Source organism: Ignavibacteriales bacterium (genome assembly GCA_026390795.1).
GTDB lineage: Bacteria > Bacteroidota > Ignavibacteria > Ignavibacteriales > Melioribacteraceae > Fen-1258.
This window is the reverse complement of sequence record JAPLFG010000004.1, coordinates 230,686-288,356: the sequence shown is the minus strand read 5'-3', so window position 1 is coordinate 288,356 and position 57,671 is coordinate 230,686. Positions and strand designations below refer to the sequence as shown.

The window sequence follows — 57,671 nt, the reverse complement described above, 5'->3', positions numbered from 1 at the left end:
TAATCGCACATATTCTGCCGTCAAAGATAGTCTTTCAGAAAAAAAGATTGAAGAGAAGGAATCTATGGGGGTTAAGACTTTAATGTATTATGATTATTTTGAACCTCTATCAGTTGGCATTGGATACATGTTTAAAGGGGATGGTCTTTTAATGGGGAGAATGATTAGCAACGGGAAAGAGGATGAAGAAAGTGCTAATAAACTTTTTAATATTTTTAAGAAACTTCTACTTGAGAAGTTTGGTTCTACATATACTGATAACAGCATGCTTGGCGTAACTATGCTTTCTTGGATCGGTAATGATCAATATTCTGTAATGTTAACAAAAAAAGGTGACGGTGCAATGATGATGTTAATGAAGAAAAAGAAAAAATAACAATGGATAATTGCTTGTTGGTGGGTAAGATATTATAAAGAGAAAGGTGGGCCTAAATGGAAAATTGTGTTAATCATCCTTCAAAAAAAGCACTTTCTACATGCCACAATTGCGGTCAACATTATTGCGAGCTGTGTCTGGATGCAGGGACCGAATATTATTACTGTAAAAAAGCAGAGTGCCAAGAAATATTAAAAAAGGAATTTCCAGCTCAATTATTATCGTCGGAAATTAATTGCCCAAATTGTTCAAGTAAAATTGAACTTTCAGATATTGAAAGAAGTTCTGGAAAATTTCATTGTCCGGAATGCGAATCATTTATTGATCTCAGTGTTAATCCGCCTAAAATATTAAACAGGCAGAACTACTTGGAATTTGTCTCTTCTTTGAATCAAGGTGATATAGCATTAATAAAATCTATATTGGATGATGCATTAATAGATTATTATGTTTTCGGCGAAAATTTTTTGAGTGTTGACCCTTTAATACAACCGGCTAAATTTTATGTGGATGGATCTCAATTAGAAGAAGCGAAAGAATTATTAAAAGATTTTAAGTTTCACATCTACGGTGCATCCAGCAGAAATGATCCGGAAAGTTAAAAGAAATTAATAATTATTAGAAGGACTCTTCGGAAAAGTAGAGTCCTTCTATAAATCATTTAAACCAGCATTCTTATTTTTTAGGTGCAGGCGCCGGAGCCGGTTTAGGTGCGTTCTTTTGAAGGTATTCTTTTACGGCGGCAAATTGTTTCTCACTCATATGTTTCGCGGATAACTTCAGCAATTTTCCAAATGCATCAATCTCTTCGTTACTTCCCGGATAACCAAGATTAGAATTATTATCACTTACATTCGAATCGGCGAGTTTTTTACCGCTTTCATCAAGGAAAACATAAAAAGGTAAACCGGCTTCTTCTCCTCCAAAATTTTTCTTTATTTCGCTTCCGCCCGGATTTTCCAATAGGGCTATTTTTTCTCCTCTTTCTTCAACATCGAGATGAGTAATAACATAATTATCTTCAAATATTTTTTTGAGCTCATTGCTCTGAATTGCTTTCTCTAAACGTTTACACCATCCGCACCAGGATGCATGGAAAAGAAGGAACACATTTTTGTCAGATGCTTTTGCTTCTTTTAACGCAGCGTTATATATGTTATCGGCATTTTGCGGTTTTACTTCTTGAGCCGTTATTAATCCGAACGTAAATAAAATTAAAAATGAAGTCAGCATTGGTTTTCTTAACATCGTTAAATCTCCTTTGATATAGTATTTGAAAAAGTGCGCCGGCATTATACAAAAACCCATAAGAAGGTTCAAACAGCATTTTCTTAGAATTGTTGAAATTAAGTCCCACAATTTATCCACCGCATGATCATGTCGTTTTTCAATTAAGACAGAACTCTTTCAACATTACCTCGTCTCAATAAGTGAAAGCAAAAAAAAGTATTTACTGTGAATTACTAATTAAAAATTCACTAACAAAACAAAGAGAGGCGTACCATGAAAGCAAGATTATTATTTGCAGTTGTTCTGGCAACAACAATTCTATTCAGTTCGGTATTAATTGCCGGAGAGAATAAGAGCATACCGGTCGCTAACACATATGAAACAATTGAATTAAACCGTCTTATTGGATTAGCGTCTGATAATGAAGGATTAAAAGTAAGCTGCGCTTTTAATCTTGGCGAAATGAAATCTCAGAAAGCAGTAATTCCCTTAATCGCAATGCTTCGCGACGGAAAAACCGATGAAGAAAGAATAATTGCTGCCCTCTCTTTAATAAAGATCGGAGCTGCTCAAGGGGTTTACATGGTTAGCAGAGCTGCAAAATTTAATGAAAACAGTCATGTTAGGTATATCTGCGAAAAATTTTATAATGGCTACCTACTCGAAAAAGAGTATTCAAAAACTACAGACACTGTTGCAAGTTTATAAGTCTTCATTCAAAAATAGATTGAAAAGTATAGTAAAATTATCCGAGGCATAAGGGGAGAAAGGGCCCCGAAACTTTCGATGCATATTTTGCCTCTCACTCTACCTCTCCGGTTTGTTAAAGAACCGGAGAGGTTTTTTATTATCTTTTCTTGATTTGTCCTATGTTTGCACTATAATTTCGTTTTTAAACTATTATAACAACATGTTGTGTGAACTAAAAAATGTTTTTAAATAAACTGTTAAAACAGTTGGAAAAATAAGTATTTATTTATTAACCCCGCGATTAATCGCGGGGTTAGAGATACCATGTGCAACGATAAAACCGTTTTAACGGATTACATTAAAAATCACACAACGATTTATTACAAATAAATGAGTAAAGTAAACTATACTAGCATAATGGCAATTAAGAAATGATATCATTACTTCAACTAAATAGAAAAGAACATCACTCCCTCTTAATAAATACATTATTAATCTTTTTGTTTCTATTAACGCTCAATTCGAATTCTAATGCGCAGGAGAAACTTTATTGCCACACTTGCGGTAGTGTGATAACGGGGAAATATCTTCGGGTTGATAACTATAATTATCATCCGGAACATTTTATCTGTTCGGTATGCGGAAAACAGATTATCGGGGATTACTATAAAGATAATGGGAAATATTATCATAAAGAATGCGAGGTTAAAACTAAAGGATTGTACTGCGCATACTGCAATAAAATTCTTGTAGGAGAATATTTCGTTTATGAGAATAAGAAATATCATGAAAGTTGTTATGAAAATTATATTCTTCCAAAATGTTCAATATGTAACGCACCATTAAAAGGGGTATTTAATATTGATATCTACGGGAACAAATATCACAAAGAACATTCCGCGGAATTAAATAAATGCGAATGCTGCGGCAGACTTATTTGTCAAGCGCTTACCGGCGGGGGGATTAAATACCCCGATGGAAGAAATATTTGTAATCTATGTAGAAGGGATGCGGTATTTGACCAATATCAGTTCAAGGAATTATTAAGTATCGTTTCTTCAAGACTTGTGTCATTTGGAATTATTGTAGACATGAAAAGGATTTCGATCTTAGGAGTAGACAAGAAATTCCTCACCAACAAATTCAAAGGTGCCGGTGAACTGGGGCAAGGATACTGCGACTCACAAACTAGAACTCAATATGAGAATGATAAATTAGTTAGTAATTCAACCTCACATATAATTTATGTTCTAAACGGCGTTTCCAAAATTTCTGTTGAAGCTACAATTGCGCATGAATTAATGCATGCTTGGATGCTGGAAAATACTAACGGAGACCATCCGGATAATATTAGAGAGGGGAGTTCTAATTACGTATCTTACCTCTTCCTTAATTCCATAAACGACCCTGCAAAAAATGACCAGATGAAAATTATAGAAAAGAATTCAGATCCCGTCTATGGAGGCGGATTCCGATATATATTTGAAAAATTTGATGGAAAACCGGTAGCCGAATTCCTTAAGTATCTTAAAAACTGATTTTAGGAGAATTTATTCATAAACAGTAAAAAAAGGATTTTAATTAATGTACGAATATCAGATAAATAACAGTTTCTTTGCACAGGTTCCGGGAATGATGGAAACTTTCTGTGAAGAGGAACTGAAAGAATTGGGAGCGGTAAATACTAAAGTTGCATACAGAGGAGTTTATTTTGAAGCTAGTCCCGAAGCTCTTTACAGAATCAATTATACATCACGCTTGATATCTCGTGTGCTGGCACCTCTGCTTACATTTCAGTGTGTTAATACAAATACGTTGATAAAAACCGCCGAGAAAATTAAATGGGAAGAATTTTTCTCTGTGGATAAAACTTTTGCAATCACAGCTTCGGTAGCAAAAAGTCAAATCAATAATTCCTTATATGCTTCGCAATGTTTGAAGGATGGCATAGCAGATTATTTTAGAAAAGTTAGTAACGGAATTCGTCCTGATGTTAACACTGTTAATCCCGACGTTCGGATTAATCTTCATATCGAAAAAGATGTGGCGGTAATAAGTCTGGATACTTCGGGAGAGTCGCTTCATAAAAGAGGATACAGATTATTGGCGGGTGAAGCTCCGATGCAGGAAACACTTGCCGCGGCGATTATACGGCTGAGCAAATGGGACGGACAAAATCCTTTGTGGGATTGTATGTGCGGTTCGGGGACAATTCTTTGCGAGGCGTTGATGCATTACTGCAGAATTCCGGCTCAAAAGCTTCGTACAAATTTTGGGTTTTTTTACTTGCCCGATTTCAATAAAGAAATTTGGGAAAATGTGAAAGCAGATTTGGATTCTAAGATACGCCCGCTTCCAAAGGGATTAATAAGCGGAAGCGACAAATCTCAGAGAATTATTCCGGTGGCTAAAGAAAATTTATCCAGATTACCATTCTCCGAAAATGTTGAATTATCCGGTCAACCTTTTCAGCATGTAAAACAATTTGAAAACGGTACATTAATTACAAACCCGCCGTACGGAATCCGGATGGGAGATTTTGAAGAAGTAAAGAAACTTTACGAAGAGCTGGGTGATTTCATAAAGCAGAAATGCAAAGGAACAACTGCGTTTATCTACACTGGCGATCCGGTTCTTAGAAAATCGATCGGTCTTAAAACTAGCAGAAGAATTCCGCTTGTAAACGGAAAGCTTGAAGGCGTACTTGTTCAGATTGATAGTTATGAAGGAAGCAAAAAACGATATTATGCGGAATATAAGGCAGAGGAGGAATTGCAAAAGAAGAAACCCGAGGAATAAAATTTGGGGGATGAAAAATCGATTGCTAATTAATTCATTTAAATTTAGTTTGTAGTAGAAATAAAACATTCTACCTTATAACATACTGCAACAACATGGGGTTAATAAGGATTCATCAAGCTGAGCGTTTACAATTTGAGGGGAAGAAAAACGAAATCAGTAAATACCGTCATTGTAAAAAGTAACTTCTTTACTTCTTGATGATTATTCAAATGCGGCAAATGATAAAAATTTATTTAAGCCGCACGGTTTGGAAATAATTCCGGCTGAATAGATTTGTCCTCGTTTCAAAAAAATAGTTCAATACTCCCAGATCAGAATACCTTTGGTAATTCCGTTTCATTAATTATTAACCAACTATTTCTCCTGTCGTTAAGGACCAAACTTTTACATGGAATAATCATTAAAGGATGAAAAAATAATTAGACACCAACACATTTTTTAAGAGAAAAATAAATGAAAACAATCATGAAAATCTTTTTAGCCTTTGTTCTATTTCAGGTGTCTATTCCAGCTCAACAAACAACATTTCAGGATTCCTTGCTAGATCAAATGACAGGCCAGTGGGTTCTTCAAGGTACAATAGCAGGAGAAGAGACAACGCATGATGTTGACATCAAGTGGGTGCTCGGTCATCAGTACATTCAAGTTCACGAAATATCTCGCGATAAAAATTCCAACGGCGAAGCGATGTATGAAGCAATCGTTTTCATCGGATGGGATGAAAAGTTGAATCAGTACGCATGTCTCTGGCTCGACGTTACAGGTGGAGGCGGTCTTTCGGCTCAAGCAATTGCGCATGCAGAACGGGACAGCAATAAAATGGCGTTCTTATTCCATGGGAGTGACAACAGTCTTTTCCACACAACATTTGTGTATGACAGTGATTCCGGTACCTGGCAGTGGGTGATGGATGGTGAAGAAAATGGAAAACTGCAATCCTTTGCACGAGTGAAGCTTACAAGGGAATAGATATCGAGCTAATTGATAATTGGAGAAATTATTCGGTCGTTAAAGTTCAACTGTAACCCAGAATAAAGAATAAATCAGTGAATGTATGGATGTTGTTGTAAAAGAATTATCGAGTTCATTAAAAGTTTGATAACTAAAAGGGAGGCAAAATGAAATTAGCAATTAAAGTTATCGCAGCTATAGTTATTGTTCTATCAAGTAACGTTCAATTCGCCCAAGTAAAAGTAGATTTCAAACCTTTAGCAGATATGAATTCTGAGCGTTACGGTATGGGTTATACCTCCGATGGCAAAAATATCTATGCGGTGTGTGGCAACACCAGCGGATTAGTATACTTGTCAAATAGTATTGAAACATATGATCCAGCAAATAATAAATGGACTATATTATCGGAGGTTCTCAAGCCTAAAAGATATTGCAACGCTGAGTTTGTAAAGGCTGAAAATAAAATATATGTTTTTAACGGTGAGTATTTTACATCCGACTTCCGATCATTATTTGATAAGATGGAAATCTTCGACCTTAAGACAAATCAGATCTCTTTTGGAAAGGAAAATCCATATCCCGTTAAACATGCAGGTTCAGCAGTCTGGAATAATAAAATATATTTTTTTGGTGGAAGAGTCACAAATGTCATTGGAGGCAAGATCATGAACACCTACGCAAAACGCTTCTATGAATATGATCCAATCAGAGCGACTTGGAAAAGGTTACCAGACTTGCTTGAAGCAAAAGAAACAAGCGGTAAAATAGTAGATGGAATACTCTATATTTTTGGCGGTTATGATGGCAGTACGATTCGGAGTATTGACTCATACAATTTTGAGGATTCAACGTGGACGAATTTAGGATTATTACAATATGATGTATCTGCTCACGCCACAGCTTCTGATGGACAAAATATATGGATAGTCGGATCGTATCAAAATTTAGGCTTTTTGGCAGCATATGATACAAAATCAAGGTCTTTAACAAAATATGAAACCACAATGACTGACAGAAGACATGCCGGCACTCAAATCATTGGAAATTCTTTATATATTTTCGGAGGTAATCAAGATGAACAATCTATTAGCTCTCTATCGAATACAGAAGTAGCGAATATTTCTTTTATTAAAAAATGAGATAACATTTGATTTATCCGGCCAAGGGCAAACATGATGAAAAATGAAAAATAAATCCGTCAAGGTATAGTCCATGACTAAAGGAGAATCAATTATTAAGCAGCATAATCTAAAATGGAGGAGGAGATATGAAAAAGTTGTTTGTGGTTTTATCTGTAGTAGTTTTAGCGGTAACAGCAATTCTATTAGCACAGAATTATTCTAAACTTCCAAAAGGCTGGTTCTCTGCGGGAAGCAAACCAACCGAATATGAAATGGGAATAGATAAATCGGTTTTCCAAAACGGTAACTCAAGCGCATTTATAAAATCAAAAGAACCGAAGAATAATGAGTTCGGGACATTAATGCAGTATATCAGTGCGGAAAACTTCATAGGAAAGAGATTACAATTAACCGGTTATATAAAGAGTGAATCTGTTGAAGGATGGAGCGGAATGTGGATGCGATTAGACGGAGAAACGAATCAATCATTGGGTTTTGACAACATGCAAAATAGATCAATTAGAGGAACAACAGCTTGGAAGAAATATGAAATTGTTCTGGATGTACCGGCAGGAAGTAAAGCGATTGCATACGGTGTATTGCTTAGCGGCAAAGGGAAAATATGGTTTGATAATATGAAAATAGAAGAGGTGGATAAATCAATTCCGGTTACAAATATGACCCGTGAGAACAATTTACCAAAACAACCTGTCAACTTGGATTTTGAAGACTAAAATTTTGTAAAGGATAATTTAAAGTGAGCGGTCTGTCAATACGCGGAACCGCTGACTTAAAAAAGTATTGTTATACATTTTGAAAACTAAGGAATATTTGAAATGAAGAGATCAGTGTTAATGTGTGTTGTCCTTTTATTCTCAATCTCTCTTTGGGCACAAGAAAAAAAGGAAGTCAATGTTTCTGATAAAATTAAGGCTGAGTTTACAAAACTTTATCCAAACGCTGGAAATGTAAAATGGTCTAAAGACTTCGAGAATACACGAGCAATGTTCTATGAAAAAGGGAAACAAATTGCCGTGGTTTTCAAAGCTGACACATTATTTATGAAAATGATTGAAACAGAGATCGCCGATCTGCCAGAAAAAGTAAAGAATCATTTAGTAAAATATTATAAAGATTTCAGAATCGTTAGAGCAGGGAAAATTTATTTCTCCGCCAATCCGGCCAAAAATAATGTCTGTTACGGTGCCGATGTGACAGACGGATCAATAACAAAACGGGTGATATGCTATCCCAGCGGTGATGAGTTTATGGTTTCTACTGTACCGGATGAGAAGAAGGAATAAATATTTCCTTTCCATTTTTAAGAAGAAATAAATGATGGCGAGAGAATCTTCAACCGGCTAATTGGAACTAAGAGATTTTTATTGAGATAATATGAATGATGGAAGAAATAGGGTCTGCCCTGTTGAGTTTGCTCATTCACTCGACAATAAAATAAGAAAATGGATACAAAACCCAAGAAAAATACTATCCTCCTATGTTAAGGAAGGAATGAGGGTTCTTGATGTTGGATGTGGTCCTGGATTCTTTTCTATCGAATTGGCGAAAATGGTTGGTAATACCGGAAAAGTATTCTCTGTTGATTTGCAAGAGGGTATGCTTCAAAAACTTAGAAATAAAATTTACGGGACACCTCTTGAAGGAATAATAGAACTTGTAAAATGCGAACAAGACGAAATCATTATCTATGAAAAGGTCGATTTTATATTGGCATTTTATATGGTTCATGAGGTTCCAAACAAAGAAAGATTTTTTGAAACAATGAAAAAGATTTTGAATGAAAAAGGAGAATTTTTAATTGTAGAACCCAAATTATTCCACGTATCTAAAAAAGAATTTAATGTAACAATTGGAAAAGCAGAACATGCCGGATTCCATATATCTCGAGGTCCAAAATTATTTTTTAGCTTTTCATCAATTTTGAAGAATGTATAACCGGATGCTGTTTTAAAAAACAACAGATAAAATATTATCTTCAAAGTTGAATAGTACTCTCGAGGAATGATTTAGGATAATACAGAATCGAAATCATGTCGAAAGTATTTAAAACAAAAAAGCCAACTCACGTCGGCTTTTCTAAAACTTTTAAGAAACAAATCTCTTATAAACCTAGAATCATCAGACAACTTTTAGCTGCATCAACTAGTGGTCCGAAGTAAATTCCGAAAACAAAAACCGCCGTGACCAATACAGAAACCAGAATTGTATTCGGAAGGGAAGTAGTAACGGTTTGTGTTTCTTTATCAGCTTTAGTCAAGAACATGTGTTTAAGAACGCGGATATAATAGTAAAGAGAAACAACAGAGTTAAGAAGCGCAATCACTGCAACTACAATCATCTTAGCATCTACAAGAGCAATGAAGAGATAAAGTTTGCCGATAAATCCAGCTGTTGGAGGCAATCCGGTTAATGACACCAAAAATATAGCAAGGGAAATTCCAAGGAATGGTGAAGTGTGACCAAGTCCGTTATAATCTTGAATTTCTTCCGAACCGGTTTTATTTGCAATCAACATTACAATAAGGAATGCACCGAGATTCATCAAGAGGTAAACAGAAAAATAGATTAAGATTGCAAGAAGACCTTGGTTCGAGAGAACAACCAATCCAAGAAGAAGATAACCGGCATGAGCAATTGAAGAATATGCAAGCATTCTCTTCAAATTATTCTGCCATAGTGCTGAGAAATTACCAAGAGTCATTGTAAGAATTGAAATAGCAACGAGGAATGACTTCCAATCGAATACATTTATTAACTGCCACATTCCCAACGGATCAACATAAGAAACAAAAGTTGTTTTAATGAAACGAATCAATAGAGCAAATCCTGCTGCTTTACTAGCTACAGAAAGAAATGCCGTGATTGTGATCGGTGCGCCTTCATAAACATCCGGAGTCCAAAAATGAAATGGTGCAGAAGAAATTTTATAACCAATACCGGCAAAGATTAAGATACAAGCAAATGCCAGCGTAAAAAGATTTACTTGAGGGTTTTGAATCAATACATTAATTACATAGAGATTTGTGCTTCCAGTTAATCCGTAAATGAGAGAGATACCGAATAACATTAAGCCAGAAGAAGTGGCTCCATAAAGCAAATATTTTAATGCTGCTTCACTATTGCGCTCTCTTAATTTTGTGAATCCGGAAAGAACATAGGATGATAATGACATTAATTCCATTGAAAGATAGATTAGAATCAAGTCGGTTGCCGAAATCATGAAAAACATTCCTAAGATCATTCCGAAGATCAATGCATAATACTCGCCGATTCGAGCTTTTATTTTATTAATTTCGCCGGATCCAAAAGAGAAGAAGACAATAAAGAGAGAGGCAACGAGGACGATCATCTTAAAAAAGATCCCGAACGAATCAACCGCGATCATTCCAAAATTATTCTTTGTGGCGGAAGCTGTTAGGAATGCAGTGCCATAATTTCCAAACTGGTTTATTACAAAGTAACCGGTAACCAGAATTGCGGTAATTGCTAAATAAGGGATGATTTTTTTATCTTTATGAAAAATTAAATCTGCCAGAACTAGAACAATAAGTGAAATAGAAAGAACTATTTCCGGTACGATTAAATTTAGCGATTGATATAAATTAGTATTTGCCATCATTAAAATTATAATCCACCTAGTGAAGTTGTGCTAATAGTTGTTGAAACAAACTGAACTAATGAGTTCACCGAAGAATTCATAATGTTTAACATACCGGAAGGATATACTCCCAAGAAAAAGATAATTATTGTGAGCGGTATAAACATTGCATATTCTCTTGCATCAAGATCTTTAAGAGCAGACCATTTTTCGTTAAGAGGTCCGAAGAAAATTCTTTGCATAGTCCATAACATGTAAGCAGCACCGAGAAGAATTCCAAGTGTTGAAATTATTGTAAGAATTCTAATTGAATCAACACCGAAAGCGCCTATGAAGACAAGTGCTTCAGAAACAAATCCGCTCATGCTCGGTAATCCGATTGCAGCAAAGAATGCTACAGTTACAAAGCCGGTATACACAGGCATCTGTGCTGCGAGTCCACCGAAATCATTTAATCCTCTTGTATGAGCACGGTCGTAAACAACCCCTACAGCCAAGAAGAGCATTGCTGTAATTGTTCCATGGTTGAACATTTGAAAGATTGCACCGTTGATTCCGATTGTTGTAAGAGACGCCATTCCAAGCAAAACATAACCCATGTGAGAAATCGATGAGTAAGCAATTAATTTTTTGAAATCTTTTTGAGCAAGCGCTACAAGTGCACCATAAACTATATTGATCATACCAAAAAGAGCAATGTACCACATCAATTGACGTGTAATATCGGGGAAGATTGGATAACTGATTCTCAAAATACCGTAAGTGCCCATCTTTAAGAGAACGCCGGCAAGAATAACTGAAATTGGTGTCGGAGCTTCAACGTGTGCATCGGGCAGCCATGTATGGAATGGAAACATCGGAATTTTAATTGCAAAGCCAGCGAATAATGCGATGTATGCAACCAATCTTAAATTGTTTGGGTTCATCATCGAAAGAATACCATCAGCGGAATAATTTGCCGGATTCATTAAGGCGAGCATACTAAATGTATGAACTCTGCTTCCGTCTCCCATTAATTCAGTGGCGCTGAAATATAAACCGATCATGACTAAAAGTATGAACACACTGCCGAATAAAGTATAGATGAAGAACTTAATAGCTGCATATTCTTTTCTTGGACCGCCCCAAATACCGATTAAGAAATACATCGGCAGAAGCATTAATTCCCAGAAGATATAGAAGAGGAAGAAATCAAGAGAAACAAAAACGCCCATCATACCCGCATCGAGAAGAAGGAACAAAGCGAAATAACCTTTAACTGATTTTTCGATTGTCCATGATGAAATTGCAGCAATAAAAGTAATTAGTGCAGTCAATAAAACCATCGGCATGCTTAATCCATCTATACCAAGAAAGTAATCAATCTTAACGTTACCAAGCCATGAAATACCGCTAATATTGATCCATTTGAATTTTTCAATAAACTGAAATGACTTTTCTTGATAAATTCCACCGGCTGAGTAATTATAGTTTGCAAGAAGAATAACAGCAAGAACAACTTGAAAAGCCGTTATACCCAGCGTTAAGTACTTTATTGATTTGGGCTGTTCCTTTTTCATGAACATGATTAAGAACATTCCAAGAATCGGAAGAAAAGTGATTAACGAAAGAATCGGAAATCCAATCATAATTAAAGACCTATATTTATAATTTTTATAATTGTCATACTGAGGAATCTCTAAATCAATTAATTAGGAGATCCTTCGCTACGCTCAGGATGACGTAAACCGTCAGAACGGTTTAAAGAACATTAATAAAATAATTATCGCAAAAACAACAAAGATTATATATGTCTGAACCTTTCCAGTCTGTAATCTTCTGAATGATAAGCCGACGAATCCGCTGAAGAATGCTGTGAAATTAACTGCGCCATCCACAACGAATGTATCGAACCAGCCACTCATTCTTGATGCGAATCTTGTTACTGTTGCCGATCCGTTAACGATTCCATCAACAATATTGTTATCAAACCAAGCAAGTATAGAACTGAATTTTAATGTACCTGCAATTGCCGTCATGTCATAAAGTTCGTCGAGGAACCATTTATTCAAAGAGAATTTATACAAACCTTTGAGTTTTTCAGCGAGTTTATCTGCGTTTAATTTCTTCCATTGATAGAACATGAATGCAACTAGAATTCCCAAACCTGCCAAAATGAGTGACAAGAACATTGCCGGATAATGAGCCCAGTGCATTGTTTCGGTATACTCAACTGAATGTGTAACCGGACCTTGAATTTCAGCTTTCGCTTCTTCACTGCTCGGCTTCATGAATTCAAACCTTGTATCAACAGGTGTAACTTGCGCAGGAGTTTTAATCCAGTTGCTTAATACCCAGCCTGCATTTGCATTGATCGGGTTTGGGGTGTACCAGATAAAAATTGAAAGTGTAGCAAGAACAACAAGTGGCATAGTCATAACAAAAGGTGATTCATGCGCATGTTCAAATTTATGATGATCTCTTGGTTCACCGTGGAATGTTAAAATAACAAGACGGAACATGTAGAATGCTGTTAATCCCGCTACAGTAAAACCAATAATCGGAATCAACCAATGACCGGTAAGCTTACCAAATGTTAGAGTTCCGGCAAGGATTCCGTCTTTACTCAAGAAACCGGAGAAGAGCGGCACGCCGGATATAGCTAATGTTGAAACCAAAAAAGTATAATAAGTAATCGGCATTTTCTTCTTGAGTCCGCCCATATTGCGTATATCTTGTTCATGGTGCATTGAATGAATTACAGAACCGGAACCCAAGAACAAGCATGCTTTGAAGAAAGCATGTGTAACAAGATGGAAGAATGCGAATGCATAAGCGCCAACTCCAAGCGACATTACCATGTAGCCAAGTTGCGAAACTGTTGAATAAGCTAAAACTTTTTTAATATCGTTTTGTGTGAGCGCAATAGTTGCGGCTACAAGAGAAGTAACAGCTCCGACTACAGCAATTACTAACATTGCGTCTGCCGTCAGCATGACAAAAATTCTAACAACAAGATAAACACCTGCGGCAACCATTGTAGCTGCGTGGATTAATGCGCTGACAGGAGTTGGACCTTCCATAGCATCTGGCAGCCATACGTGAAGAGGGAATTGTGCGGATTTTCCAACAGCGCCCATGAAAACTAATATTCCCGCTGCGGTTAACCACCAGTTACTTCCAAAAGGAAGATTGCCGGCTGCTATTTGCTGATATATAACATCGAACGTAAATGTTTTGTATTGTGTGAAGAGAATTAAGATACCGATAAACATTCCAACATCACCGATACGATTAACAATAAATGCTTTCTTGCCGGCATCGGATGCGGATTTCTTTTCAAACCAAAAACCAATTAACAAGTAAGAAGAAAGACCAACCAATTCCCAGAAGATATACATCATCAATAAATTGTGAGTAAGAACAATTCCTAACATTGAAAAAGTGAATATTCCCAGGTAAGCAAAATAACGTGTGTATCTTTTATCACCGCGCATATACTCAATTGAGTAAACGTGAACAAGGAAGCTTATAAGATTTACAACAAAGAGCATCATAACGGTAATATTGTCTATCTTAAAACCAAGCTCAATATTAAACCCGCCAGTAGAAGGCGCATTGCTCAGAGATATCCATGTGAATGCAGCGATAATATCTTTTGTATTGAAGTAAGAGAGCTTTGCATATGCAACAATAATGGAAAGAAGAAGAGTTAATCCGAGAATTGCCACTTCAAAAAGATAAAGTTTCGGAATTTTTTTACCGAAGAAAATAACGGTAGTAAATCCAAGAAGTGGAAGAAAGAGAATAACTATGGAAATATTGATCAGTAAACTTTCGCTCATAACCTATTCTTTTAAGTGATCTATTTCGTCAACGTTTACGTCTGCAAACGTCTTGTATATATTTAAAACTATTGCCAGTGCAATTGCTGCTTCTGCAGCCGCAAGTATTATAACAAATAGCGCAATTACCTGTCCACCTAATCCGAAGTTGCCGAACCTTGAGAATGCAATGAAATTTATATTTGCTGAATTTAAAACGAGCTCAATCCCCATTAGAACCATTACAGCGTTCTTGCGCGTAACAATTCCATAAATGCCGAGAGAAAATAAAACGGCACTTATAACCAAAAAATGATTCAATCCAACGGTTAACAAATTAATTCTCCTAAAAATTTTTAATAGAACGCAGATCAATTCAATAAATTATTCTGATTTGCCATTATTCTAGTTCTATCATTTCAAAAAACATTACAAATTTCGATTTCCAGCATCAAGAATCTTATATCTATTCCTTTTCTCTTCTCGCAATAGAAGCGGCACCTATTAAAGCTATCAGCAGAAGAATGCCGAGTAATTCAAAAATTAAAACATAATCGTTTAGTAAAAGATGACCGATATCCTTTGTTGTGGTTAAAGGAATCATTCCCGGTTCTGATTTCCAATTTGTCATTATCATTACGGAAATAACCGCTCCCATAAATATTGCAACACCGATTGCAGCGGGAAGCATCTGCACAGTTCCGGTTCTTATCTCTACACTTGTAATTTTGTTTGTTAACATCACACCAAAGAGAATTAATATCAAAATGCCGCCGACATAAACCATTATTTGTGCGATTGCTATAAAATCGGCACCGAGCAGAACATAAATTCCGGCGACTCCGAAGAATGTAAATAATAAATAGAAAGCGGAATGAACGATATTGCGTGTTGTAACAACAAACAGAGCAGAGAGAATTGTTATCGCTGCAAAAACGTAAAAGATGATGTCGTAAATATTCATAAAATCTTTTCTCTATTTACTCGGTTTTATTTTCTTGTTGAGTAGCTGCTGGTGCTTCAGGTTTAGGTTTTGCTGCTGCGGCAGCTTTTTGAGCTTCTTTCTCAGCCTGCATTTTATCGTAATTGATTTTCTTTTGTGATACTTCCTCATCGGTTAAAGTAGCAAACTTATAGAGCAGATTACTTCTTTCGAATTCGGCAAATTCATAAACATTTGTCATGTAAATACATTCGGTTGGACAAGGAAAAACACATAATTGGCAATAACAGCATTTTGCAATATCGATATTAAATTTAGTAACCCAGAGAGCTTTCTTCTTTCCGTTTGACGTGATGCCAAGATCATCACCTGGAACACTTTTTATAGTTTCAATTTCGATACAACTAACGGGGCAAGCACGGGAACATTGATCGCATCCTATGCAATCATCCATGTTGACGTACAATCTGTTCCTAACACGCTCGGGAAGCACAACCTTAACATCAGGATATTGTATAGTTACTGCCGGAACGAAAAGATGTTTAAATGTAATTTTCATTCCAACAAGTACTGTGAAAATTCCATCCCAAGTATTTTTAAAGTATTGTTTCATCAGTTTTATAGTATAGAAATTATTCCAATAATAATTAGATTTATAAATGCGTAAGGAATTAAATATTTCCAGCAAACGGTCATGAGCTGATCAACACGCAAACGCGGGAGAGTCCATCTTAACCACATTTGTACAAAAACGAGAGTCAATCCTTTTGCGATGAACCAGAATCCTTGTTCAAAAGGAACAAGCCAGGAAGCACCAATTGTATTTCCGAAATAACCGATTGGTGATTGATATCCGCCAAAGAACAAAATCGAAATGACTGCAGAGACAGCAAACATATTTCCATATTCCGCAAGCATAAACATTCCCCATTTCATTCCGCAGTATTCAGTAAAGTATCCGGCAACTAATTCAGATTCTGCTTCGGGTATATCAAACGGTACTCTGTTTACTTCTGCAAGGGTACTTATAAACATAATAAGTGCACCGATAAACATAAAAGGAATCAATAAAAATTTTGATAATCCTATTGTTGCACCGCCGAATATATTCCAATTCCAAAATGATGATGTTTGCATCTGACTGATTTTATCAAGACTGAGAGTGCCCGTAAGCATAATCATCGAAAGAACAATTAAAGCAGTTGGAATTTCGTAACTAACAATTTGAGCTGCGGCACGCATTGCACCAAGGAGTGAATATTTATTATTTGCAGACCAGCCAGCCATCAAAATACCGGCAACAACTATACTGGAGATTGCAAGAACATAAAAAAGTCCCACTTCAACTTCGCTGCCAAGTAATTTACTTGAGAAGGGGATTACTGCATAAACTGCAAAACTTCCTGTAAAAACAAGAATAGGAGCTAAGTTATAAAGAGATTTATCTGCATCGTGAGCAACAATATCTTCTTTCTGTAACATCTTCATCAAATCTGCAATTGTTTGAAGCCAGCCGTGCCATCCGGTACGCATTGGACCTAATCTATCCTGCATATGTGCTGAGACTTTTCTTTCCAACCAAATACCAAAGAGAGCAAAAACAAGAATTATGGAAAGGGGAACAACCGCTACGATGAATCCAGCAATTATTTCGTTACCAATTAAGTTGTAGAGGAATTGATACATTATCTATCTATTTCTCCTAAGACAATATCCAGGCTTCCGAGAATTGCAATAACATCTGCTACCAAATGACCTTTGCATAATTCTCCCATGAGTTCAAGATTTACAAATGATGGTGCACGAACTTTTACTCTAAATGGATTAAGGTTGCCGTCGCTGATTATAAAATATCCTAATTCGCCGCGTGGATTTTCAATACGTGCGTAAACTGTTCCTTTTGGCGGTTTAATTCTTTTTGGAATTGCCGATTGAACATCACCTTCAGGAATACTATCTATAAGTTGTTCTATTATCCGAACACTTTGTTCCATCTCAAGAACGCGTACATAATAACGATCCCAGCAGTCTCCAACTGTTCCAACTAATCCTTTGCCGGTTGGGATTTCAAAATCCAATCGGTTATAAATAGAATAAGGATCTTCTCTTCGAACATCGAATGCTAATCCGCTGCCGCGAAGAACCGGTCCGCTTGCACCGATATTAATAGCGGTATCAATAGGAAGCACTCCAATGTTGGCAGTTCTTTCTATAAAAATTTTATTGAATGTAAGAAGGTTATTTAGTTCGACTACGGTTGGGCGGAAATGTTTTAAAAACTCCTTAGTCTTTCTAACAAAGTCTGGATGAATATCATGAGATAAACCGCCGATCCACATATAATTATAAAGCATTCTAGCGCCGCAAGTCATTTCGAATAGACTTAAAATATATTCCCGATCACGGAATAGATACAGGAATGGAGTTAGTGCGCCTATATCGGCACCATTAGTAGCGATTGCAACAAGATGTGAAGCAATTCTTTGAAGTTCCGCCATAATCACACGTATCGATTCAACACGTTCTGGAACTTGAATCCCCATTAATTTTTCCATTGCGACAACGTAACCGAAATTATTTCCCATCGCTGCTAAATAATCAAGTCTGTCTGTGTACGGAATAACTTGAGGGTAAGTCATTGCTTCGGCATGCTTTTCAAAACATCTATGAAGATAACCGATATGCGGCTTAACGCTAAGAATAAGCTCGCCTTCGATCTCTAATTCAAGCCGTAACACACCATGTGTTGATGGGTGCTGGGGACCCATATTCAGTATCATTGATTCGGTCTTCAAAGCCATTCTATTTAGCCATAAGTATCAAGCTGCAAGCAGCAAGATCATTGTTAAATTAATTTTTAATTCTAACTGTCTTAATAAAACTGTAAATCATTTTTTGTATTTCTTGAACATAATTGAGAATCTCAGTTGTTGCATCCGGCTTGATAAAATTTAAATCTACAGATAAAATCAATTGAGTCTCCAATTCGAATGCTGATGAATAAGCCAATTCCAAGAACCTACAAAAGTCTTTATTAGATTCTTTCCCAGAGCCTTCGGCAATATTTGATACAATTGAAACTGCCGCTCGTCTCATCTGAGAAATTAACCCAAATTTTTCATCGGAAGGAAATTCCTCCGTCAATTCATATATTTTTTTAACAAGAACTCTAGATTTAGACCAAATTTTCAAATCTTTGAAATTATGCATCTATCTTGAATCTCAAACCTTGTTGCTTGCAGCTAATAAGGAACCTTCATTCCTTGATAAAATTCCGGATTCTTATAGTCTTTTCTTAAAGGAAAACCTGCATCCCAATCGTAGGGCATCAATATTCTTCTCAAGTCTGGATGATTATTAAATATGATCCCGAACATATCGAAGGCTTCTCGTTCGTGCCAATCTGATGTTCTCCAAATATTATATACAGATTCAACTACTGAATTTTCTCTGGAAGAAGAGACTTTTATTGCAATTTTGTGCTTAAGAGTTGTGGAATGTAAATGATAGTAAACGCTTAAAGTTCCACCACTTATAACATCTGTGCCATCTTCATCTTTGGCTTTTGTGCCATTTGCATCGTCCACCCCGGAGAGAACCATCAAGCTGTCAAATTTAAGCTCTTCACTATCCTTTAAAAATGCTCCGACTTTATGTATTTGCATGGGATCAACTGAAATTACCGGATCAACTGGAGTCTCTTTATCTAATCCAAGAATGATTTCACCAAATTCTTTTTTTAATAAATCGAAAATTTCTTCCGGATTCTTCATACCGTTTTCTTTCTCATAGATTCATGACGGATTTTGTCTTGTAATTTTAGTAAACCTTCTAATAATGCTTCTGGTCTTGGCGGGCAGCCTGGGACATAAACATCAACTGGAATAACTCTGTCTATTCCTTTCAAAACATGGTAACCATGTTCCCAATAAGGACCACCGCAATTTGCGCAGCTTCCCATTGAGATAATGTATTTAGGGTCCGGCATCTGTTCGTATAATCTTTTAATTCGTGTAGCCATCTTTAAAGTTACGGTTCCGGAAATAATAATTGCATCTGCCTGTCGTGGAGTATTTCTAGGTATAACACCAAATCGGTCAAAATCGTAGTGGGAAGCTGAAGTTGCCATCATTTCGATTGCACAGCAAGCAAGACCGAAACCAAGCTGCCAAATAGATGAGAGGCGTGCCCAATTCATTAAATCTTCTGCTCTGGCTATAACAATGTTGCCGTCGGAAAATTCTTTATCTAGTAAACCCATCTATTATTTCTCTTTCCGGTTTAGGATTTTGAGTTAAGTATTTCGTCAAGTTTTGGTGCTTTAGGTTGCGGACGGGCCCATTCCAAATCACCTTTTCTCCATTCATATGCCATTCCAAGACCAAGGACAAGCAGGAAAATCAATCCAACAGCGAGACCGTAAAAACCATATTCTTTATATGTCAGTGCCCAGGGGAAAAGAAGAACTACTTCCACATCGAAGATTAAAAAAATTAGGGCAATAACATAAAAACGAATATTAAACTTAACCCAAGGTGATCCTTGAGGATTTTCACCGCATTCGTAGGTTAAATATTTTTCTTTTGTAGGACGATCCGGACTTAGAAGTTTAGAAATAATGAATACAACTATTACGAAAATAGCTGCAAGCATCATGAAGATTAAAATTTTGCCAAATTCAGTGAGCATAACCTTTCAAAAAAGTTGCTGTGAAAATAGCATATCAAAGTATTTTTGTCAAGAAATCTATAAAAACATTTTATTGAAGTGTAACATTTTTCCAATGAAAGTAAATTTTTAACTAAATTTACTTAGTATAGAAACCAAAACAGAAGAAAAGATGAAAAGAAAAATTTTAATCGCTGCGGTTATTTTAATCTCTACAATAAGAATATTTGCTCAATCTCCCGGACCAAAGTGGGAAAAAGTTTTTGAAGCCAAAGATCAAACAGTATATGTTGATACATCGAGTATCAAAAAATTTGAAAATCAAATCACAGTTCTTAGTATTACAGTTTATAAAAAACCTCAAATTATTACTTCATTAGGAAAGGAAGCAACAAGTATTAAGACACAACTCTTATTCAACTCAAATTCACGCAAATACACTGTGATTGGAACATTATATTATGACAAAAATCAAAAAATACTCGGTGAAACATCCTTACCGGGATTTGCTTCCGGGAGTGAAAATTTTTCCATCCAAATTGAGGGTAATGAAACTATGACGGCGATATTCAATAAAGCTGTTGAATATTTAGGAATTGAAACCGGAATAGTTGAACAAAAAGATTCATCTCAGAACACAAATAATACAAACAAATTGGCTGTTAAAGAGCAAGAAGAGAAATCAAATGATGATCCTTCAAAGACTTTGAAAAATGAAAATAATAAAAGTAACGACAGAGTTGCTCTTTATCTTAGTAAAAAAGATTCTGTCCAAAAAGTAACTGCTCCAAAAGAAGATGTAAAATCAATTCCAACCAGACCAATAATTGATAAAACAAAAAATCCATCTGAATCAAAACAAACCACAAACCTTGAAAAACAAAAACCGGTCATCGATTCTAGGTTAAAAGAATTACCTGTTGGAACAAATCCTAAGGAAATGATTTTTAAGGAAGGAACAAAATATTCTTTTCAAGTTTCTTCGTGGAAGAATAAGCCAAAAGCAGAAAAAGAAGTCCAAAGACTAAAAGCAAAAGGACACAATGCTTTTCTAACAGAAGGAACTCTGAGAGGTGTTAAATGGTACCGTGTCCGTATCGGTTATTTTAATTCACTTGAAGAAACTGAAGAGTATAAAAAGAAAATAAATTAGTGAATTGATTTCATTTATTTTCCGTTCCAAAGAACTTTTCCAGAATCACCATCGTTTATAATTATATAACAGAAAGGAATAATTATGAGAAGGATAATTTTCTTAATGATAATTATCAGTCTTCCTCTATATTCTGCTTGTGCACAACAAAATGAAAAATCAAATCAATCGAAAGGCAAAGAGATGTCTTTTAAAATCCAGAAAACCGAGAAAGAATGGAAGGAAATATTGACGCCCGAACAATATCACGTATTACGTGAAAAGGGAACAGAGCAGCCATTTACAGGCGAATACTGGAGTTCGAGAGGTAAAGGAATATATAAGTGTGCAGCATGCGGTGCTGAATTGTTCAGCTCGGACACAAAATTTGACAGCGATTGCGGCTGGCCGAGTTTTTATGATGTGATGAATAATAAAAATGTTATTACCAAAGATGATTATAGTTTTGGCATGCACAGGATCGAAGTAATGTGTGCTACGTGCGGAAGTCATCTCGGTCATATATTCGATGACGGTCCAAAACCGACAGGTCAGCGTTACTGCATAAATTCAGTTTCTATTAAATTGGAGAAAAAAGAAAAGTAAGTTCCATTATTATTACCTTGTTGAAAAAAGATTGTTGAGTTAAGTTTGACACAAAATTGCAGGTAAAGATGAAACATTTAATTTTAGGATTTATATTCTTGTTTGTCACTTCACAGATATTCGCACAAAAAAAGAAAATGGATCAGAATCAATTAATATCAACAGAATTTTCATTTGCTGCCAGTGCGGCAGAAATTGGAACAAGGGATTCATTTCTAAAATTTATTGCCGACGACGGAATTATATTTAGACCCGGACCTGTGAACGGTAAAACTTTCTTAACCAATGCACCAAAAAGACCCGGATTGCTTAGCTGGTTTCCGGTTCATGCAGAAATTTCGAAAGAAGGTGATATGGGATTTACAACCGGACCGGCAGAATTCCGCAAAGATAAAGACAGCGCTGCAATTTGGTTCGGTAATTTTTGCACAGTCTGGCAAAGACAATCGGACGGTGAGTTCAAATTTGTAATTGATTACGGGAATAATAATGAAAAACCCTCTGATCAATTTGAACCTCTTAAATATGAAGCCGCAAAATCAAAGCCGGCTTCAACTATAATAAAAAAGAATGAATTAAAAGCAGATCAACTGTTTGAACTTGATCGTACATTCGCTAAATTAATTGCAGAAATTGGAACTGAATCTGCATATAAGAAATTTATAAATAAGGATTCACGTTTGTTGAGAGACGGCGAATACCCATTCATTGGCACAACGAAGATCATTAATTATCTTTCACAAAAAAAGATTGATTATAAATTCAATCCGGTTGGAGGTAAGGTCTCTTCATCGAACGATCTTGGATTTACTTACGGTGAAATGGAAATCAGTAACGGCAGTATGACATCCGAACGGTACAATTATATGAGAGTTTGGAAGAATGATGGAGAAAACTGGGTTATCCTTGCAGAAGTTGCAAATAAAATAGAAAAGTAAAGCTGATTTATTTTGAAACCGGACCGATAAATTTTACTCCCGATACTTTAATTATACTAAAAATAAGAAGCGCCACACCCATCCATTGAACCGGATTTAAAATATTCCCATGAATAAAATATTCAAGTACAACGGCAGTCATTGGAAATGCTAATTCGCAAATAGTTGCTACAGAAGCAGTAATTTTTTTTAAGCCGTAGTAGTAGAGAAATATTGCAGCACCGCCGGTTGTAAAAGCTATTAAAAGAAAAATCCACCATTGAGTTGACGAAACATTTACAATATTCTTAATATCTCCCATGGATGAAGCTATTACTAACATTATGATTGCCGAGAGTAAAAACCTTAGATAAGTCCCCAACTCAAATCCAACATTTCGCAATGCTCTTTTGCTAAAAACAGTTGAAGAACTGAAACTTATCGCGGCGATGAGTGAAAGTCCGGCAGCAATTAATGTTTTATTTCCTGTATCCAAAACCGGAAGAGAATATCCGAACGTCATTATATAAGCGCCAATAACGGCTAGGGCAGCCCAAAAGAAAAATATTTTAGGAAGTCTTTCTTTTAATATAAATGCAGCAAAAGTTAATGCGAAGACCGGCTGCAGTTTCTGAATCAAAATTACTATCGACAGATTTACAAAATTTACATAGAAGAGGGCTTTTGTTATTGCCATTGTTCCAATTGCACCGCCGAATAATGCGACTCCTAAAAATGCAAGCCAATCTTTTCTGTTGAGTAATTTTAATTTTGGATATTGTCTTATAAAAATTGGTGAAAGGATTAAAGCCACTACTGAACTTTCTATTAGTACAACAAGCGGTACAGGTAAACTGTATAAAGCGGGTCTCAATATTATTCCATCAATTCCCCATAATGCTGCGGCTACTATTACAAATATCGGGGCAAATCGGCTCATCAGTTGTTCTATCTTAAAATTATTCTTAAAAATTTGTGGGCAAAGATAAAAATTATTTTATATGTAAATGTAATTTAGTTTGATCCGTTCTGATATATAATTTTACTCTTGCTGTTAAATCTAAAAAGCATTGTAATTCCAACAGAAGCCAATCCAATAAGAAGTCCGATCCAGATTCCAACCGCACCGAGCTTATAATAAAATCCTAAAATTATTGCAATTGGAATTCCAATCATCCAGTATGCCGCAAAAGAGATCAACATTGGAATCTTTGTGTCGGTTAAACCGCGGAGAACGCCAATACCAGTTGCCTGAAGCCCGTCAAAAATTTGGAAAAGTGCGGCTATAATTAAAAGTTTAGACGCAACTGCAATTACTTCTATCTCTTTGATATAAAGAGTTGGTAAAAAATTTCTTAATAAAATAAAAGAAACACCGAAACAAAACATTAATGAGGAGGCTAACCCGAGTGTGCTGAATCCGGCGCGTCTTACTTGTGTGATATCTTTTTTCCCGGCTGCTTCTCCAACCCTAATTGTTCCTGCCGAAGAAATACCAAGTATTATCATGTATGTTATCGATGCCAGATTAATTGCAATCTGATGTGCAGCAAGTTGCGCCTTTCCAAGCCACCCGATCATTATAGCGGCAAATGAAAATGCTGCAACTTCAAGAAAATATTGAAAGCCGCTTGGCAATCCAATGCTTATAAGTTTTTTAATTAATGAAAAATCTAACGCTTTGATTTTTATTTGAGGTTTATATATCTGCACTCTATTATAGTTAAGAACAAAATAGAATAAGACCGCAGCCATAGTCCAGCGTGTTAATGTTGTTGCTACCCCCGCACCGAATAATCCCCAAGGCGGAAATCCGAATTTTCCGTAAATAAAGATCCAATTGAAAAATGCATTAAATAGATTTGCGAAAATCGCAATATACATAGGAGGATTTGGAATAGAGAGACCTTCTAAAAATTGTCTGTAAGTCTGAAAAAGTATGAACGGAATTACCGAAATAGATAAAACTTGTAGATAAGGAACCGCTTCTTTGACTACTTCACGCGGCTGATTAAGATATGGGATAAGGAAAGAAAATCCGAATGTACCGGTTATTAGGAGAATTGAAAAGACAGAATTTACCACTAGGGAATGGTTAAGGATTTTTCCGCAATCATCTAATTTACCCGCGCCCTTTGCCATTGCTATAAGAGGCGTCGCCGCCATAGAGAGTCCAATTCCGATCACAAGGATCAAAAAGAAGATTCCGTTTACTAAGGATGCCGCAGCCAATGAAGCAGAACCGACCTTTCCGACCATCACACTGTCAACAACTCCTAGCATTACATGTCCTAGTTGCCCGACTGAAATAGGAAGTGCAAGTTTTATTGTTTCTTTTATATGCGTTCGAAGAGTCACGTTGCTTATTTATATTCGATTTTTAGTTTATAATAGTTTAAGTAGAACATTATTGAACAAAATTATAAAACCATGTAATTTTTACTGAAGCAATTTACCAAAAATGCAGTATCAAGTCAGCTAAGTAAAGACAATACAAAGAAGAAAGTCGGCTGATTTTTATTCCTGACTGCCAGTCAATTATTCCGGTTTTAAAAAAACGAATTGCAGTTGAGATTCCAATTCATATATATCGAAATACCCGTCTATTAGTACAAGTACTAAACTTTTTAGCCAAAAATGAGGTAAAAAGTTAAAAACATTAGTAGAACTACTAATATATTATTGAAAATCTCTTATTACATTTTATTTGGCTTATAAATTGATGATGTGAGGTGAAACAACCTACACCGGGTTGAAATGCTGTATTTTAAACTACTCCAATTCAACCGCAAATTTATTGAAAATCGTTAGAAAATTGATTGTAAATCAATCTTATTAAAATGTCTACTTTAAATCTTGAGGCTTTTGTTGAAAGATATAAGAATATTAATTGCTGAGGATCAGGCTATTACAAGAATGGCACTCGCTTATTATCTTAATTCATACCAGAATATGTTCGTCGTAGCAGAAGCCCAAAACGGTATTGAAATGATCAATAAGTATAAATTGAACAAGCCCGATATTGTTCTGTGCGATATATCAATGCCGAGCATGGATGGATTAATTGCGGCAAAGAGTATAATTAATCTGGATAGCATGGCGAAGATAATCTTTCTTACAATGCATGAAACCGAAGATTACTTATTAAAAGCGTTAAAAATTGGTGCCTCCGGATATGTTAATAAAAGTTTAAGTATGGATGAATTGAGACGTTCTCTTGAATGCGTTTCGAACGGCGGAAAATATTTTTGGGGCAAATCAGAAAAAGAAATTGAAGAATTAAAAAAGAAATCTTTTCTGGCTGATAACGAAGAAAGTAAAATAGAATATAATGGTTTAACAAAGCGTGAAGAAGAAGTTTTAATTCATATTGCTAAAGGGATGACCAGCCAGGAAATTGCCGAAAAACTGAACTTGAATAAAAGAACAGTTGATTCTCTCCGCTCACAATTGATTGACAAATTAAATCTCAAGTCACCAAGTCATCTGCTAAAATATGCTATCGAATTTACAGCCCTATCAAACTAAGAAAATAATAATTCTGTCTTGTAATTGTAAATTCTTTCGAGTAATGCAATTTTAAAAAAATCTTTCTCCCAGTGTCAATTTTTGATCTTCATAAAATGAACTAGGATTTTTATTAACTTGTCCTAAAGAAATCTAAAATCATTTTTTGATTGAAATTTGGAAAAGCGGAGTGAATAAAATTTTTATGCTTCGATGATGATGAAATGTTTTACAATACCGGCAAAGTAATTGATCAAATCGAAAAATGGATAAGCCTAATTCAGAATAGAAATCCATAAAAGAATTGTAAAGTAGAGGCTTTGCGTGCAACGTCTCAAATAAAGATGAATTAGGATATTACAATAAGAAGACGCAGTATGCTGCGTCTCAACAACATTAAATGATAATGCTGCATAAAAGTGAAAGATCATTATTATATGGATCCAAGAAGAAGATTCTCAAACAGAGTAGAAGATTACTTACAGTATAGACCGGACTACCCGGTTGGATCGGTAAATCTAATAATTGAACAATTTGATCTGAACCAAGATTCTGAAGTTGCGGATATTGGTTCCGGTACAGGTAAATTCACACAGTTGTTCAACAATCGTGTAAAGACAATTTACGGTATTGAACCGAATAATGAGATGAGAGAAGCGTCAAAAATTTTTCTGTCGGATCAGAAGAACTATGTGCCGGTGGAAGGGGACGCAGAAAATACGAGTCTGGCGGAGAATACAATTGACGCGGTTGTCTGCGCCCAAGCATTTCATTGGATCGATAAAAAAAAAGCGAAAGAGGAATTCACGCGGATACTAAAAAAAGAAAAAAATGTTGCCGTACTTTTTAATAACCGGAAAATCGATAATCCATTTTTAATGGAATATGAAGAGCTGCTGAAAAAATACGCGAATGATTATAATGAAGTTTCGCAGACCAATCTGACGAAAGATGATTACGACAAATTTTTCAGATCATATGATAAAACGGTTTTGCCGAACAGGCAGATCTTTGATTTTGAATCACTCTGCGGAAGAGCAACTTCTTCGTCTTATTGCCCGCTCCCCGGTGAAAAGAATTATGAACCGCTATTCAAAGGACTTGAATTGGCATTCAATAGATTTCAGTCGGAAGGAAAAATTATTTTTGAACTTGACACTGAAATTTATACGGGTACTATTTGAAATTTATTCCAAATAAAATTTATGTAGGGCGAACTTCAGTTCGCCAATGTTCGAGATGAATGTTGAATTACAAATAAACGGCTTACTTAAACCAAAAATCATTAAATTAATGATGCAACTCGCCATTAATAATTGTCGAAATGAAATTGACGTTCACGGAAAAAATCCTTAGCGGTAAAACAATTCCAAAATATTTTGGAATCTTCGGATTACTCATAATCATCACTTTTTATATTAGCAATCTAATTGATCTCCGTTTTATTCAAGATGATGCTTACACCTCATTCCGTTACGCTAAGAATTTCGCGGAAGGAAAGGGGTTGGTCTTCAATGAAGGAGAAAAAGTTGAAGGATATACTAATTTTCTCTGGGTTATGATTTTAAGCGGTGAAAAATATATTGATGATAATTTTTCCCATAATCTTGATCGCTTTGTACGAGCAGATCAAGATCAGGAACAAGAGCATGAACTAGCATGTATTGAACATACCGCGCAATTTCTTTCAATTTTCTTCTCAATAGTTGTATTAATCCTTACCTTTTATTTAGCACAGCTCTTTATAATAATAGATATTGGACAAAAGACGTTAGGTGAAAATCTTTTTGATGAAGTTATTTCTCTTATCCCGGTCTTCATACTGGCATTCTCAACACCTTTGGTATATTGGGGTGTAAGCGCTATGGAAACAACTCTATTCGTTTCTCTAACTCTTTTTTCGATAATTCTATATCTAAAAAATCCGTTTAGGAAAAATCCCAACATCTGGTTAGTACTTGTTTTAGTTTTAAACTCACTCGTAAGACCGGAAGGTTTGATTGTTTTCATTCTAATAATAACGCACAAAATATTTTATAACTATTACAGCAGCGGGGAAAGAAAATTTATCTTTAGGATGCGCTCTGCCATTGACCGGACTCTTCAGAAAGAAATTATCTTCTACACTGTCGCAATGTTAGTTTTTATTGTGTTTAGATTAATTTACTACGGTTATCCTTTACCGAACACTTTTTATGCAAAGACTGAATTCTCGACCGAATTTATAATCCGCGGTTTAAATTACTTTTCGGAATTCGCCGCCGCATATTTATTTTACGGTTTTGTATTAATATTCCCATTAATTCTTTTTCGAAATAAAAAAAACCTTTTTGAAATCTCTTTTTTCTATTTGATAATCATATGCTGGACGATAATTAACATTCTCATCGGAGGTGATGTTCTGCCGATACATCGTTTTTTCCTTCCGATCATGCCTCTTGTTTTTATTTTGTTCGTCAAAGCAATTCCGGATGCTGTGAATTTTATTTTACCAAGAAAAAAAATATTCGCAACGATTGGTTCTTTGATAGTATTGGTATTAATGGCGTTTGCCGGATTGATGAATTATAATCTTCAAAAACCGAAGATGATGGAAAAGCGCGCATATGAATCCGGTCTTGTTCAAAAGATGAAAATTTATGCAGAGTGGGTCAATAAACAGAACATGAGCAGGAGCACGAGCGCGAAAAAGATAATTGTAGCAATGTCGACAATTGGAGCGTTCTCATATTTTCCCGATGTGCATGTAATTGATATTGTTGGTTTGACAGATAAATATATTTCCCATCATCCGAAAGAAGTGGAAGGAATAGACGAAGAATTACCCGTGATATGGAAAGAAAGGCACTACAACGCCGAATATGTTTTATCACAGAAGCCGGATTATATTATTTTTCCCGCCGGTGCCAAACCGAGTGCATTTGCCGAATGCGCTTTATTCGTTCAAGATGAATTCACCAAAAATTATTATACTCAAATTTTTTATTCGGATGAATTACATCAGTTACTTCCGGTCTTTACAAGAAAAGAAAATGTTGGAATTGGAAAACTCAGTATGAAATGCGGAATCAGGTATTTAAAGTATTACATAGAAGCTAATAATACTTTCTTAAGAATGATTGAACAAAACGACAGATCGATGCTTAAGAAAGTGCTCGATGAATGCGACCGTGTAATACAAATTTGTCCTCAAAAAATTTCCGAAATAAATACGTTGAAGGGAATTGCTTTTTATCATGCAAATAATTTTCTGATAGCGCAAAATTATCTCTTGAAAGCAGCCGAAAGCGATGTATCAAATACGATTGCTCTCTATTACCTTATGAAGATTTACGAATCGAGAGGGGAGACAGCCAAAGCTGCGAATCTGATTCCAAAAATTACTCTTTATTCGCCGGATGTTTTTCCAAACCTCGTAAATTGATTAAATCAATGATCTACCGGCAATATCGCATTTTGTAACTGGTCTATTTGTTTTTATCTTTCATTAGAAAAATTAAAGGAAAAGTTAAAATGGGAAATTTAGGTCCTACAGAGATAATTCTAATTGTACTTGTTCTTATTTTATTATTCGGCGGTAAAAAAATTCCCGAGTTGATGAAAGGAATCGGCGAAGGAGTAAAACAATTCAAAAAAGGATTGAACGAGGACGATAAAAAGAAAGATACCAAAGAGTAGAAACATAATTTATATTGTTCGATGCTCGATTCTTATTACACATTCCAGGTAAACAGAAATCTGTATTTCAAAGAGAATTTCTTCAATTACTATACACTCCATTAATCTGGAATCAAGATTAAATTTATCCGGAGACCCAGATGAAAAAAATATTTTTTTCTCTTCTCTCTTTTCTGATCTTTGTACAGGTTACGGCGCAGCAATGGAAAGCGGCAGATGTTAAGATCAAAACAATTTGGGGTGAACAATTAAATCCTTCTAATGTATTGCCCGAATATCCTCGCCCGCAATTAGTACGTGATGAATGGAAAAATCTAAACGGATTATGGGATTATTCGATTCAACCGAGATTCGGCGGAATGCCCGAAACATTCTCGAATAAAATATTAGTTCCGTTTGGAATTGAGTCTTCATTATCGGGTGCTGGGAGAATTGTAGGGAAAGAAAATTTATTATGGTACAAAACAAAATTTGACCTTCCGGAGAAGTGGAAAGGGAAAAGAATCATTCTTCATTTCGGCGCTTCGGATTGGGAGACAGATGTTTATGTAAATAATATTAAAGTCGGATCGCACCGGGGCGGATATGATGAATTTAATTTCGATATAACCGGTCAACTTGTAAAAACGGATGTACAGGAAATTCAAGTTTCCGTTTGGGATCCGAGCGACGACGGATTCCAGCCGCGAGGAAAGCAAGTTAAAAAACCGGGAAGTATCTGGTATACATCCGTAACGGGAATCTGGCAGACAGTCTGGCTCGAACCGGTTAATCAAAGTTATATTAGAGGAACCAAACAGACTCCCGATATCGATAAAAATCAATTAACCATAGATACGGATGTTGCCGGATGGATGGAAGGGGATAAAATAAATGTCGCCGCTTTTGATGGCAGTAAAGTAATAGTACAGAGAGAATTTAATTCATCTAAAAATTTATTTCTCAAAATTGATGCTCAAAAATTGTGGACTCCCGATAGTCCTTTTCTCTATGATCTAAAAATTTCTCTGATGAGGAACGGAAAAGTTATAGACGAAGTGAAATCATATTTCGCAATGAGAAAGATCTCTCTAGCAAAAGATGAAAATGGAATTCCGCGAATGATGCTGAACAATAAATTTTTATTTCAGTTCGGAACTTTAGACCAGGGCTGGTGGCCCGACGGATTATATACGGCGCCATCCGATGAAGCGCTCGCTTTCGATATTGTAAAACTGAAAGAGCTCGGATTTAATTTGATCCGTAAGCATGTAAAAGTTGAACCGGCGCGGTACTATTATCATTGCGATCGACTTGGAATTCTTGTTTGGCAGGATATGCCGAGCGGCGATATGGATCTTCAGTACGGTGATAACGGAGAACAATTGAGAAGCGCCCAATCGGAATATCAATACGAAACGGAATTGAAAGAAATAATTGATGAGCATTATAATTATCCGTCAATCATTGCGTGGATTCCGTTCAATGAAGGATGGGGACAATCAAACACAATAAAGATTTGTAATTGGATTACTCATTATGACAGTTCGCGTTTGGTAGATGGACCGAGCGGATGGACCGATCTACCGGCTGCAGGAAATATACAGGACCGCCATGACTATCCCGGTCCGTCAATGCCTAATGATAAGAAAGATAACCGCGCTTTGGTCCTTGGTGAGTTCGGCGGACTCGGATTACCAATTGAAGGACATACATGGAAGGAAAAAGATAATTGGGGTTACAGATCTTACAAAGATTTGGATGAATTGCAAAAAGCTTTTATCACTCTTATTGAAAAAATTCCCGCATTGATTTCAAAAGGACTATCGGCTGCTGTTTACACTCAAACTACCGACGTGGAAGTGGAAGTAAACGGAGTAATGACTTATGATAGGAAAGTCATTAAAATGGAAAATGAGAATGTTAAAACCGCGATTAGAAAATTATACGATGTTAAAAAGTAATTGAAAAATAATTCCGTGAATTTTATTTTTGAACCGGAAAACATAGAATTAAACTGAAAAAAGGAAAAGCAAATGACTGAAAGCACCAAAAAATATGAGTTCAAAGCTGAGGTTAAGAAACTTCTTGATATACTCGTTCACTCATTATATACAAGCAGAGAAATTTTTCTGAGGGAATTGATTTCTAATGCCTCGGATGCATTGGATAAATTGCGCTTCGAATCGAACCGCGGAACTGAAATGTTCGACAAAGATTTACCGCTCGAAATAAAAATAGAATTCGATGAGAAGAAGAAACTTCTAACAATTACCGATACGGGAATCGGAATGACACATGACGAATTAATAACAAACATCGGGACGATCGCGAAATCCGGCACCGAGGAATTTGTACGATTAATCGCAGAGACTAAAGCCGATGCGAGCAATATAATTGGAAAATTCGGAGTGGGGTTCTATTCCGTTTTCATGGTAGCGCATGAAGTAATTATTAAAACAAAATCTTTCCGCAATGATGAGAAAGCTGTAGAGTGGAAATCCGATGGACTTGGAGAGTATGAAATAATTGAACTCGACGAAAAACTTCCGCGCGGTACTAAAGTTGAAGTTTATCTAAAAGATGACGCCGCTGAGTTTGCGGAGAAGTGGCGCCTTGAAAACATAATTAAGAAGCATTCTAATTTTATATCATACCCAATATTTTTGGAAAAAGAAAAAATTAATACGGTCAGTGCTCTCTGGCGTGAACCTAAAAGTTCAATTACAAAAGAACAATATGATGAGTTCTATAAATTCTTGAGTTACGATTCTGAAGGTCCGATAGATGTTATTCACAAATCTGTTGACGCGCCGATTCAATTCAACGTTTTGCTTTTCATTCCTAAAAAGAGTAATGATTTCTTCTGGCAGGATAGAGAGAATTACGGTTTGGATCTTTATGTCCGCCGTGTTTTGATCCAGCACAAGAATAAAGAATTGTTGCCGGAGTATTTAAGTTTTGTAAAAGGTGTTGTGGATTCAGAAGATTTACCTCTTAATATATCGCGTGAGACGCTACAAGAGAATGTTGTCTTTACAAAAATCGCTTCGAGTGTTTCAAGCACGATCTTTAATTACCTATCGGAAAAAGCTAAGAACGATTCTACCGCTTACAATGATTTTTGGAAAGAACATGGGAAGATATTTAAACTTGGTTACAGTGACTTCGCAAATCACGACAAGTATTTAGATTTGATCCGTTTCAATTCTTCTTTCTGCAAAGATAAAGATGAGCTTACGTCATTAGCCGATTATACAACGCGTATGAAAGAAGGTCAAAAGGAAATTTATTTTATAACCGGTACAAATCGTGATGCAATTAAGTTGGATCCGCATATGGAGATCTTTAAAAACAAGGGATTAGAAGTTCTTTATCTCATTGATCCGATTGATGAATTTGTGGTTCAATCAATCCGTAAATACAAGGAATTTGATTTCAAATCTGCCGATTCAGCCGATTCAAAGAAAATGAGCGATATAAAAAATGTCGAAGAAAAGAAAAACGATATTGAAGAACTGACAAAGGATGATGAGAAACATTTCTTCAGTCTTCTTTCAAAAATGAAATCAATCTTATCCGACCGGGTTGAAGACGTTGTGAAATCCGACCGTTTGGTTGACAGCGCATCATGCATTGTCTCTAAGGATGAAGGCTTATCCGCCGCAATGCAGAAGATTTTGAGGATGACGAATAAAGAGATGGGACAGCAGAAAAAAATATTCGAGGTAAATCCAAATCATAAATTGGTAAGAAACCTGATAAAGGTATTTAAAGCCGATTCGAACGATGATTTCATTGTAAACGTAACAGAACAACTTTTTGAATCAGCACTTCTCCAGGAAGGAAGTCTGGACGATCCGCATACTTTAATTCAACGACTTAATAAATCGTTGGAACAGTCAAGCGAATGGTATGTGGAGGTTAAAAAAATTAATTAGAGGACTATAATCAAAAATAGTCCGGTGATTTTATGAGAATGCCTTGCTTGCTGCAAGGCATTTTTTTGTGGCTCTTGATTGCGCGAAGAATTAAATTCCAATCAAAATATCAAGGCGGAGATATGACCGGAGAAACAACACAAGAATTTAAACGCGAACTCGGATTATTCGATTCCACAATGATTGTAATTGGTTCAATGATCGGTTCGGGAATCTTTATTGTAAGTGCGGATATATCGCGCACAGTTGGTTCAAGCGGTTTGTTGCTGTTAGTCTGGCTGATCACCGGTGTAATAACAATCATTGGTGCTCTTAGTTACGGCGAGCTTGCCGCAATGATGCCGCATGCCGGCGGGCAGTATGTCTATCTCCGCGAGTCTTACAATCCATTAATCGGATTTTTATACGGCTGGACTTTATTCCTTGTAATACAAACGGGAACTATAGCTGCAGTCGCTGTTGCATTTGCAAAATTTACCGCGGTTATTTTCCCTTGGTTTAGTTCTACAAATATTCTATTTGCGCCTTTAGGTTTGAAAATACATGCCGGACAAATTCTTGCCATTGCTTCAATAATTGTTCTAACTTATATAAATATACGCGGATTGCATCAAGCTAAGATTGTTCAAGGACTTTTTACAACTGCAAAAACTCTTGCACTATTTGGATTGATTCTTCTCGGTTTATTTATCGGATCGAACTCACAGGCAATCAGCGCAAACTTTTCAAATATCTGGCAAGGAAAGTGGATTCACCTTGTTGATGGAAAAATCGGGTGGGTAGAATCTCTAACCGGATTTTCAATTATAGCGGCAATCGGTGTTGCTATGGTTGGTTCGATTTTCTCAAGTGTCGCCTGGGAAAATATTACATTCACCGCAAGCGAAATTAAAAACCCGAAAAGAAATATTCCGCTAAGTTTATTCTTTGGAACTTTGATTGTAATAACTCTTTACTGTCTTGCTAACGTTGCTTATCTGGTTGTTCTTCCATTAGTAGGAAACCCGGCTGGAAAAGATGTAATGAGTATGGGGATTCAATTTGCTGCAGAAGATAGAGTTGGAACGGCGGCGGCAAATTTAATTTTTGGCGAACCCGCCGCAATTATAATGGCTCTGTTAATTATGGTCTCAACATTCGGATGCAATAACGGATTGATACTTGCCGGTGCGAGGGTTTACTATGCGATGGCAAAAGATAAATTATTTTTCAAATCAACAGGTACATTGAATAAAAATTCAGTTCCGTCAAAAGCATTGATCATTCAAGGAGTATGGGCAAGTTTGCTTTGTCTCTCCGGTTCATATTCACAACTTCTTGATTACGTTGTCTTTGCTGTCCTTATCTTTTACATTCTTACAGTTGTTGGAATATTTATTCTTCGGAAAAAACAACCGAATGCCGAGCGACCTTACAAAGCTTTCGGTTATCCGGTGCTGCCGATTCTTTATATATTCTTAGCGGCATCTGTTGCTGTTATACTACTTCTTTACAAGCCGGAATACACATGGCCGGGACTAATAATTGTATTGCTCGGAATTCCGGTTTTTTACGGTTGGAATTATTTCCAGAAAAGATACGCAAAATAGAATTGATTTAAGTTCATTCAAGATCTGTATTATTTTTCGATAAGCGAAACCTTATAAATTCAACAAATATTGGGAGTGTTGAAATAAGGATTATTGCAATTATAACGAAAGAGAAATTGTTTTTTACGAACGATAAATTCCCGAAAAAATATCCGCCGTAAATAAATAATCCACACCAAAGAATTCCTCCGATTATATTAAAAGCAATGAACTTGGAGTACGTCATAGCGCCGACACCCGCAACAAAAGGCGCAAAGGTTCTTATGATGGGAATAAAACGAGCGAGTATTATTGTTTTACCGCCATGCTTCTCGTAAAATTTATGTGTACGGTCAAAATATTTTTTTTTCAGAAAGCGGTTACTCTTTTCAAATAACTTCACGCCGACGTAATGGCCGAGCCAATAATTAACCGAATCTCCAATGATGGCTGCAAGAGAAAGGATCAGAAAAAGAAGATGAATATTGAATGATCCTATTGCGGCAAATGTACCTGCTGCAAAAAGAAGTGAATCGCCGGGAAGAAAAGGCGTGAATACAAATCCCGTCTCTGCAAAGATTACGAGGAAGAGTATAACATAGGTAACCGCGCCATACTGAAGAATTATTTCATTAAGATGTTTGTCAAGATGAAGAAAGAGGTCGATTAGATATTCCATAGTAAGAAAAATTTTATTATAAATTATTTTAGAAAAGGTTAATCAAATTTGTTCAAGGTAATTCAAATCTTTTCCGTAAGTCTCTTCCAATTTATAAGCTGCAAAAAATGCTATCAGAACCGAAATAATTCCTACAACTAATGCAGCGTGGATCATTCCCATCGAAACTCTGAGGTAGGAAAATACGAGTGTAATCGGAACAACAGAACCTCGAATAAAATTTGGGACAGTTGTTGTAACAGTCGATCTTAAATTAGTTCCAAATTGTTCGGAAGCAGTTGTAACAAACACTGCCCAGTAGCCGATCGAGAATCCAAGCAAAACACACAAACCATAAAACATCGTTGATGTCAAGCCGCTTGTGAACAGATAAACCAGAACAAATAAAAATGTTAGAGAGATGAAGATCATCACAACCTTTTTTCTGCTCTTGATTATTTGACTTAAAAATCCGCTTGCAAAATCACCGAAGATCAATCCGGAATAAGTAAATAAAATAGAATTTCCGGCTTTGAATGGTTCTGTTACGCCTAAAACTTTTCCGAATTCCGGCGAGAAGGTAACCAGAATTCCTACCACAAACCAAATTGGCAAGCCGATTAGTATACAATAGAGATAACGGAAGAAACGGTCTCTAGAAGTAAATAATTTTAGAAAATCTCCTTTGCGCACATTTGACGATTCGAGCGATTTATACATTCCCGACTCGAACATTTTTATACGTGTTAAGAGAAGTATTAATCCAAGGACACCGCCAATTATAAATGCAGTCTGCCAGCTAAATATTTCGCCAATAATCGCGGCGAATATCGCACCGCTTACACCGATAGTTGCAACAATCGCTGTTCCATATCCGCGTGTTTCTTTTGTCATTACTTCGCTGACCAATGTTACAGCGGCGCCAAGTTCACCCGCAAGACCAACTCCGGCAACAAACCTTAGAATTGCATACACTTCTACGGATGAAACAAATGCATTTAGTAGATTTGCAATTGAATAAATGAAAATTGATCCGAACAAAACCGAGAGCCTTCCTTTTTTATCGCCCCAGATTCCAAAAATTATTCCCCCTATTAGCATTCCGCCCATCTGCATATTTAAAAGTAAAACTCCAACCTTTATCAATTGATCGCCCTTAATTCCAAGATAAGTTAAACTTGGCACGCGTACAATTCCAAAAAGGATCAGATCGTAGATATCAACAAAATACCCGAGTGAGGCGACCAGAACAGTTGTGTTAAATATATGTTTGAAAAGATTATCCTTCGGCTGCTGCATTCAAATCTTATTATTGATTTAGAAAAATTAATGGCAAAACTATCATTTCTTTTTTTGATTAGAAACTAAAAATTCTCCGTGATCACTTTTTAGTCAAAGAAATAATAAAGGGATATGAGCAAGTGCAAGAATGCCGAATCGTTCGGCTGTTCTTAATCTTAAAGATGGAACAAAATAACCGAAATAAATTCCTTTGATAATTGTATTACTCATTGATGCAATTATTATCGCTGAAGTGATCAGAGGAATATCAAGTTGTGCGCCTTGAATCAAAGAAAGAATGAACGGATCAATATCGGATAGACCGACAATTGCGGAAAGTGAGAGCAATCCTTGAGAACCGATATACTGCTTTGCCAATTTTGTAATGATGGTAAGCGCAACAAATAAAATTGCGAAAACCATCGCCGGTTTAAGCTCAAATGGATTTTGTAATTGCTGAAAATCTTTTTCTGATGACTTCACTGTTTTGGCGAAATTTGTTTTTATCAATGAAAGACCAAACCCAATTATGCTTAAGAGCACCAGTTTCCACCAAAGAGAATAAACTACAAGCGGATTAATTATAAAGACCAATACAAGGATGCGAAGATACATTACACTGCTTGCAACAACAGTAGCTTGAAGAGCATTTGGTCCTTTCTGCGGACTATTTTGTGCAACTCTACCGTAAGCGATTGAAACCGCGGTGCTTGAAACAAGTCCTCCAACCAAACCTGAGAGCCAGAATCCAACTTTCAATCCCAAAAATTTTGAAAGAAGATAACCAACAAATCCAATTGATGACACAAGTATTACGATCTGCCAGATTTTAGAAGGGTTGAGTTCGAATTGAGTAAAATCTTTATTTGGAAGTACTGGAAGAATTATTAGAGTAACCAGAAGGAATTTCAAAACGGCAGTAAATTCCGACTTGTCAAGTTTTTCAACTACGTTTTCTAATCCCGCTTTTTCCGAAAGAAGCATAGTGTTAATAATGCCTAATGCCATTGCAGCCCAAATATCAACCAGCAAAGCTAACGCGCCTATAACGAATGTTAGAAGAGCCGATACCTCGCTTGTTACTCCCCAATGATCGGCTTGTATTTTTGAAAAATATGAGATAGATGCCAGAGCGCAAATGCTTAACAACCCGAGTGGAAGCATAGCAGTAACGCCCAACTGAAAGAGCCATGCGCAGCCAAATCCAAGCATGCTTATTATTGGAAATGTTCTAATACCGCCAAGGATTAAAACCTTGTGCTTACTTTTGTTGCTTTCCCGTTCTAAGCCGATTAGTAAACCCAAAGCAAGAGCAACAATAAATCTTAGTTGAAATGTCCATTCGATTGAATTCATAATGACCGGAATTTTTTGATTCAAACTAACAGAATTTGCCAACACTTTCAATTAATGACCACAATTCTATATTTCTTATATTTGCAGCCCCAATCACATATAAAAAAGTTTTAGTGGAAAATAATATAAGTCCGGTAATACTAACTGCAAAGGAACTAGAGGTTCACTACGGTGAACAGATCATTCTTGATAAAGCATCACTAAGTGTTCATGAAGGCGACCGCATTGGTCTTGTGGGAAGAAACGGAGCGGGCAAATCCACATTCCTTAAAGTTATTTCCGGTGTAATTCAATCTGATTCCGGCGAAGTTGCCAAAAAGAAAGATCTAGTTATTGGTTTTCTGTCACAAGAATTTACTCTTGATGAAACTAGAACCGTACAAGAAAATATTTTGGACGGCGCCAAGTGTATTATTCAGTTGATTGAAGAATATGAAAATCTTGATCATGATTCTCCTAAGCGGCATATTATTGAAGAAAAGATTTTACAAATTGACGGATGGAATCTCGAACGGAAAATTGATCTACTTATAAAATCATTACATGCACCCGAACCTCAAAGAGATGTAGCCACTTTATCCGGCGGTGAGAAGAGGAGAGTTGCATTATGCCGAGCTTTAATATCGCAGCCCGATCTGCTGATTCTGGATGAACCAACAAATCATCTTGATACAGATTCGATTGAATGGATCGAAAATTTTCTCGCTGATTATAAAGGTACATGCATATTCGTAACTCACGATCGTTACTTCTTAGACCGAATTGCTAACAGAATTGTTGAGTTATCTTTAGGTGTCTTTTTCTCGCATCAAGGAAATTATACCGATTACTTGATCAATAAATCTGAAAGACAAACAGTAAAAGAAATTGAAGAGCGAAAGCGCCAGAATTTTTTACGCCGGGAACTTGATTGGGTTCGACGCGGACCGAGGGCACGGAGAACAAAAGCCAAGAGCCGTCTCGATACATATTATGAAGTTGCTTCCCAGCAGAATACCGAAGTTGAGTTAGATGTTGAAATGATAATTCCTCCGGCAGAAAAATTAGGAAATAAAGTCGCAGAATTGAAAAATATCGGTATTAAGATCGGTGATAAAAATCTTTTTGAAGGACTCAGTTTCAATTTTGAGCCCGGAAGAAAACTTGGAATTGTTGGTAAGAACGGAGTTGGCAAAACTACACTTCTCAAAATCATTTTAGGAAAACTCTCTCCTACATCGGGGAAAATTGATTTCGGTGAAAAAACCGAGTTCAACTATATCGATCAAGCTCGCCTTCTACTAAATGATGAGGATTCAGTCATTCAAGCAATAGGAGAAGGGAGTGAGTCAATTAAGTTTGGTAAAAGCGAGATTAGTGTATGGACATATTTACGCCGCTTTCTGTTTGAAGACGATAGGATTAACACTCTGGTAGGAAGATTATCCGGCGGTGAGAAAAGTAGATTGACTCTTGCAAGAATTTTGAAGAATGGAGGAAATTTTTTACTCCTCGATGAACCTACCAATGATCTTGACCTTCCGACATTACGTGTTCTTGAAGAAGCGCTAATTGCTTTTGACGGTTGTGTTGTTGTAGTAAGCCATGATAGGTATTTTCTAAACCGTGTTTGTAACGGTATCCTTGCGTTCGAAGATAATGGAGAAATTTATTTCAGTGAAGGCAATTATGATTATTATATCGAAAAGAGGAAGGCACGGTTTAAAAATGATGTTGAAACGGTAACAAAGGAGAAAAAAGAAGTTGTTCGTATTAAGCCGAAGATAAAAAAGTTAACATGGAAAGAAGCTAAAGAGTTAGAAACAATTGAAGATGATATTCTGAAAGCTGAAACAGAAGTGGAAAGAATTGAAAAAATATTTTCTTCACCCGATTTTTATCAAAAGTATGCAACACAAACAAGCGAACTCTCAGAGCAGCTTGAAAAAGCTAAAGCGAATGTAAAACGGTTGTTTGTGAGATGGGAAGAACTTGAAAACCTAAAAAATCTTCTTTCATAATATCTATCTATTTAGTGGAAATGTATTGACTGCAGTCTATCATAGGTAAATCCCAAAATATTTACATCATTATTCAAACTTTTTTCTTTCGAAAAATAAGATTACAAGCCAACCTTTTTGCCGGGTTGTGCGTCATATGTGTAAATCATTTACGGCTATAACCTCTAATCGGAGTATTTCTATGGGTGAAAAATTTATTTCTAAAATTCTCTTTCTACATTTAATATTCATGTTTTCTTCTGCGTTTGGTCAAGCCGAGACTAATGTTTCTAAGCCAGTTATGGAGGCTTTCCGTTTAGATAAAGCATTTGAAATTGATGGAAAACTTGATAATCCGGTTTGGCTTAATGCTAAACCGATAGAAATAAATTACGAAGTAACACCAGGAGATAACACTCCAGCCCCACAAAAGACAATTGTAAGAGCACTCTATGATGACAAATATATTTATTTCGGTTTTCAATGCTTCGATACTAATCCGGAACAAATAAGAGCAAATATTTCCGAAAGGGATAAAATGTATCAAGATGATTGGGTTTTTGTTGGTATTGATACATACGGCGATTATCAGAAATCATATGAATTTGTTGTGAACCCGTATGGTATACAAGGTGATCTTGGCGCCATCCTAAATAATGAGGATTCAAGTCTTGATTGGATCTGGTTTGCCAAAGCATCTCGAAATGGCAAAGGCTGGACCGCAGAAATGGCAATCCCTTTCTCAAGTCTAAGCTTTCCGAATACCGATGTACAAAATTGGCGTATTAATGTTCTACGCACCATTCCAAGAGCAAGCCGTACACAACTTTCATGGGTTCCATTTGATAGAAACATTCCCGGAATAATGTCTCAAGCCGGTTATTTAGATGGTCTTAAAAATATTCATCAAGGTAGTTCAATTGAACTTCTACCTTATGCGATGGGTCAGGAATTAGGAAAGTTATCCGATCCGGATAATCCGAATGCAGGAATTAAATTTGATTCGTTTCAAAGCCGCATTGGCGGTGGTATAAAATATTCTCCTAGTCCGGATTTTTCTCTCGATGCTGTACTTAATCCGGATTTTAGTCAAATTGAATCTGATGCCGCCCAGATAAGTGTGAATACTACGTTTGCACTTTCGTATCCTGAGAAGCGCCCATTCTTTTTGATTGGCAGAGAACTATTAATGAACTCTATGTATTACTCAAGATCTATTAATGATCCGCTTGCTGCTGCACGTATAAATGGAAAGAGCGGTTCGCTCTCTTATATCTTTATGACTGCATACGATAGAAATACTGTTTTTGTAATTCCAGGTGAAGAGAGAAGCAATACTGTCGGTACACATTTAAAATCATTGGCAAACATCGGCAGACTCCGTTATGACATTGGCAATGAATCATATATCGGAACGCAGATGATGACTAGAGATTTATCCGGAGGACACAATTATGTCCTTGGTATTGACTGGAATTATAAATTTTGGGAAAACTGGTACTTCTCGGGTGAAGGCTTTTTATCTCAAACAAAAGAATTGAATGATCTGGATGCTCTCAATTCCACACGGCAATTCGGCCGTACATCTTTTAATGCCGCATTCAACGGAGAAGAGTATTCGGGAAACGGTATTCACCTGAATCTTTCGCATTCGTCAAGAAATTATAATTTCAATCTGACGTTTAACAACTTTTCTCCTACATATCAAACATACAACGGTTTGTTTGACCAGAATGGTTACAGGCAAGTTTATATGGGTCACGAATATGATTTTTATCCTACCGGTTCATTCATAGATTTTGGATCTCTCGGCTTTAATTCCGAGATGCGTTCCGATTTTTATGGAGTAAAAAAAGAACAGTTTATTCAAACGTATTCTTCTTTAACATTAAAAGGGCAGACCAATCTAAATGCAAGTTATTTATTAGTGAACGATGAAAATTTCCACGGGATATGGTTTTACGGAATACATCGTTTTAATGTTAATATCAATTCGCGTCCAATCAACGAAATAGCACTTTCAATAAGTAGTTCGTTCGGAAAATTTATATACCGTTCAGATTCTCCAGAGATGGGAGTCGGACATAACCTTGATGTCTCGCTTACTCTTAAACCAACTTCACAATTAAATCTTTCTTTTGATTATGCGCGTGCCAGACTTTCAAGCGAAGCGACCAAAGAACTTTTTTATGATGGAAATATTTACCGCGCGGTCCTAGTTTATCAATTTAATCCGGAATTTTTCTTCCGTACAATTTTGCAGTACGATTCTTTTGCCAAAGCATATCAAGTCTATCCGTTATTCAGTTATAAATTGAGTGCGTTCACAACATTTTATGCCGGCGCCACAAGCGATTATCTGAATTACGAAGGTACTTACGGAATTAAAAATGTGGATCAGCAATACTTTGTTAAAATACAATACCTATTCGGAATATAAATCGATTTATAACTTAGTGATGAGAGTAAAAAAAACTCATTGTAAAATGCAGACGTTTTTTTGCGAGATACAAATTGAAGCGCCAACAAAAAATAAACCCGGTTCAGAAAGAAGTCTGATCCATAATTATTAATTGTTTTTTTTGATTTTACTCATTGCTCTTTCTGATAAAGCTGTAATTGTAAGAGAAGGATTCACGCCCGGATTAGCGCTTATCATCGAGCCGTCACAAATGAGCATGTTTTCATAACCAAAAACATTATTGTCTTTATCAATTACTCCTTCGGAATTATTTTTTCCCATTACAGCACCGCCTAGAATATGTGCCGTTGTTGGAATTCCTAATGCTGTTTCAGATAAAAGCACTGTGGTCTTCCCGTTTACAATTTGTGCGTACTGATCAGATAATGTTTTTGCTTCGGGAATGAATGCTGTTGGTCCTTGTCCTTTTTCGATATAGGATTTCATTCCGAAAATTCCTTTTCTAAAATGAAGTGTTGAATCAATAGTTCTCATAAATAAAAGGATTTGTGTTTTCTTTGCCCAATCACTTACAAAATAAATTCTAAAATTCTTTACCGGATGGGAAATTATATCGAAGATTACTTTTACCAGCCGAATAAAAATATTTTTACCATGAGCGAGCGGAGACATAAGAATTCTCCAGAATCCGGAGCCTGCCGGATAACGAACCGGTTCCAGATGACTATACTGATCTGTATGAAGAATCGAACCGATCGCCACACCGTCTGAAAATGCGGCATCCTTGTCAAAAGTCGTGACGCCAATTAGGCTTTCGGAATTAGTTCTAATACCCGAGCCAAGTTTATCTGAAATATTTGGTAGGGAAGTACGTTTCAATTTTAACAAAAGTTTTATCGTACCCAGTACACCCCCGGCAAAAATAATTCCGCGTGATGTAAATTCGCCTTTTGTTTTTATGAATGATGTTGATCTCTTCCACATTACCTTGTAGCCGGTCGATCCGTTTTTGGAATCGAGCGGGAGAACATCATACACTTCCGACTCAGCTTTAATTTTTACTCCATTCTTTTGAGCGAAGTATAGATAATTCTTATCGAGAGTGTTCTTTGCATTGAAACGGCAGCCGACCATACAGCCGCCGCAAAAAGTACAGCCGGATCTGTCCGGCCCTTTCCCTTCAAAGTATGGGTCTGGTACAATTTTATTAGGTTCACCGAAAAATACCGCTACTTCTGTAGCTTCAAACTCATCCAGCTTGCCAATTTTTTTTGCAAGTTCTTTAAGTGCGAGATCGCCTTTTTCCAAACGTGGATTTTGAGATGCACCGAGCATCTTCAATGCGACTGGATAAAAATCTTTTAATTCATTTTTCCAATCTGCTAAATGTGCCCAGCTTTCGGCTGTAAAAAAATCAGATTTTGGAACCGGTAATGTATTTGCATAAACAAGTGATCCGCCGCCAACACCGACACCTGAAAGAACAGTAACATTTTTGAAAAGTGTTATCTTAAACAATCCAAAAAATTTGAAAGTCGGAAGCCAAATCCATTTTTTCACATTCCAGTTGGATTTTGGAAAATCTTCTGCACGAAACCATTTTCCTTTTTCTATTACAAGAACTTTGTAACCCTTTTCTGATAACCGGAGTGCCGAAACAGAACCGCCAAAACCGGAACCGATTATTATATAATCAAAATCAAACGACTGCTTTTCCTCTTTCATCTGCTTAATTCTTTAATGGCTGAATAAACAATTATCATTTTTCTTTGACAACTTTAATTGTGAGCAACATAACTTTAGTTTGTTAGCTTGTCAATAGTATAAAAAAAAGGCAGACACATAATGTCTGCCTTTAATTGAAATCAAAATATTATCTGCTCACTCCCATTTCATCAAGAATGAATCCGGCATTGCCAAATTTTTCTGTAATAAATAAAACATAATGTATATCAACAGAAATGCAGCGCTGCAAATCAAAATCATATTGCCAATCGCTAATCATGGCTTCGTAGTTCCCATCGAAAACTATCCCTGCAATTTCTCCTTTCGCATTTAGAACAGGACTGCCGCTATTTCCACCGGTTATATCAACTTGATGGGTAAACGCTACCGGAACATCTTTCAAGTCCGGATTAATCCATCTACCAAAATCTTTATTGTTTCTGATATCAATTAATTTCTGAGGTACATTGAATGGTTCTTCATTTGTATTTTTCTCAATAACACCTGTTAAAGTCGTAAATGGAAAATACCATACAGCATCGGCAGGCCTATATCCTCTGACATTTCCACTAGTAAACCTCATTGTTCCGTTTGCATCGGGATACATTCCCGTCCCTTTCCAATCATACAGAGCATCTAAATAAATTTTTCTTAATTCGGTAACATTAGCGCCAAAGAGCTGATTTGTTGCCTGAATTTTCCTCAGCAAAGGATCAATATTTGATGCAATCTTAATAAATGGATCATTGATTGCTTCAAGTTCTTTTGTGGATTTTTTAAAAAGTGTCTTCGCATATTCAAGATCGTTCAACTTGGATGAGTTGAACGCCTCTTCAACAAATTGCTCGATAGGTTTTGATTTATCGCTGAAGATAAATTCCATTGGTTGAATTCGTTGATCTTGTTTAAGATCATTTGCCATTTTTAAGCCGCGTACTGTTAACGCTTTATCGGCAGGTTCATAATAATTTGAATAAGTATATTGTAATCCATCAATAATTCGTTCTACAAGTTTGTCTGTGAATCCCGGTTGTCTTTCATTTTCCGGTAATTCCATCTCCTTAACAGTGTTATAAATTAATGAAGCAACTCTCAACTGGGTTCCGGCAAGTCCTGTTAGAACGCCTAGTACATTATCTCTTTCTCTTGTGCCGGAGATAAGTTTGTATTGTTCTTTCTCTCTAATAAGTATATCTCCATACTTCACTTTACGAGCTGGGTTACTATTTACCCAGGTCATGAATTCTTTCTCAAAATCGATTTTCTTCTGAAGGAAATTTGTTTTCTTCATACCGCTGACTTTTCCTTCAAAATTTTTCATAGTATTTGCCAATCCTTTTTTAAGACTCGCAACTTTAAGTTCACCCGCATGATCGTTTTTAGTGACGCTATCCAATAATTCAATTATTTCTTTAAAATTTTTAATCGTAAACGGGTAGTTGAAATTTTGGTTATAGTCAACGGACGTGGATGATCTGTAGCGTGTGGTAAATCCCGGGAAGCCAATAACGAATGTAAAATCCCCATCTTTCAAATTTTCTTTTGCAACTTTGAGCCAAATTTTTGGTTTGTAGGGAACGTTTTCTGAGGCATATTCTTTTCCCGATCCGTCTGGTGCAACATAAACACGCATGAATGAAAAATCTCCTGTATGACGCGGCCACATCCAATTATCTATTTCACCACCATAATTGCCAATTGATTCCGGCGGTGCGTACACAATTCTAATATCTTTAAATAATTTATATACAAAAAGAAAATACTGTTTGCCGTTGTACATTTCCGATATAACAGCGTTTATATCATCTCTACCATTTCGGACTGATTCTGTTAGAGCAGCAATTTTTTTATTTATTGCTTTATCTTTTTCGATTGGCTCGGTAATATTTTTTGTTACTCCCAAAATTTCTGAAGTAACTTCTCTCATTTCAGTAAGCAATTGGGCTACATAACCCGGTGCTTTAATCTCTTCGGAATAATTTTTAGCCAGAAATCCATTAGTTAAATAATCGCTATTCACATTGGATGAACGCTGGATAGCGGTAAAAGCAACATGATGATTTGTTACAAGTAATCCTTCAGATGATACAAAGGATGCAGTACCGCCTCCTAATTGTACTATCGCGTTATAGAGTGAGGGTTTATCTTTGCTATAAATATCGCTCACCTCGATTTTCAAACCTTTTTCTTTCAGATTAAGTTTATCGAGTTGATTGAGTAACCACATTCCTTCCTGAGCAAATGAATTAACAATAAATAGGAGGGAAAGAAGAATGATCATTAAAATTTTTTTCATAGATGGCTCCCTATTTTATAAGATGTTTTAGTGAAAAAACTCCGGCGAAGTTTAGACGTATTTGTCAAATGAAAGGTTGGTTTTTAATGAAACTCTTTACTTAAAAAGAATTATAGCGAGTCATTTATTGATGAATCTTGATTCTTCAAGTTCTCTACTTTTATCTCTTTAACATTCGGTGGATCCCATCCGATGATTGATCCGGATTTTATTTTTGAAAAATAAGGCGACAATGTTGTACCCGGTAAGGTTCTAACATTGTCCTCAATTTGAATCGGTCCCATACCCGTGCCGGCTCCAATTACACAGTTGTTGCCGATTTCGATTAATCCGTAACGGAATTTTCCGGATCCTTCGTATGCATGAACTGTAAGTTGCGTGAACGCACCAAGTAAAGTATTCTCGCCAATAAAAATAAGTTCAGGACGGAAATGATCGAGCCAAACCATTTGCATTATTTCGGCTCCTTTACCGATGTGCGCACCCATCCATCGATATAATTTATTTTTGGCGGGACTTCCTTTTAAGAAAATTGAAACTGCAACTTGAAATACTAAAAGCATCCTTCGAAAAAAAGGAAGATTGAGTACTCTCCAACTAATCGAACCTCTTTCTTCCGGTGAACCCAAACCGCTAAATGTATAAAATCTTCGCACAGGTGTTAGATATTTTTCTAGATTTTCTCTTCCTTCGATTGTGCTTGGATTGAGAGTATTAACATCCGTCCCTTTCCCGCCGGATGTCTTGCTTATGAATACTGATCTGTGTTTCTTATTACCGAGTGAAATTGCTCTTTTAATAATTTCAACAGTAACTAACTTCATTACTTCTTCCGGAGATTTGCCATCATATTTTTTCATAATGAATTAGATATCCTTGCAGTTTAATAACAAACCTTTCTTCAAATTCAGTCTTTCTCGAATGGAGTATTCTCAAAAACTTTTTTCGCGAACTTTTCTATCCCTTTTTTAATAATATTTTCTGCCACGCTGATTTCCGTAAACTTTTGTTTCTCAGAAAACCTGCCGAAAAGAACCGTCTTACCATTGTTGTTATCATAAAGACAATACTTCAAATCCAGATGCAATGATTGATTATAAAATTTGGCCGGATTAAGAAGCGGGTCATTACCCGGGGTAGAAGTAACGGAATAATGTTTTGCCGGATCGGATGTGTCCTTCTCTTCATTTATGAGAGATAAAGTTACATCTTCGAGAAAGAGAAGAAAAACATTTTCTGCAATATCTGATTCGATACGGTTTTTAGGAAGACTGAAAGAGATTTTTTCTTTCTCATTCAAATCGAATACTTTTGATCCAAATTCAGGTTTGGATTTGAATGAGGCGTATTTTATATCAGAGAACGTTGATCTTGATTTCAATTCATTTCTCAAATTCTCACTCAGAAGTAATGAAAAATCATGCTTAATTCTTTTTACTTCATCTTCACTAAAAATATTTGAAAACTGGGAAAAATTAACATCTTTAATTGTAGGAATAATAAGATTGGCGTTGCTGATTTTTTTATCGCGGTATTCAGGATTAATAATATAATTTTTAGATGCGCACGAAATAAAAATTGGAATAATCAGAAGAAAAAATAGGTCTTTTCTATTAGCAAACATATATTCCCTCCGAAATTATTTTTGCAATGATAAATCAACTATCAATTTATACCCGCAATATATTTTGGAAATATCTCTGGGATAAGTAATTTTTTCAAAAATAATCTAGACCGTTATGCCTACCGAAAACATACCTTTATCATCTTTTGTTGTCAATACATTTTAAAATAAAAAAGGCAGACATAAATTTGTCTGCCTTTCGCTGCAAAAAAGCTAAAGTGTTAACACAATATTATATTTTCTTTACGTTTGCCGCTCCAGGTCCTTTTGCGCCGTTAACGATTTCAAATTCAACCTTGTCACCTTCGGCTAAAGTTTTGAAACCTTCCGATTGAATTGCTGAGTGATGAACAAAAACGTCTGGTCCAGATTCAGGTGTAATGAAACCAAAACCTTTTTTGTCGTTGAACCATTTTACTGTTCCTTTTTCCATACTGTACTGCTCTCCTTTTGATGTTAATTTATTCTTACCAACTGAAGTAAGAATTTCTTGTACATAAGTTAAATTACTCTAACGAGAAATCAAACTGTTTTTCCCAAATTATATCTCTTTCTATCATTGGTATCCAGATGCAATTTCCGCAGCCTAATTGACTTCGGAGTGACCTCAACGAGTTCATCGTCCTGAATATATTCCAATGCTTCTTCGAGAGAAAATTTTATTGCCGGAGTAATCTTAACAGCTTTATCGGAACCGGAAGCACGCATGTTAGATAATTTTTTACCTTTCTGTATGTTCACTTCGATATCATTTTCTTTTGTATGTTCGCCAATTATTTGACCTTTATAAACTATGTCGCCCGGATCAATAAAAAATTTACCTCTATCCTGAAGGGCATCAATTGAGTAAGCGGTTGATGGTCCTTCATCCATAGAGATCATAACGCCGTTCGAAACTTTGTTAATTGCACCTTTAAAATATTCATACTGAAAAAATCTATGATGCATAATACCTTCCCCGGAAGTGGCGGTAAGAACTTTTGTACGAAGTCCAACTATTCCGCGAGTAGGAATATGAAACTCTAATTTTTGCAGGTTGCCTTTATTTTCCATCTTAATCATTTCACCGCGGCGCTGTCCAACAAGTTCAATTACTTTGCCCGCGGATTCAGTAGGTACATCTACAACAAGAATTTCAATTGGTTCAGCTTTTTTGTGATTAATTTCTTTATAAATTACTTTCGGTTCACGGATTTGTAATTCATATCCTTCTCTTCTCATGTTCTCGATTAAAATCGAGAGATGCAAAATCCCTCTGCCCGATACTTTGTAAGAATCAGGTGAAGCTGTATCGTTAACTTTTAGAGCAACATTGTGTTCTAATTCTTTATAAAGCCTTTCTCTCAACTGGCGGGATGTTACATATTTTCCTTCTCTGCCGTAAAACGGAGAATTATTAACTGTGAAAGTCATGCTTATGGTCGGTTCATCAATTGAAATAATTTCAAGCGGTTCAGGATTCGTAGAGTCGCAAATAGTATCACCGATATCTATTCCGTCAATTCCAACAATAGCACAAATATCTCCGCATTGAACTTCGTCAACTTCAACTCTAGCAAGACCGTCGAATACGAAGATTTGTTTGGGTACCGTTTCTTGTATTGAACCATCTCTTTTTATGATTGATAATTTTTCAGTTCTTTGCAATGTTCCGCGGAATACTCTACCGATTCCAATTCTTCCTACATAATCGCTGTAATCAAGAGAAGTAACTTGAATTTGAGTTGTACCTTCAAGAACCGGCGGGGCGGGAAGATCATTAATTATCGATTCAAGAAGAGGAGTAATATTCTCTCTGTTGTCTTCCAAATTTTTTATTGCCCATCCTTCGCGTCCGCTTGCGTAGATCACCGGAAAATCAAGTTGATCTTCATGAGCATCAAGGTCAATGAACAGATCATAAATTTCATCAAGTACTTCAACAGGACGGTTATCAGGGCGGTCAATTTTATTAATTACAACAATCGGTTTAAGATGAAGCGCCAATGCTTTCTCTAAAACAAACCGTGTTTGAGGCATCGGACCTTCAAATGCATCAACTAAAAGCAGAACACCATCCGCCATTTTTAAAACTCGCTCAACTTCACCGCCAAAATCAGCGTGTCCGGGAGTGTCAATCAGATTAATTTTAAAATTCTTATAAGGTATGCTAATATTTTTGGCAAGGATTGTAATTCCGCGCTCTCTTTCCAGATCGTTAGAATCCAAAAATCTTTCACGAACTACTTGATTCTTTCTAAATACACTGCATTGTTTTAAAATTTGATCTACTAATGTTGTTTTACCATGATCGACATGCGCGATGATGGCAATATTTCTTATATCAGCCACAAATACTCCATTATTAATAAATTACTGCAGAAATCATCAAGATTATTTTGAAATTAGAAATAATAATGCTTTCAAATTTGGCAAGCTTTTGCAGAGAATGGAAAACAAAAAATAACCTCAGGGCACCTCATTTACATAGCTTCTTAAATCTTGGTCGTTAAATTAAGGTTAATAGGAACAAAAACCAAAAACGTCTGCAATTACAAATATTTCTATTCTATAACCAATTTAAGTACATTCATTTTCTATTGATAGCTGAACCGGACTTAATTTCTAATAAACAATAAAAATTGTTTTAACAAAATTCCTTAGTTTTAAATCAATAATAAAAGAGGATTGCAATAGACCGGACGCTAAGCACGTTGAAAAACATTTTACTTCATCGGATTTTGTTCGAGATGTTTTTATTGGAATGGCAGATGGAACTGCTTTCCCATTTGAATTAACGGCAGAAGAAGCATTTGTGTTAGCAAAACTTTTAGTTTGACCTTGAAGAGAGACTTAGAAATATAAATTATAAGAGGAAATTGGGAATTGAAAAAAAATCACAAACCTTATATTCAGTTATTAAATGAGAAAGAACTAAAATTTTTCAAACAATTTAAAACTCCTTTCCAAATTCAGCTTTTTCTGAACAGCGTAAAATATAACCCGGATTATATTACTTATTCCCCGCGCATGATAATGCACCGTAACATGGCAAATTGTTTTGAAGGAGCACTATTTGCAGCCGCAGTCTTGAGAATGCTTGGTCATAAACCGCTAATAGTAGATTTTATGACTTTTAACGATGATGATCACGTCATTGCAATTTTCAAAGAGAACAACTTATATGGAGCAGTAGCAAAATCAAATACTACAACTCTCAGGTTTCGTGAACCCGTTTACCGCTCAATAAGAGAATTAGTAATGAGCTATTTCGATTTTTATATCAATACACTAGGAGATAAATCTCTTCGGAGTTATTCTAATCCGGTTAATCTCTCAAGATTCGATAAATCTAATTGGATGACGACTGAAAATGACTTAGAATTTATAGGTGATTATCTTTTCACCATTAAGCATAACAAAATACTTGATCCAAAGTCTATCAGATCACTTAGTCCAGCCGATAAGGATGTTTTAGAAATTTGCTTTATTGGATCCGACCCAAAAGGATTGTACAAGCCCAAATTGATTTCCAAGAGATGATAGTTTGAGTGTTAGAAAACGGAAACTTGTACAAAAAATTACATTCATCTAGCTATTAGGATTTTGTGTGAATTTTTAACGGACCAACATTTCGGAATTACCGATTAAACTTTTTTCTAAAATTCTCGATTATCAATTGGCTTGGATAATGGGAAAGTCTGTAAATAAGCTAATAAATGATGCGCAACGTTCAATAGTATTTGGATCACAAGAAAAATAAATCGAAATCATGAAATCAAAGAATATGAAATTAACACCTCCTTTTGAATCAAACGACAATACTATATTACTGAGTGACGAGCAGAAAATTCGGCAACTTTTTGACGACTACTTGAAAATGTATGCTTCTCGTGATGACCGGCTCACTACTTATTTCAGCGAAAACTTTTCCGGTTTTACAGGCGGTGGGGACTTTCTAGTAAAAGATAAGGATGAATGGGTTGCGATCACGAGACAGGATTTCGATCAGGTCAAAGATCCAATCCGCATTGAACTGAAAGATGTCGCAATTCAATCCTTAGCCGAAACGATTGCGGTTGCAACCGGGTTCTTCATAATCCATCTTCCAATCAAAGATCATATTCTGTCACGAGAGACAGCACGCCTTGTATTGATTTTTCGCAAAGAAGCTAATGGCTGGAAAATTTCGCACAGCAGTATTTCAATTCCATACTACTTGGTTCGAGAAGGTGAAATCTATCCTCTGAAGGAATTAGTGGAAAGGAATCAACATCTAGAAGAACTTGTTGCTGAACGGACGATTCAACTGTCCAACGCAAATGATAATCTGCAAAAGACAAATGAAGAATTGGCACAAAAGAATTCGGAACATTTGCAGGCAGTTGAAGCGTTACTGCAAAGCAATCAAAAATTGGAAGCAATAATTTCAGCTACACCTGATGGAATAGGTATGATATCGTTAGATGGGAAGATGCAATTTGTGTCGGATAGATTAGCAGAGATGAATGGATATTCAAAAGAGGAAATAAATGGATTCCTCGGAAAACCTGTAATAGATTTTATTGATTCTTCTTCTCACCAATTATTATCAACTAATATTCGCAAACTAATTGACGGTCAAGCCGAAAATAAGCTTACCGAATACCTGGCAGTAAAAAAAGATAACAGCCGGTTTTTCATAGATGTGAATTCTACGGTTTTATTGGATTCCAACGGCAAACCTAAAAGCATTCTATTTGTCGAACGTGATATCACCGAACGTAAACTTACTGAAGATAAATTAAGAAATTATCGTCAACATTTAGAAGAATCTGAAAGAGAGTTAAAAGAATCAAATAGTGCTAAAGATAAGTTGCTTTCTATAATAGGGCATGATCTAAAAAACCCATTTCAAATAATCAGCAGCTTTGCTGAAATGTTGAAAGAAGATTTTATTGAATTAACTGAAGAAGAAAAAAAGAAATATGTTGAAGTAATATCTCAGTCAGCAAAATCGGCTCATAGACTTTTGGATAACCTGCTTAACTGGGCACAGTGTCAGACCGGCGGAATTAATTTTGTACCAGAACAAATCAATCTTAAAAAGATTGTAGATGAATCTTTAGGTATTCTACTCGCACATGCAAAAAATAAAAACATTGATCTAATATCAGAGATCGATGAAATTACAACAGTCTTTGCCGACAGTAATATGCTCGATACAATTATTCGGAATTTAATTTCGAACGCTATAAAATTTACAAACCAAAACGGTAATGTAAAAATTTCTGCTTCCGATTCCGGAACAATGGTACTGGTCAAGATAGCTGATACAGGTATCGGCATATCGAACAGTGATCTAAACAAACTATTTAGAATAGATGTTAAGAATAGTGAAATCGGGGAGTCATTAGAAAAAGGAACAGGTTTGGGATTGATACTTTGTAAGGAATTTGTTGAGAAACATGGTGGTAAAATTTGGGTAGAAAGCGAGGAAGGCAAAGGAAGTACCTTTTCATTTACGGTACCGAAATATTAGACAACATTAAGAACTGGAAATTAATCTTAGACTTTTTCACGATTAAAATAAAAAATAAACTCTTCGATAATATTGTGTGAGTATTCACCATAAGACGGGGACAATATGCAAGTACCAAGTATTTCTTCAATCGGTTTTTCAACTGACTATTCAAGCACTAATGTTGAACAACTCAAGAAACAAGTAGAAGCCCTTAAGCAGCAGATGCTGGCTGAAAGTCAAAATAAGACGGACAGCAGTTCAGAAAAGCAGAAAAAAATAGAAGAGCTTCAGCAAAGAATTCAACAGCTTGAAAGGCAACTTCAGCGTCTTACAAAAAATATATTATAGCCGTTAAAATGTTTAGTTATTAGCAGCTTTCATTTTTGATTAAATGGAAAGGAATTAAATCATTTCCCGATTAGAAATCATCGTCGAGTTCTTAAAATCTATCCGATCAAGTTTTTTTGTTAAGCAAATACTCTGCTAAATTCGCTCATAAATGATATAACAAACCGTTCTGTCATCTCAAACTTAGAAACATGTAATGCCGAAATTATAGTGAAAAGGCATACTGAGTTCATATACTGTAATAACAAATATTCATGCCACTATCTCAAAATCTGTACAACCATGACTTCAAAAATGTAGAAAAACTATTTACTTGATATTGAGAGTAATTTTAAACAATTTGTAAATCAGTTGAGGGAACAAGTTAGTCCGGCATCAAATCTCATATTCGAAAAAATTCTCAAAAAATAGATGGGGTTCTGAAATGAAAACGTGGAAAATCTATCCTTTATTCCTTCTTTTCTTAATAAGCTGCAGCAAAGAAAACACAGTAACAGAGCCGGCATCCAACAAACAAACCAAAGATATCACTATAATTTATACTAATGATGAACACGGCTGGATGGAAGCAACATCAACACGCGGAGGTGCTGCGGGTATGATGGGTCTTTGGAAGCAGAATGAAAGCTATGCCGAAAATAAACCTTATTTAATTTTAAGCGGGGGCGATATGTGGACGGGACCATCTATCTCAACATGGTTCGAAGGTAAATCTATGACGGAAGTAATGAATAAAATGAATTACAGTGCCGCAGCAGTTGGCAACCATGAATTTGATTTCGGATTTGATAAACTTTTAGAAAGGAAAAATCAATCTAAGTTTCCATTTCTCTCAGCAAATATGAAAAATAAAATTAATGGCGGTTATCCCGATTTTGCATCTCCATATATCATAAAAGAAGTTAACGGTGTTAAAGTTGGAATCATTGGACTAACATCTGTTTATATTACAAGTATTGTGTTCCCTAAATATCTTGAAAACCTTGAATTAATATCTTATCAGGAAGCACTAAACACCGTTGTTCCAAAGATGAAATCCGAAGGAGCTAAATTGTTGATAATTATTTCCCATATGGGTGAAGCGGAAATGAGGACTTTGGCACCAGTTGCTAAGAAAATGGGTATTTCCTTTATTGCCGGAGGTCATACTCATGAAACAATATTGGAAGTTGTAAATGGAGTTACGATTATTGAAAGCGGATCTAATATGATGTCATATTCAGTTGCTTCAATTCATTTAGATGCAGTTGTTGATACGGTAATTAGTATTTCCGCAAACATAAAGGACAACATAGGCGGTAATTCGGATCTAGACGTTAAGAGCATTGTCGATTCATGGAAGATCCAAACAAATAATGAACTCTCCAAAGTAATCGGTTATACAAAAAGTGATATTGGAATTAGTTCGGCCAGCATGTATAATCTGATAACTGACTCATGGCTATATTCTTTCCCATATGCCGACATCTCAATCTCCAACAGAGGCGGAGTAAGACAATCTATTCCTGCTGGCGATATAACTCTTGCGTCGATAGTGGGTATATTACCGTTTGACAATGAAATAGTTGAACTTCAACTTACAGGTGCTCAGTTAATATCAGCATTAAATAGTATAAAGAATGAGGTCTTCGTAGGAGGTATTTCTACAATAGGTGTTTATACATTAAAAGACGGCTCTTCAGTAAATCTTTCTAAGACTTATAGGGTTTTAACTACAGATTTTTATTATTCTATCACGCAAATTCTTCAACAGTATGATGATGTACCAATATATTATAAGGTAAATTGGCGCCAGCCGGTTATCGACTGGATTAAATCTTTGAATACTACAGTCAGCAATCCTTTGGATAATTATTTGGATAAATCACTAAGACAAAGTGCCCAGTATGTGTTTTACTATTAGTTTGTTTTTATAATAAGGGAAAACACTATTAGACAGTAGAGTAAAAAAATTAAAGCAAGGTCTCTCATATTTTTTCATAAAATTTGATATTGTTTATATCGTTATTCGGCTTTGTGAGATAGGAATATCAATTAAATTATAATTAGGATACGGTGAATAGTTGCCGTATGTTTACATCAACAAAGGCAGTAACTTTAGAAGTAGATGTAGACGTAGAAGCAATTCGAAAATCTTCAGTAGATATAAAGCCCTGTCAAAATTAACAATCACTATATCACAAAAAGGAGCATCTGTTATGGCAGAGCGCAAACAAGGATCAGTAAAATGGTTCAATAGCACAAAAGGTTTTGGTTTTATTTCACAAGAGGGCGGAGAAGATGTATTCGTACATTTTCAGTCAATTGTTGGAGATGGATATAAATCTTTAGAAGAAAACGATAAAGTTGAATTTTCGGTTACACAAGGTCCAAAAGGGCTTCAAGCTGCCGACGTTCGCTTAATAAGCAAGAATTAATAATTCTTTTTACAAACCCGCTCAGGCGGGTTTTTTATTTTAAATACCTCTTTTTAATTTCATATAACCTCATTTTCTTTTGCCTTCAAAAATTATACTCCTCTTTGCTAAATGACTTGGATTTATTCTCTATTAAAAGATAAACTGGAAAAGTTTTAGTAAGTTTTACTTAATAAATAATTTAATTTTTAATACGATAATAAAGAGACTAAGGCCATTAAAAATAATTTGGAGGCTAGGTGAAAAAGAGGGACGAAAATTCCCCAAAAGTATTTTCTTCAATTATGACGCTTAGAATTATTTTTATCTATGTATGTCTAAGCGCAGTTTGGATTTTCCTAACAGATTCCACCCTGGGAAAATTCTTTGCATTAACAGAACATAAAATATGGATAGTGATTTTAAAAGCTTGGTCTTATGTTATGCTTACTTCCATATTCCTTTATTATTTGATTAGCAAAGCAATCTATTTTATTAATCTTGCAAAGGAAGAAGCGGAGAGAGCAAACAAATTAAAGACAGAATTTCTTGCGCAGATATCGCATGAAA

The 57,671-nt window shown here is 35.9% G+C and carries 52 protein-coding genes (2 of these 52 only partly in view); 28 read left to right on the top strand and 24 right to left on the bottom strand.

Features of this window, described 5'->3' with window-relative positions; translation table 11 throughout:
• Together NTX65_15930 and NTX65_15925 are read left to right on the top strand one after the other, a co-directional pair.
• Window positions 1-376 carry the 3' portion of a hypothetical protein gene (locus NTX65_15930; GenBank protein ID MCX6170830.1) on the top strand. The gene continues 95 nt to the left of window position 1, outside the view, so the window shows 376 of its 471 coding nt (coding positions 96-471); the start codon falls outside the window, past its left edge; the stop codon is at window positions 374-376.
• Between the two features lie 56 nt (window positions 377-432).
• On the top strand, window positions 433-978 hold the full coding sequence (locus tag NTX65_15925) for a hypothetical protein (GenBank protein ID MCX6170829.1): 546 nt from the start codon (window positions 433-435) through the stop codon (window positions 976-978).
• Window positions 979-1,051: 73 nt separating this feature from the next.
• Here the strand turns inward: NTX65_15925 and NTX65_15920 are convergent, their stop codons facing one another.
• Window positions 1,052-1,624, bottom strand: coding sequence for a thioredoxin family protein (locus tag NTX65_15920; protein MCX6170828.1), 573 nt, complete (start codon window positions 1,622-1,624; stop codon window positions 1,052-1,054).
• 255 nt (window positions 1,625-1,879) lie between these two features.
• On the opposite strand from NTX65_15920, the gene NTX65_15915 reads away from it, so the two are divergent.
• From NTX65_15915 to NTX65_15880, 8 genes are all read left to right on the top strand, one after another.
• On the top strand, window positions 1,880-2,314 hold the full coding sequence (locus NTX65_15915) for a hypothetical protein (GenBank protein ID MCX6170827.1): 435 nt from the start codon (window positions 1,880-1,882) through the stop codon (window positions 2,312-2,314).
• 413 nt (window positions 2,315-2,727) lie between these two features.
• Window positions 2,728-3,834, top strand: coding sequence for an LIM domain-containing protein (locus NTX65_15910; GenBank protein ID MCX6170826.1), 1,107 nt, complete (start codon window positions 2,728-2,730; stop codon window positions 3,832-3,834).
• 46 nt (window positions 3,835-3,880) lie between these two features.
• Window positions 3,881-5,095, top strand: coding sequence for a THUMP domain-containing protein (locus NTX65_15905; protein ID MCX6170825.1), 1,215 nt, complete (start codon window positions 3,881-3,883; stop codon window positions 5,093-5,095).
• A 456-nt stretch (window positions 5,096-5,551) separates the two neighbouring features.
• Window positions 5,552-6,067, top strand: a complete 516-nt coding sequence (locus NTX65_15900) for a hypothetical protein (GenBank protein ID MCX6170824.1) — start codon at window positions 5,552-5,554, stop codon at window positions 6,065-6,067.
• Window positions 6,068-6,216: 149 nt separating this feature from the next.
• Window positions 6,217-7,191, top strand: coding sequence for a hypothetical protein (locus NTX65_15895; GenBank protein ID MCX6170823.1), 975 nt, complete (start codon window positions 6,217-6,219; stop codon window positions 7,189-7,191).
• A 128-nt stretch (window positions 7,192-7,319) separates the two neighbouring features.
• A complete protein-coding gene (locus NTX65_15890) occupies window positions 7,320-7,907 on the top strand; it encodes a hypothetical protein (GenBank protein MCX6170822.1) in 588 nt (195 codons plus the stop codon).
• A 102-nt stretch (window positions 7,908-8,009) separates the two neighbouring features.
• The gene (locus tag NTX65_15885; GenBank protein ID MCX6170821.1) at window positions 8,010-8,477 is read left to right on the top strand and encodes a hypothetical protein; all 468 of its coding nucleotides are present in this window, start codon (window positions 8,010-8,012) and stop codon (window positions 8,475-8,477) included.
• 91 nt (window positions 8,478-8,568) lie between these two features.
• The gene (locus NTX65_15880; protein MCX6170820.1) at window positions 8,569-9,129 is read left to right on the top strand and encodes a class I SAM-dependent methyltransferase; all 561 of its coding nucleotides are present in this window, start codon (window positions 8,569-8,571) and stop codon (window positions 9,127-9,129) included.
• 166 nt (window positions 9,130-9,295) lie between these two features.
• Here NTX65_15880 and NTX65_15875 read toward each other — a convergent pair whose 3' ends face one another.
• The 12 genes from NTX65_15875 to NTX65_15820 form a co-directional block, all read right to left on the bottom strand.
• Entirely contained in the window at window positions 9,296-10,813 is a 1,518-nt protein-coding gene (locus tag NTX65_15875) for an NADH-quinone oxidoreductase subunit N (protein MCX6170819.1), read from the bottom strand.
• A 5-nt stretch (window positions 10,814-10,818) separates the two neighbouring features.
• Window positions 10,819-12,420, bottom strand: coding sequence for an NADH-quinone oxidoreductase subunit M (locus NTX65_15870; protein ID MCX6170818.1), 1,602 nt, complete (start codon window positions 12,418-12,420; stop codon window positions 10,819-10,821).
• Between the two features lie 102 nt (window positions 12,421-12,522).
• Window positions 12,523-14,616, bottom strand: coding sequence for an NADH-quinone oxidoreductase subunit L (nuoL, locus tag NTX65_15865; GenBank protein ID MCX6170817.1), 2,094 nt, complete (start codon window positions 14,614-14,616; stop codon window positions 12,523-12,525).
• Window positions 14,617-14,619: 3 nt separating this feature from the next.
• The gene (nuoK, locus tag NTX65_15860) at window positions 14,620-14,931 is read right to left on the bottom strand and encodes an NADH-quinone oxidoreductase subunit NuoK (protein ID MCX6170816.1); all 312 of its coding nucleotides are present in this window, start codon (window positions 14,929-14,931) and stop codon (window positions 14,620-14,622) included.
• Window positions 14,932-15,061: 130 nt separating this feature from the next.
• The gene (locus NTX65_15855) at window positions 15,062-15,559 is read right to left on the bottom strand and encodes an NADH-quinone oxidoreductase subunit J (GenBank protein MCX6170815.1); all 498 of its coding nucleotides are present in this window, start codon (window positions 15,557-15,559) and stop codon (window positions 15,062-15,064) included.
• A 16-nt stretch (window positions 15,560-15,575) separates the two neighbouring features.
• Window positions 15,576-16,151, bottom strand: a complete 576-nt coding sequence (locus NTX65_15850; GenBank protein MCX6170814.1) for an NADH-quinone oxidoreductase subunit I — start codon at window positions 16,149-16,151, stop codon at window positions 15,576-15,578.
• A gap of 5 nt (window positions 16,152-16,156) precedes the next feature.
• The gene (gene nuoH, locus NTX65_15845) at window positions 16,157-17,224 is read right to left on the bottom strand and encodes an NADH-quinone oxidoreductase subunit NuoH (GenBank protein ID MCX6170813.1); all 1,068 of its coding nucleotides are present in this window, start codon (window positions 17,222-17,224) and stop codon (window positions 16,157-16,159) included.
• Window positions 17,224-18,339 carry an NADH-quinone oxidoreductase subunit D gene (locus tag NTX65_15840; GenBank protein ID MCX6170812.1) on the bottom strand — a complete coding sequence of 372 codons (1,116 nt, stop codon included), beginning with the start codon at window positions 18,337-18,339 and terminating at the stop codon, window positions 17,224-17,226. Before NTX65_15840 ends, nuoH begins: the two co-directional genes overlap by 1 nt.
• 49 nt (window positions 18,340-18,388) lie before the next feature.
• Complete coding sequence (locus NTX65_15835; GenBank protein MCX6170811.1) at window positions 18,389-18,748, bottom strand: four helix bundle protein; 360 nt, start codon at window positions 18,746-18,748, stop codon at window positions 18,389-18,391.
• 32 nt (window positions 18,749-18,780) lie between these two features.
• Window positions 18,781-19,311, bottom strand: a complete 531-nt coding sequence (locus tag NTX65_15830) for an NADH-quinone oxidoreductase subunit C (protein MCX6170810.1) — start codon at window positions 19,309-19,311, stop codon at window positions 18,781-18,783.
• Window positions 19,308-19,799: an NADH-quinone oxidoreductase subunit NuoB gene (gene nuoB / locus NTX65_15825; GenBank protein MCX6170809.1), complete on the bottom strand. Its 492-nt coding sequence runs from the start codon at window positions 19,797-19,799 to the stop codon at window positions 19,308-19,310. Before nuoB ends, NTX65_15830 begins: the two co-directional genes overlap by 4 nt.
• Window positions 19,800-19,819: 20 nt before the next feature.
• Window positions 19,820-20,227, bottom strand: coding sequence for an NADH-quinone oxidoreductase subunit A (locus NTX65_15820; GenBank protein ID MCX6170808.1), 408 nt, complete (start codon window positions 20,225-20,227; stop codon window positions 19,820-19,822).
• Between the two features lie 151 nt (window positions 20,228-20,378).
• On the opposite strand from NTX65_15820, the gene NTX65_15815 reads away from it, so the two are divergent.
• From NTX65_15815 to NTX65_15805, 3 genes are all read left to right on the top strand, one after another.
• Window positions 20,379-21,359, top strand: coding sequence for an SPOR domain-containing protein (locus NTX65_15815; GenBank protein MCX6170807.1), 981 nt, complete (start codon window positions 20,379-20,381; stop codon window positions 21,357-21,359).
• Between the two features lie 84 nt (window positions 21,360-21,443).
• Window positions 21,444-21,944: a peptide-methionine (R)-S-oxide reductase MsrB gene (gene msrB, locus NTX65_15810; protein MCX6170806.1), complete on the top strand. Its 501-nt coding sequence runs from the start codon at window positions 21,444-21,446 to the stop codon at window positions 21,942-21,944.
• A 68-nt stretch (window positions 21,945-22,012) separates the two neighbouring features.
• Window positions 22,013-22,882 carry a hypothetical protein gene (locus NTX65_15805; GenBank protein MCX6170805.1) on the top strand — a complete coding sequence of 290 codons (870 nt, stop codon included), beginning with the start codon at window positions 22,013-22,015 and terminating at the stop codon, window positions 22,880-22,882.
• A gap of 7 nt (window positions 22,883-22,889) precedes the next feature.
• Here the strand turns inward: NTX65_15805 and NTX65_15800 are convergent, their stop codons facing one another.
• Together NTX65_15800 and NTX65_15795 are read right to left on the bottom strand one after the other, a co-directional pair.
• Window positions 22,890-23,801: an EamA family transporter gene (locus NTX65_15800; protein MCX6170804.1), complete on the bottom strand. Its 912-nt coding sequence runs from the start codon at window positions 23,799-23,801 to the stop codon at window positions 22,890-22,892.
• A gap of 74 nt (window positions 23,802-23,875) precedes the next feature.
• A complete protein-coding gene (locus tag NTX65_15795) occupies window positions 23,876-25,219 on the bottom strand; it encodes an MATE family efflux transporter (protein MCX6170803.1) in 1,344 nt (447 codons plus the stop codon).
• A gap of 510 nt (window positions 25,220-25,729) precedes the next feature.
• On the opposite strand from NTX65_15795, the gene NTX65_15790 reads away from it, so the two are divergent.
• From NTX65_15790 to NTX65_15760, 7 genes are all read left to right on the top strand, one after another.
• On the top strand, window positions 25,730-26,389 hold the full coding sequence (locus NTX65_15790) for a response regulator transcription factor (protein MCX6170802.1): 660 nt from the start codon (window positions 25,730-25,732) through the stop codon (window positions 26,387-26,389).
• Between the two features lie 398 nt (window positions 26,390-26,787).
• Window positions 26,788-27,552 (top strand): class I SAM-dependent methyltransferase, encoded by a 765-nt coding sequence (locus NTX65_15785; protein ID MCX6170801.1) that lies wholly within the window; start codon window positions 26,788-26,790, stop codon window positions 27,550-27,552.
• A gap of 140 nt (window positions 27,553-27,692) precedes the next feature.
• On the top strand, window positions 27,693-29,792 hold the full coding sequence (locus tag NTX65_15780) for a hypothetical protein (protein MCX6170800.1): 2,100 nt from the start codon (window positions 27,693-27,695) through the stop codon (window positions 29,790-29,792).
• An 89-nt stretch (window positions 29,793-29,881) separates the two neighbouring features.
• Window positions 29,882-30,046, top strand: coding sequence for a twin-arginine translocase TatA/TatE family subunit (gene tatA / locus NTX65_15775; GenBank protein ID MCX6170799.1), 165 nt, complete (start codon window positions 29,882-29,884; stop codon window positions 30,044-30,046).
• Between the two features lie 140 nt (window positions 30,047-30,186).
• A complete protein-coding gene (locus tag NTX65_15770) occupies window positions 30,187-31,989 on the top strand; it encodes a hypothetical protein (protein ID MCX6170798.1) in 1,803 nt (600 codons plus the stop codon).
• A 72-nt stretch (window positions 31,990-32,061) separates the two neighbouring features.
• A complete protein-coding gene (gene htpG, locus NTX65_15765; protein MCX6170797.1) occupies window positions 32,062-33,966 on the top strand; it encodes a molecular chaperone HtpG in 1,905 nt (634 codons plus the stop codon).
• Between the two features lie 32 nt (window positions 33,967-33,998).
• Complete coding sequence (locus NTX65_15760; GenBank protein ID MCX6170796.1) at window positions 33,999-35,555, top strand: amino acid permease; 1,557 nt, start codon at window positions 33,999-34,001, stop codon at window positions 35,553-35,555.
• Window positions 35,556-35,568: 13 nt separating this feature from the next.
• Here NTX65_15760 and NTX65_15755 read toward each other — a convergent pair whose 3' ends face one another.
• The 3 genes from NTX65_15755 to NTX65_15745 form a co-directional block, all read right to left on the bottom strand.
• Entirely contained in the window at window positions 35,569-36,213 is a 645-nt protein-coding gene (locus tag NTX65_15755; GenBank protein ID MCX6170795.1) for a DedA family protein, read from the bottom strand.
• A 42-nt stretch (window positions 36,214-36,255) separates the two neighbouring features.
• Entirely contained in the window at window positions 36,256-37,491 is a 1,236-nt protein-coding gene (locus NTX65_15750) for an MFS transporter (GenBank protein ID MCX6170794.1), read from the bottom strand.
• Between the two features lie 93 nt (window positions 37,492-37,584).
• Window positions 37,585-38,829, bottom strand: coding sequence for an MgtC/SapB family protein (locus NTX65_15745; protein MCX6170793.1), 1,245 nt, complete (start codon window positions 38,827-38,829; stop codon window positions 37,585-37,587).
• Window positions 38,830-38,942: 113 nt separating this feature from the next.
• Here NTX65_15745 and NTX65_15740 point away from each other — a divergent pair, with 113 nt between their 5' ends.
• Window positions 38,943-40,829: an ATP-binding cassette domain-containing protein gene (locus NTX65_15740; protein ID MCX6170792.1), complete on the top strand. Its 1,887-nt coding sequence runs from the start codon at window positions 38,943-38,945 to the stop codon at window positions 40,827-40,829.
• A gap of 181 nt (window positions 40,830-41,010) precedes the next feature.
• A complete protein-coding gene (locus NTX65_15735) occupies window positions 41,011-43,248 on the top strand; it encodes a DUF5916 domain-containing protein (protein ID MCX6170791.1) in 2,238 nt (745 codons plus the stop codon).
• 129 nt (window positions 43,249-43,377) lie between these two features.
• On the opposite strand, the gene NTX65_15730 is transcribed toward NTX65_15735, so the two are convergent.
• The 6 genes from NTX65_15730 to typA form a co-directional block, all read right to left on the bottom strand.
• The gene (locus tag NTX65_15730; GenBank protein ID MCX6170790.1) at window positions 43,378-44,955 is read right to left on the bottom strand and encodes a GMC oxidoreductase; all 1,578 of its coding nucleotides are present in this window, start codon (window positions 44,953-44,955) and stop codon (window positions 43,378-43,380) included.
• Window positions 44,956-45,103: 148 nt separating this feature from the next.
• Complete coding sequence (locus tag NTX65_15725; protein MCX6170789.1) at window positions 45,104-47,251, bottom strand: S46 family peptidase; 2,148 nt, start codon at window positions 47,249-47,251, stop codon at window positions 45,104-45,106.
• Window positions 47,252-47,361: 110 nt separating this feature from the next.
• Window positions 47,362-48,111 carry a hypothetical protein gene (locus NTX65_15720; GenBank protein MCX6170788.1) on the bottom strand — a complete coding sequence of 250 codons (750 nt, stop codon included), beginning with the start codon at window positions 48,109-48,111 and terminating at the stop codon, window positions 47,362-47,364.
• Between the two features lie 47 nt (window positions 48,112-48,158).
• Window positions 48,159-48,875, bottom strand: coding sequence for a hypothetical protein (locus tag NTX65_15715; GenBank protein ID MCX6170787.1), 717 nt, complete (start codon window positions 48,873-48,875; stop codon window positions 48,159-48,161).
• A 232-nt stretch (window positions 48,876-49,107) separates the two neighbouring features.
• Window positions 49,108-49,308, bottom strand: a complete 201-nt coding sequence (locus NTX65_15710; GenBank protein ID MCX6170786.1) for a cold-shock protein — start codon at window positions 49,306-49,308, stop codon at window positions 49,108-49,110.
• 89 nt (window positions 49,309-49,397) lie between these two features.
• Entirely contained in the window at window positions 49,398-51,206 is a 1,809-nt protein-coding gene (typA, locus tag NTX65_15705) for a translational GTPase TypA (GenBank protein MCX6170785.1), read from the bottom strand.
• 534 nt (window positions 51,207-51,740) lie between these two features.
• On the opposite strand from typA, the gene NTX65_15700 reads away from it, so the two are divergent.
• The 6 genes from NTX65_15700 to NTX65_15675 form a co-directional block, all read left to right on the top strand.
• On the top strand, window positions 51,741-52,397 hold the full coding sequence (locus NTX65_15700; GenBank protein ID MCX6170784.1) for a hypothetical protein: 657 nt from the start codon (window positions 51,741-51,743) through the stop codon (window positions 52,395-52,397).
• A gap of 229 nt (window positions 52,398-52,626) precedes the next feature.
• The gene (locus NTX65_15695; protein MCX6170783.1) at window positions 52,627-54,375 is read left to right on the top strand and encodes an ATP-binding protein; all 1,749 of its coding nucleotides are present in this window, start codon (window positions 52,627-52,629) and stop codon (window positions 54,373-54,375) included.
• Between the two features lie 105 nt (window positions 54,376-54,480).
• Window positions 54,481-54,705, top strand: coding sequence for a FlxA-like family protein (locus NTX65_15690; GenBank protein ID MCX6170782.1), 225 nt, complete (start codon window positions 54,481-54,483; stop codon window positions 54,703-54,705).
• 424 nt (window positions 54,706-55,129) lie between these two features.
• A complete protein-coding gene (locus tag NTX65_15685) occupies window positions 55,130-56,608 on the top strand; it encodes a bifunctional UDP-sugar hydrolase/5'-nucleotidase (protein ID MCX6170781.1) in 1,479 nt (492 codons plus the stop codon).
• 295 nt (window positions 56,609-56,903) lie between these two features.
• Window positions 56,904-57,122 (top strand): cold-shock protein, encoded by a 219-nt coding sequence (locus NTX65_15680; GenBank protein MCX6170780.1) that lies wholly within the window; start codon window positions 56,904-56,906, stop codon window positions 57,120-57,122.
• Between the two features lie 239 nt (window positions 57,123-57,361).
• On the top strand, window positions 57,362-57,671 hold the 5' end (the start) of the coding sequence (locus tag NTX65_15675; protein MCX6170779.1) for a HAMP domain-containing sensor histidine kinase. 644 nt of this gene lie beyond the right edge of the window; 310 of the gene's 954 nt are visible here — the first part of the coding sequence; the start codon lies at window positions 57,362-57,364; its stop codon lies off the right edge, out of view.

Bases quoted from the DNA above. Each gene is read 5' to 3' on its own strand.
- NTX65_15925 (MCX6170829.1), top strand. From the start codon at position 433: ATGGAAAATTGTGTTAATCATCCTTCAAAAAAAGCACTTTCTACATGC.
- NTX65_15920 (MCX6170828.1), bottom strand. From the start codon at position 1,624: ATGTTAAGAAAACCAATGCTGACTTCATTTTTAATTTTATTTACGTTC.
- NTX65_15915 (MCX6170827.1), top strand. From the start codon at position 1,880: ATGAAAGCAAGATTATTATTTGCAGTTGTTCTGGCAACAACAATTCTA.
- NTX65_15910 (MCX6170826.1), top strand. From the start codon at position 2,728: ATGATATCATTACTTCAACTAAATAGAAAAGAACATCACTCCCTCTTA.
- NTX65_15905 (MCX6170825.1), top strand. From the start codon at position 3,881: ATGTACGAATATCAGATAAATAACAGTTTCTTTGCACAGGTTCCGGGA.
- NTX65_15900 (MCX6170824.1), top strand. From the start codon at position 5,552: ATGAAAACAATCATGAAAATCTTTTTAGCCTTTGTTCTATTTCAGGTG.
- NTX65_15895 (MCX6170823.1), top strand. From the start codon at position 6,217: ATGAAATTAGCAATTAAAGTTATCGCAGCTATAGTTATTGTTCTATCA.
- NTX65_15890 (MCX6170822.1), top strand. From the start codon at position 7,320: ATGAAAAAGTTGTTTGTGGTTTTATCTGTAGTAGTTTTAGCGGTAACA.
- NTX65_15885 (MCX6170821.1), top strand. From the start codon at position 8,010: ATGAAGAGATCAGTGTTAATGTGTGTTGTCCTTTTATTCTCAATCTCT.
- NTX65_15880 (MCX6170820.1), top strand. From the start codon at position 8,569: ATGAATGATGGAAGAAATAGGGTCTGCCCTGTTGAGTTTGCTCATTCA.
- NTX65_15875 (MCX6170819.1), bottom strand. From the start codon at position 10,813: ATGATGGCAAATACTAATTTATATCAATCGCTAAATTTAATCGTACCG.
- NTX65_15870 (MCX6170818.1), bottom strand. From the start codon at position 12,420: ATGATTGGATTTCCGATTCTTTCGTTAATCACTTTTCTTCCGATTCTT.
- nuoL (MCX6170817.1), bottom strand. From the start codon at position 14,616: ATGAGCGAAAGTTTACTGATCAATATTTCCATAGTTATTCTCTTTCTT.
- NTX65_15855 (MCX6170815.1), bottom strand. From the start codon at position 15,559: ATGAATATTTACGACATCATCTTTTACGTTTTTGCAGCGATAACAATT.
- NTX65_15850 (MCX6170814.1), bottom strand. From the start codon at position 16,151: ATGAAACAATACTTTAAAAATACTTGGGATGGAATTTTCACAGTACTT.
- nuoH (MCX6170813.1), bottom strand. From the start codon at position 17,224: ATGTATCAATTCCTCTACAACTTAATTGGTAACGAAATAATTGCTGGA.
- NTX65_15840 (MCX6170812.1), bottom strand. From the start codon at position 18,339: ATGGCTTTGAAGACCGAATCAATGATACTGAATATGGGTCCCCAGCAC.
- NTX65_15835 (MCX6170811.1), bottom strand. From the start codon at position 18,748: ATGCATAATTTCAAAGATTTGAAAATTTGGTCTAAATCTAGAGTTCTT.
- NTX65_15830 (MCX6170810.1), bottom strand. From the start codon at position 19,311: ATGAAGAATCCGGAAGAAATTTTCGATTTATTAAAAAAAGAATTTGGT.
- nuoB (MCX6170809.1), bottom strand. From the start codon at position 19,799: ATGGGTTTACTAGATAAAGAATTTTCCGACGGCAACATTGTTATAGCC.
- NTX65_15820 (MCX6170808.1), bottom strand. From the start codon at position 20,227: ATGCTCACTGAATTTGGCAAAATTTTAATCTTCATGATGCTTGCAGCT.
- NTX65_15815 (MCX6170807.1), top strand. From the start codon at position 20,379: ATGAAAAGAAAAATTTTAATCGCTGCGGTTATTTTAATCTCTACAATA.
- msrB (MCX6170806.1), top strand. From the start codon at position 21,444: ATGAGAAGGATAATTTTCTTAATGATAATTATCAGTCTTCCTCTATAT.
- NTX65_15805 (MCX6170805.1), top strand. From the start codon at position 22,013: ATGAAACATTTAATTTTAGGATTTATATTCTTGTTTGTCACTTCACAG.
- NTX65_15800 (MCX6170804.1), bottom strand. From the start codon at position 23,801: ATGAGCCGATTTGCCCCGATATTTGTAATAGTAGCCGCAGCATTATGG.
- NTX65_15780 (MCX6170800.1), top strand. From the start codon at position 27,693: ATGAAATTGACGTTCACGGAAAAAATCCTTAGCGGTAAAACAATTCCA.
- tatA (MCX6170799.1), top strand. From the start codon at position 29,882: ATGGGAAATTTAGGTCCTACAGAGATAATTCTAATTGTACTTGTTCTT.
- NTX65_15770 (MCX6170798.1), top strand. From the start codon at position 30,187: ATGAAAAAAATATTTTTTTCTCTTCTCTCTTTTCTGATCTTTGTACAG.
- htpG (MCX6170797.1), top strand. From the start codon at position 32,062: ATGACTGAAAGCACCAAAAAATATGAGTTCAAAGCTGAGGTTAAGAAA.
- NTX65_15760 (MCX6170796.1), top strand. From the start codon at position 33,999: ATGAGAATGCCTTGCTTGCTGCAAGGCATTTTTTTGTGGCTCTTGATT.
- NTX65_15755 (MCX6170795.1), bottom strand. From the start codon at position 36,213: ATGGAATATCTAATCGACCTCTTTCTTCATCTTGACAAACATCTTAAT.
- NTX65_15750 (MCX6170794.1), bottom strand. From the start codon at position 37,491: ATGCAGCAGCCGAAGGATAATCTTTTCAAACATATATTTAACACAACT.
- NTX65_15745 (MCX6170793.1), bottom strand. From the start codon at position 38,829: ATGAATTCAATCGAATGGACATTTCAACTAAGATTTATTGTTGCTCTT.
- NTX65_15735 (MCX6170791.1), top strand. From the start codon at position 41,011: ATGGGTGAAAAATTTATTTCTAAAATTCTCTTTCTACATTTAATATTC.
- NTX65_15730 (MCX6170790.1), bottom strand. From the start codon at position 44,955: ATGAAAGAGGAAAAGCAGTCGTTTGATTTTGATTATATAATAATCGGT.
- NTX65_15725 (MCX6170789.1), bottom strand. From the start codon at position 47,251: ATGAAAAAAATTTTAATGATCATTCTTCTTTCCCTCCTATTTATTGTT.
- NTX65_15720 (MCX6170788.1), bottom strand. From the start codon at position 48,111: ATGAAAAAATATGATGGCAAATCTCCGGAAGAAGTAATGAAGTTAGTT.
- NTX65_15715 (MCX6170787.1), bottom strand. From the start codon at position 48,875: ATGTTTGCTAATAGAAAAGACCTATTTTTTCTTCTGATTATTCCAATT.
- NTX65_15710 (MCX6170786.1), bottom strand. From the start codon at position 49,308: ATGGAAAAAGGAACAGTAAAATGGTTCAACGACAAAAAAGGTTTTGGT.
- NTX65_15695 (MCX6170783.1), top strand. From the start codon at position 52,627: ATGAAATCAAAGAATATGAAATTAACACCTCCTTTTGAATCAAACGAC.
- NTX65_15690 (MCX6170782.1), top strand. From the start codon at position 54,481: ATGCAAGTACCAAGTATTTCTTCAATCGGTTTTTCAACTGACTATTCA.
- NTX65_15685 (MCX6170781.1), top strand. From the start codon at position 55,130: ATGAAAACGTGGAAAATCTATCCTTTATTCCTTCTTTTCTTAATAAGC.
- NTX65_15680 (MCX6170780.1), top strand. From the start codon at position 56,904: ATGGCAGAGCGCAAACAAGGATCAGTAAAATGGTTCAATAGCACAAAA.